The organism is Baekduia sp., assembly GCF_035996765.1.
Lineage (GTDB): Bacteria > Actinomycetota > Thermoleophilia > Solirubrobacterales > Solirubrobacteraceae > Baekduia.
In genome coordinates, this window is the sequence record NZ_DASYJG010000029.1 from 1 (window position 1) to 45,560 (window position 45,560).

At 71.6% G+C, this 45,560-nt stretch carries 46 protein-coding genes and 2 tRNA genes; 23 read left to right on the plus strand and 25 right to left on the minus strand.

Features of this window, described 5'->3' with window-relative positions; translation table 11 throughout:
• Positions 1–120: 120 nt before the first annotated feature.
• Both VGO10_RS06330 and dnaG read left to right on the plus strand, forming a co-directional pair.
• Positions 121–1,161 (plus strand): deoxyguanosinetriphosphate triphosphohydrolase, encoded by a 1,041-nt coding sequence (locus VGO10_RS06330; RefSeq protein ID WP_327466320.1) that lies wholly within the window; start codon positions 121–123, stop codon positions 1,159–1,161.
• A gap of 54 nt (positions 1,162–1,215) precedes the next feature.
• On the plus strand, positions 1,216–3,063 hold the full coding sequence (gene dnaG / locus VGO10_RS06335; RefSeq protein ID WP_327466322.1) for a DNA primase: 1,848 nt from the start codon (positions 1,216–1,218) through the stop codon (positions 3,061–3,063).
• Between the two features lie 38 nt (positions 3,064–3,101).
• On the opposite strand, the gene VGO10_RS06340 is transcribed toward dnaG, so the two are convergent.
• From VGO10_RS06340 to VGO10_RS06360, 5 genes are all read right to left on the minus strand, one after another.
• Positions 3,102–3,173, minus strand: a tRNA-Asn gene (locus tag VGO10_RS06340).
• 126 nt (positions 3,174–3,299) lie between these two features.
• Positions 3,300–3,593, minus strand: coding sequence for a hypothetical protein (locus VGO10_RS06345; protein ID WP_327466323.1), 294 nt, complete (start codon positions 3,591–3,593; stop codon positions 3,300–3,302).
• Positions 3,594–3,600: 7 nt separating this feature from the next.
• Positions 3,601–3,846 (minus strand): hypothetical protein, encoded by a 246-nt coding sequence (locus VGO10_RS06350; RefSeq protein WP_327466325.1) that lies wholly within the window; start codon positions 3,844–3,846, stop codon positions 3,601–3,603.
• A 22-nt stretch (positions 3,847–3,868) separates the two neighbouring features.
• Complete coding sequence (locus VGO10_RS06355; RefSeq protein ID WP_327466326.1) at positions 3,869–4,969, minus strand: glycosyltransferase; 1,101 nt, start codon at positions 4,967–4,969, stop codon at positions 3,869–3,871.
• An 89-nt stretch (positions 4,970–5,058) separates the two neighbouring features.
• Positions 5,059–6,105 carry an LLM class F420-dependent oxidoreductase gene (locus VGO10_RS06360; RefSeq protein ID WP_327466328.1) on the minus strand — a complete coding sequence of 349 codons (1,047 nt, stop codon included), beginning with the start codon at positions 6,103–6,105 and terminating at the stop codon, positions 5,059–5,061.
• Positions 6,106–6,182: 77 nt separating this feature from the next.
• Between VGO10_RS06360 and VGO10_RS06365 the strand changes: the two genes are divergently transcribed.
• Entirely contained in the window at positions 6,183–6,653 is a 471-nt protein-coding gene (locus VGO10_RS06365) for a hypothetical protein (protein WP_327466330.1), read from the plus strand.
• A gap of 15 nt (positions 6,654–6,668) precedes the next feature.
• Here VGO10_RS06365 and VGO10_RS06370 read toward each other — a convergent pair whose 3' ends face one another.
• Complete coding sequence (locus VGO10_RS06370) at positions 6,669–7,388, minus strand: SDR family oxidoreductase (RefSeq protein WP_327466332.1); 720 nt, start codon at positions 7,386–7,388, stop codon at positions 6,669–6,671.
• A gap of 78 nt (positions 7,389–7,466) precedes the next feature.
• Between VGO10_RS06370 and VGO10_RS06375 the strand changes: the two genes are divergently transcribed.
• Complete coding sequence (locus tag VGO10_RS06375) at positions 7,467–8,486, plus strand: hypothetical protein (protein ID WP_327466334.1); 1,020 nt, start codon at positions 7,467–7,469, stop codon at positions 8,484–8,486.
• A gap of 3 nt (positions 8,487–8,489) precedes the next feature.
• Here the strand turns inward: VGO10_RS06375 and VGO10_RS06380 are convergent, their stop codons facing one another.
• Positions 8,490–8,897, minus strand: coding sequence for a CoA-binding protein (locus tag VGO10_RS06380; protein ID WP_327466336.1), 408 nt, complete (start codon positions 8,895–8,897; stop codon positions 8,490–8,492).
• 66 nt (positions 8,898–8,963) lie between these two features.
• Between VGO10_RS06380 and VGO10_RS06385 the strand changes: the two genes are divergently transcribed.
• Positions 8,964–9,036, plus strand: a tRNA-Ile gene (locus tag VGO10_RS06385).
• 11 nt (positions 9,037–9,047) lie between these two features.
• On the opposite strand, the gene VGO10_RS06390 is transcribed toward VGO10_RS06385, so the two are convergent.
• From VGO10_RS06390 to VGO10_RS06405, 4 genes are all read right to left on the minus strand, one after another.
• Complete coding sequence (locus tag VGO10_RS06390) at positions 9,048–9,467, minus strand: hypothetical protein (RefSeq protein WP_327466338.1); 420 nt, start codon at positions 9,465–9,467, stop codon at positions 9,048–9,050.
• Between the two features lie 21 nt (positions 9,468–9,488).
• Entirely contained in the window at positions 9,489–9,899 is a 411-nt protein-coding gene (locus VGO10_RS06395; protein ID WP_327466341.1) for a hypothetical protein, read from the minus strand.
• Positions 9,900–10,041: 142 nt separating this feature from the next.
• Entirely contained in the window at positions 10,042–10,758 is a 717-nt protein-coding gene (locus tag VGO10_RS06400; RefSeq protein ID WP_327466343.1) for a ferritin-like domain-containing protein, read from the minus strand.
• A 67-nt stretch (positions 10,759–10,825) separates the two neighbouring features.
• Positions 10,826–11,923, minus strand: coding sequence for a lysylphosphatidylglycerol synthase transmembrane domain-containing protein (locus VGO10_RS06405; protein ID WP_327466345.1), 1,098 nt, complete (start codon positions 11,921–11,923; stop codon positions 10,826–10,828).
• A 113-nt stretch (positions 11,924–12,036) separates the two neighbouring features.
• On the opposite strand from VGO10_RS06405, the gene VGO10_RS06410 reads away from it, so the two are divergent.
• Entirely contained in the window at positions 12,037–13,080 is a 1,044-nt protein-coding gene (locus tag VGO10_RS06410; RefSeq protein ID WP_327466348.1) for a sensor domain-containing diguanylate cyclase, read from the plus strand.
• Here the strand turns inward: VGO10_RS06410 and VGO10_RS06415 are convergent.
• Complete coding sequence (locus VGO10_RS06415; protein WP_327466350.1) at positions 13,068–14,180, minus strand: FUSC family protein; 1,113 nt, start codon at positions 14,178–14,180, stop codon at positions 13,068–13,070. The two genes, VGO10_RS06410 and VGO10_RS06415, sit on opposite strands and share 13 nt — an antisense overlap.
• A 91-nt stretch (positions 14,181–14,271) precedes the next feature.
• Between VGO10_RS06415 and VGO10_RS06420 the strand changes: the two genes are divergently transcribed.
• The 3 genes from VGO10_RS06420 to pdxT all read left to right on the plus strand — a co-directional run bounded on the left by VGO10_RS06420 (position 14,272) and on the right by pdxT (position 16,691).
• Positions 14,272–15,159: a MurR/RpiR family transcriptional regulator gene (locus tag VGO10_RS06420; RefSeq protein WP_327466352.1), complete on the plus strand. Its 888-nt coding sequence runs from the start codon at positions 14,272–14,274 to the stop codon at positions 15,157–15,159.
• Between the two features lie 81 nt (positions 15,160–15,240).
• Positions 15,241–16,125, plus strand: coding sequence for a pyridoxal 5'-phosphate synthase lyase subunit PdxS (gene pdxS, locus VGO10_RS06425; RefSeq protein ID WP_327466354.1), 885 nt, complete (start codon positions 15,241–15,243; stop codon positions 16,123–16,125).
• Positions 16,126–16,130: 5 nt separating this feature from the next.
• Positions 16,131–16,691: a pyridoxal 5'-phosphate synthase glutaminase subunit PdxT gene (pdxT, locus tag VGO10_RS06430; RefSeq protein WP_327466356.1), complete on the plus strand. Its 561-nt coding sequence runs from the start codon at positions 16,131–16,133 to the stop codon at positions 16,689–16,691.
• Between the two features lie 4 nt (positions 16,692–16,695).
• Here the strand turns inward: pdxT and VGO10_RS06435 are convergent, their stop codons facing one another.
• From VGO10_RS06435 to VGO10_RS06455, 5 genes are all read right to left on the minus strand, one after another.
• A complete protein-coding gene (locus tag VGO10_RS06435) occupies positions 16,696–18,315 on the minus strand; it encodes an aldehyde dehydrogenase family protein (RefSeq protein ID WP_327466358.1) in 1,620 nt (539 codons plus the stop codon).
• A 163-nt stretch (positions 18,316–18,478) separates the two neighbouring features.
• Positions 18,479–19,666, minus strand: a complete 1,188-nt coding sequence (locus VGO10_RS06440) for a zf-HC2 domain-containing protein (RefSeq protein ID WP_327466360.1) — start codon at positions 19,664–19,666, stop codon at positions 18,479–18,481.
• A 50-nt stretch (positions 19,667–19,716) separates the two neighbouring features.
• The gene (locus VGO10_RS06445) at positions 19,717–20,322 is read right to left on the minus strand and encodes a response regulator transcription factor (protein ID WP_327466362.1); all 606 of its coding nucleotides are present in this window, start codon (positions 20,320–20,322) and stop codon (positions 19,717–19,719) included.
• The gene (locus VGO10_RS06450; RefSeq protein WP_327466364.1) at positions 20,319–21,467 is read right to left on the minus strand and encodes a sensor histidine kinase; all 1,149 of its coding nucleotides are present in this window, start codon (positions 21,465–21,467) and stop codon (positions 20,319–20,321) included. Before VGO10_RS06450 ends, VGO10_RS06445 begins: the two co-directional genes overlap by 4 nt.
• A 104-nt stretch (positions 21,468–21,571) precedes the next feature.
• On the minus strand, positions 21,572–22,960 hold the full coding sequence (locus VGO10_RS06455; protein WP_327466366.1) for a hypothetical protein: 1,389 nt from the start codon (positions 22,958–22,960) through the stop codon (positions 21,572–21,574).
• A 219-nt stretch (positions 22,961–23,179) separates the two neighbouring features.
• Here VGO10_RS06455 and VGO10_RS06460 point away from each other — a divergent pair, with 219 nt between their 5' ends.
• The 3 genes from VGO10_RS06460 to VGO10_RS06470 are packed head-to-tail and all read left to right on the plus strand — an operon-like array spanning position 23,180 to position 25,484.
• Entirely contained in the window at positions 23,180–24,208 is a 1,029-nt protein-coding gene (locus VGO10_RS06460) for a glycosyltransferase family 1 protein (RefSeq protein WP_327466368.1), read from the plus strand.
• Positions 24,209–24,248: 40 nt separating this feature from the next.
• Entirely contained in the window at positions 24,249–24,932 is a 684-nt protein-coding gene (locus tag VGO10_RS06465; protein WP_327466370.1) for an MOSC domain-containing protein, read from the plus strand.
• A gap of 15 nt (positions 24,933–24,947) precedes the next feature.
• On the plus strand, positions 24,948–25,484 hold the full coding sequence (locus VGO10_RS06470) for a hypothetical protein (protein WP_327466372.1): 537 nt from the start codon (positions 24,948–24,950) through the stop codon (positions 25,482–25,484).
• 12 nt (positions 25,485–25,496) lie between these two features.
• On the opposite strand, the gene VGO10_RS06475 is transcribed toward VGO10_RS06470, so the two are convergent.
• From VGO10_RS06475 to VGO10_RS06490, 4 genes are read right to left on the minus strand one after another with little or no spacing between them, the layout of a single operon-like run.
• Positions 25,497–25,940, minus strand: coding sequence for a GNAT family N-acetyltransferase (locus VGO10_RS06475; protein ID WP_327466374.1), 444 nt, complete (start codon positions 25,938–25,940; stop codon positions 25,497–25,499).
• Positions 25,937–26,932: an MBL fold metallo-hydrolase gene (locus VGO10_RS06480; protein ID WP_327466376.1), complete on the minus strand. Its 996-nt coding sequence runs from the start codon at positions 26,930–26,932 to the stop codon at positions 25,937–25,939. The genes VGO10_RS06475 and VGO10_RS06480 overlap by 4 nt, the downstream gene beginning before the upstream one ends.
• 31 nt (positions 26,933–26,963) lie before the next feature.
• Complete coding sequence (gene manB, locus VGO10_RS06485) at positions 26,964–28,346, minus strand: phosphomannomutase/phosphoglucomutase (protein ID WP_327466378.1); 1,383 nt, start codon at positions 28,344–28,346, stop codon at positions 26,964–26,966.
• A 22-nt stretch (positions 28,347–28,368) separates the two neighbouring features.
• Entirely contained in the window at positions 28,369–29,391 is a 1,023-nt protein-coding gene (locus tag VGO10_RS06490) for a hypothetical protein (protein WP_327466380.1), read from the minus strand.
• Here VGO10_RS06490 and VGO10_RS06495 point away from each other — a divergent pair.
• Together VGO10_RS06495 and VGO10_RS06500 are read left to right on the plus strand one after the other, a co-directional pair.
• The gene (locus tag VGO10_RS06495; RefSeq protein ID WP_327466381.1) at positions 29,390–30,112 is read left to right on the plus strand and encodes a sugar phosphate nucleotidyltransferase; all 723 of its coding nucleotides are present in this window, start codon (positions 29,390–29,392) and stop codon (positions 30,110–30,112) included. The two genes, VGO10_RS06490 and VGO10_RS06495, sit on opposite strands and share 2 nt — an antisense overlap.
• Positions 30,112–31,089 carry an NAD-dependent epimerase/dehydratase family protein gene (locus VGO10_RS06500; RefSeq protein WP_327466383.1) on the plus strand — a complete coding sequence of 326 codons (978 nt, stop codon included), beginning with the start codon at positions 30,112–30,114 and terminating at the stop codon, positions 31,087–31,089. The genes VGO10_RS06495 and VGO10_RS06500 overlap by 1 nt, the downstream gene beginning before the upstream one ends.
• A gap of 63 nt (positions 31,090–31,152) precedes the next feature.
• Here the strand turns inward: VGO10_RS06500 and VGO10_RS06505 are convergent, their stop codons facing one another.
• A complete protein-coding gene (locus VGO10_RS06505) occupies positions 31,153–33,474 on the minus strand; it encodes a bifunctional diguanylate cyclase/phosphodiesterase (protein ID WP_327466384.1) in 2,322 nt (773 codons plus the stop codon).
• A 174-nt stretch (positions 33,475–33,648) separates the two neighbouring features.
• On the opposite strand from VGO10_RS06505, the gene VGO10_RS06510 reads away from it, so the two are divergent.
• The 3 genes from VGO10_RS06510 to VGO10_RS06520 are packed head-to-tail and all read left to right on the plus strand — an operon-like array spanning position 33,649 to position 36,763.
• Positions 33,649–34,698, plus strand: a complete 1,050-nt coding sequence (locus tag VGO10_RS06510; protein WP_327466386.1) for a hypothetical protein — start codon at positions 33,649–33,651, stop codon at positions 34,696–34,698.
• 48 nt (positions 34,699–34,746) lie between these two features.
• Positions 34,747–35,505: a YebC/PmpR family DNA-binding transcriptional regulator gene (locus tag VGO10_RS06515; RefSeq protein ID WP_327466388.1), complete on the plus strand. Its 759-nt coding sequence runs from the start codon at positions 34,747–34,749 to the stop codon at positions 35,503–35,505.
• A gap of 10 nt (positions 35,506–35,515) precedes the next feature.
• Entirely contained in the window at positions 35,516–36,763 is a 1,248-nt protein-coding gene (locus VGO10_RS06520) for an MFS transporter (protein WP_327466390.1), read from the plus strand.
• Here VGO10_RS06520 and VGO10_RS06525 read toward each other — a convergent pair.
• Positions 36,702–37,817, minus strand: a complete 1,116-nt coding sequence (locus VGO10_RS06525; protein WP_327466392.1) for an adenylate/guanylate cyclase domain-containing protein — start codon at positions 37,815–37,817, stop codon at positions 36,702–36,704. The two genes, VGO10_RS06520 and VGO10_RS06525, sit on opposite strands and share 62 nt — an antisense overlap.
• Before the next feature lie 23 nt (positions 37,818–37,840).
• Here VGO10_RS06525 and VGO10_RS06530 point away from each other — a divergent pair, with 23 nt between their 5' ends.
• The gene (locus tag VGO10_RS06530) at positions 37,841–38,434 is read left to right on the plus strand and encodes a TetR/AcrR family transcriptional regulator (protein WP_327466394.1); all 594 of its coding nucleotides are present in this window, start codon (positions 37,841–37,843) and stop codon (positions 38,432–38,434) included.
• A 2-nt stretch (positions 38,435–38,436) separates the two neighbouring features.
• Here the strand turns inward: VGO10_RS06530 and VGO10_RS06535 are convergent, their stop codons facing one another.
• Complete coding sequence (locus VGO10_RS06535; protein WP_327466396.1) at positions 38,437–39,666, minus strand: diguanylate cyclase; 1,230 nt, start codon at positions 39,664–39,666, stop codon at positions 38,437–38,439.
• A 117-nt stretch (positions 39,667–39,783) separates the two neighbouring features.
• On the opposite strand from VGO10_RS06535, the gene ruvC reads away from it, so the two are divergent.
• Genes ruvC through ruvB form a run of 3 tightly spaced genes read left to right on the plus strand, consistent with a single transcriptional unit; the run spans position 39,784 to position 41,893 of the window.
• Positions 39,784–40,293 (plus strand): crossover junction endodeoxyribonuclease RuvC, encoded by a 510-nt coding sequence (gene ruvC / locus VGO10_RS06540; protein ID WP_327466398.1) that lies wholly within the window; start codon positions 39,784–39,786, stop codon positions 40,291–40,293.
• Positions 40,290–40,877, plus strand: a complete 588-nt coding sequence (gene ruvA / locus VGO10_RS06545) for a Holliday junction branch migration protein RuvA (RefSeq protein ID WP_327466400.1) — start codon at positions 40,290–40,292, stop codon at positions 40,875–40,877. Before ruvC ends, ruvA begins: the two co-directional genes overlap by 4 nt.
• Positions 40,874–41,893, plus strand: coding sequence for a Holliday junction branch migration DNA helicase RuvB (gene ruvB, locus VGO10_RS06550; protein WP_327466402.1), 1,020 nt, complete (start codon positions 40,874–40,876; stop codon positions 41,891–41,893). Before ruvA ends, ruvB begins: the two co-directional genes overlap by 4 nt.
• Here the strand turns inward: ruvB and VGO10_RS06555 are convergent.
• Entirely contained in the window at positions 41,890–42,873 is a 984-nt protein-coding gene (locus VGO10_RS06555) for a hypothetical protein (protein ID WP_327466404.1), read from the minus strand. The two genes, ruvB and VGO10_RS06555, sit on opposite strands and share 4 nt — an antisense overlap.
• Before the next feature lie 42 nt (positions 42,874–42,915).
• Here VGO10_RS06555 and VGO10_RS06560 point away from each other — a divergent pair, with 42 nt between their 5' ends.
• Positions 42,916–43,452 carry a PAS domain-containing protein gene (locus VGO10_RS06560; RefSeq protein ID WP_327466406.1) on the plus strand — a complete coding sequence of 179 codons (537 nt, stop codon included), beginning with the start codon at positions 42,916–42,918 and terminating at the stop codon, positions 43,450–43,452.
• Between the two features lie 118 nt (positions 43,453–43,570).
• A partial coding sequence (secD, locus tag VGO10_RS06565) for a protein translocase subunit SecD (protein ID WP_327466408.1) occupies positions 43,571–45,560 on the plus strand: 1,990 nt, incomplete at its 3' end.

The following is a 45,560-nucleotide window of genomic DNA, read 5'->3' on the forward strand; positions in this document are numbered from 1 at the left end:
GTGAGCGCGACGTGCGGCGGCTTGGTCGTGACCGTCAGGGCGAGCATCGGCTGAGGGTACCCGCGGCGCCCGGCCGCGCATCGCCCGGGTGCCGGGGTGCACGGGTGAGACAATCGGTCGATGGATGGCGCCGCCGCACCGGGTCAGGTCTCAGGACGCTTCGCCGCGCGCCGGCGCGCGTGGGAGGACGAGCACCTCTCGCCGCTGGCGGCGCGCTCCTACCCGGCGCAGCGCGCCGTCGACGAGCCCGACTGCGGGCTGCGGACCCCGCTGCAGCGCGACCGCGACAGGATCGTCCACTGCAAGGCGTTCCGGCGCCTGAAGCACAAGACGCAGGTCTTCGTGGCGCCCGAGGGCGACCACTACCGCACGCGCATGACGCACACGCTCGAGGTGACGCAGATCGCGCGCACGGTCGCCCGCGCGCTCGGCCTCAACGAGGATCTCACGGAGGCGGTCGGCCTCGCCCACGACCTCGGCCACCCGCCGTTCGGGCACATCGGCGAGGCGGTGCTGGATGCGTGCATGGCGGCGCGCTTCGGCTCGGGCTTTCGCCACTACGAGCACTCTCTGCGCGTCGTCGACGTTCTGGAGAAGGACGGACGGGGGCTGAACCTCTCCGACGACGTCCGCGATGGCATCCTTGGCCACTCCGGACGCGCCGAGCCGCCGCGCACGCTGGAGGGGAACATCGTGCGGATCGTCGATCGCATCGCCTACATCAACCACGACATCGACGACGCGATCCGGGCCGGCGTGCTGCGCGAGACCGACCTGCCACGCGACGCGATCGCTGTGCTCGGCGACACCGGCTCGCACCGCATCGACGCGCTGGTCCACGACCTCGTCGAGCACTCGGCCGATGCGGGCGCGATCGTCCAGGGTGCTGAGGCGGGCGCCGCGATGGACGAGCTGCGCAGCTTCATGTTCGACCGCGTCTACCTCGGGGAGCGTCAACGCGGCGAGCACGTGAAGATCGACCGGCTGCTGCACACGCTCTTTGACCACTACGTCGAGGATCCGTCGCGGCTGCCCGATGGCGGCGGCGCGGCAGGCGCCGATCTCGGCCAGCGGATCATCGATTACGTGGCGGGGATGACCGACCGCTACTGCGTGCGGATCTTCGAGCAGCTGACGATCCCGGAGTCCTTCGCGCTGTAGTCCACGCAGCACCTGATCCTTCAGGCGCGGGGCCTATGCTCCGGGGTCCGAACGATGCCCCGCTACGCCGACAGCGACAAGGAGAAGGTCCGCGAGGCGGTCGACTTGATCGACCTCGTCTCGACGCGCACCGAGCTGCGCCGCGCCGGTCCCGGGCGCTACATGGGGCGCTGCCCGTTTCATGAGGAGCGGTCGCCGTCGTTCAGCGTCGACACGAGCAAGGGCCTCTACCACTGCTTCGGTTGCGGCGTGGGCGGTGACGCGTACAAGTTCGTGATGGAGACCGAGGGCCTGGACTTCACCGGCGCGCTGGAGTCGCTGGCGCGGCGGGTCGGCATCGAGCTGACCGTCGAGGACGAGGATCCGCAGGCGGCCGAGCGGCGCATGGCGCGCGAGCGGTTGATGGAGCTGCTGGAGCGCGCGGCGGTCTTCTACGAGCGCTACCTGTGGGACTCGGCCGAGGCCGCGCCCGCCCGTGTCTACCTGTTGGAGCGCGGGCTGACCGAGGAGACGCTCAAGACGTTCCGCGTGGGCTACGCGCCGAGCACGTGGGACAAGCTGATGCAGCTCGCGCGCGTGGGCAACTACACCCACAAGGAGATGTTCGACGCCGGGCTGGCGACGCGCGGCGGCAAGTCCGAGGGGCGGCTGTACGACCGCTTCCGCCGCCGGATCATGTTCCCGCTGCAGGACATGCGCGGGCGCGTGCTCGGGTTCGGGGCACGTGCGCTGGGCGCCGACCAGCAACCCAAGTACCTCAACTCGCCCGACGGCGAGATCTTCCACAAGGGCGACATCGTCTTCGGCGCCCATCACGCCCGCGTCGCGGCGGCCAAGGCCGACGAGGTGATCGCGGCCGAGGGCTACATGGACGTGCTGGCCCTGCATCAGGCCGGGATGAAGAACGTCGTCGGCGTGATGGGGACGTCGCTGACCGACAAGCAGGTCGGCGAGCTGGCCAAGCTCGCCAAGACCGTGTTGCTGGCGCTCGACGCCGACGCTGCCGGTCAGGAGGCGATGCTGCGCGCCCAGCGCGTCGCGGCCTCCTCGTCGCTGTCGCTGCGCGTCGTGCCGCTGCCCAAGGGGCTCGACCCGGCCGACGTCGTCCAGCAGCAGGGGGCCGACGCGACGCGCGCGCTGGTGCAGCGCTCGATGCCGTTCGTGAAGTTCCAGGTCGACCGCGAGCTCGAGCGCGCGGACCTGACCCAAGCCGAGGGCAAGGACTCCGCGATCGCGGCGCTCAAGCCGGTCTTCGGGACCCTGCCGCCCAGCGCGTTGCGCGAGGAGCTGCTCGCGCGCGTGGCCGACGTGGTTGACCTGCCGCCGTCGATGGTCTCCTCGTGGCTGCCGGTGGCGGGCGAGCGGCTGTCAACAGGCCCACCCTCCCGCGGCGCGGGCGGCGGCGGCCAGGGTCGTGGCGGCGGCGCGTCGCGCCGCCGGGTCGAGGAGTCGCCGGCCTTCCGGCGCCCCGTCGGGCCGAGCCCGCTCGCGCGCGCCGAGCGCGACTTCCTGGCCCAGTGCATCGCGATGCCCGACGCGGCCGCCGAGATTCTCGTCAACCTCGACGACGCCGCGTTCAGCAACGACCCGATGCGCCGCGTCCTGGCTCATGTCCGCGAGCACGTCCACGCACCCCAGGACGGGATCCCGGACGACGATCACATGCTCGTCGGAGCGATCGCCGAGCTCGTCCATCGCGCCGCCGACCTCGCGCCCTCCCGCGCCGCCCTCCAGGGCCAGCTCGCCAACATCGAGCTCCTCCGCATCGACCGCGAGATCGAGGCCGCCAAGGCCGCAGGCCTCGGCGGCGTCGCCGGCCTGCGCGCCCGTCGCGACATCCTCGAAGACCGCCGCAACACCCTCATCGCCCAAGCGATGGACGAGACCGCCCCAACCGGCTGAGAACGACGAAACCCGCCGCTACGGGCGGGCTTCGGAAGCTCCGGGGGTGGGACTCGAACCCACAACCCTTCGATTAACAGTCGAATGCTCTGCCATTGAGCTACCCCGGATCGGCCACTGCGCTACCCGGCAAGCCAGGCTCACCTGATCTTACGGGAACATCGGTCAGCCCGCTCTCGACTTCAGCGTGGCAGTTCGCGCACAACACCACGCACTTGCTCGCCGTGGAGTCGGGCTCAGTGGCGCGCTGCGGTGACCGCGGTCGACGACCGCGAGTCCTGGACCGCGACGACGACGACGCGGTCTTCGGCCTCGATATGCACGTAGACGAGCAGCAGCCACCGCCACGGGCCGAGGATGAAGCGCAGTCCCTGCCAACGACCTGCCAAAGCTGGGCCCATGAGCGGAAACCGCTCGAGTGCGTGCAGCGACCGCATGACTCGCGCACGTGTGTTGACCGGGAGGCTGTGCACGCGGATCAGCGTGTCGAGATCCTCGACGGCCGAGAGCGCCAGCTCGACAGAGGCCATTCGGGTACTACAGCTCGTCGAGCGGGATCGTCTCGCCCGCGGCGGCCTGTCGCAGCCCGAGCTGCGCGCGCTCGTATGCACCGGGGATTCCGTCGAGCAGATCGACGACGTTGCGGGCGTCGGGGTCGGCATCGTCGATGGCGCTGGAGAGTAGCGAGCGCGCGACGGTGCCCGGCAGGACGTGCATGCGGTCCGCGAGTCGCCCGAGCTTCTCGGCCTGCTCGTCGTCCAGCGTGATGTTCAGCCGCTCCACGGAGGGAATGCTACACGGCTCGTTACAGCGCGTGTAGTTGCTCCACCAGCTCGGCCGCCCGATCGGCCGGATCGTGGGCTGCGGCCCAGGCCGCCAGCTCGCGCGACCGCGCGCGCAAGCGGTCGTCGGCGAGCGCGCGTTGGACGGCGAGGCGCAACCCCCGGGGGCTGATAAGGCGGCGGGGGAGGCGGATGCCGGCGCCGGACCAGTCGAGGCGGGCGGCGTTCTCGTTCATGTCGCCGGCGGCTGGGCACGCGACGACGGTGCAGCCGGAGGTCAGGGCGCGCATCAGCGTGCCGTGGCCGGCGTGGCAGACGACGACGTCGCAGTGGGGCATCGTGCGCGAGTAGGAGACCCAGTCGACGAGGCGGGCGTTGGGTGGGACGGTGAGGCCGCCGGTCTCGCCGCGCTTGTTGGTTGACGCCAGCACGCGCACCGGCAGGTCGGCGAGCCCGGCGAGCGCCGCGCGGAGCATGCGCCCCTCGAGATCCTGCGCCGTCGAGGGCGCCACCAGCACGACGGGCCAGGATGGGTCCCCGTCCGGAAGCGCCACGTCGCCGAACGGCGGCTCCCACTGCAGCGGCCCGACGATGTGGGTCCCGGGCTCCGGCCCGTCCGGCCGCGGATACTCGAGCTGCGGAAACGTCCCGACCAGCGCCAGCGCGCGCGAGATCCCGCCGTGGACGTGATCCAGTGGCGGCAGGCCCAGCCGCGCACGTGTCTCGTTGAGCTCCGAACGCCCCAGCTCCAGCCCGCGCGCGAGCAGCGGATCGAAGGCGCCCCACAGCCGGCGCCCCACGGCCGTCCGCGGCAGCCGCGCGCCGATCGAGTACACCGGGAACCCCGGCGCGCCACGTGGGTCGACGTGCGGAATCAGGGTCGCCCACGGCACGCCCTCCAGCTCGGCGGCCAGCGCCGGGGCGAGCGTCAGGATGTCGCTGACCACCACGTCGGGCCGCTCGGCGCGCACCAGCTCGCGCGTGACCGACGCGGCCCGTCGCACCGCCTCGTAGGGCTTCAGCGGCCGCTCCTGCGTCGGGAAGACGTGGTACTCCGGCGCCGGCGCGAAGCGCATCCCCTCGCGCTCGATGTCCTCCTGCCAGCGCGTCCAGGTCTCAACCACCACATCATGCCCGCGCGCCCGCAGCGCCCGGCCCAGGGCGATGATCGGGAACGCGTGCCCCGCATCCCCGAACGCGCCCAGCAGGACCCTCAGGCCACGTCCTCCATCAACTCGGCGACCAGCCGCAGCTGCTTGATGCGCTCTTCGCGCGTCCAGGCCATGGGGGAGACGCCGAGCGTCCCGACGCCCGCGTCGGCGTACGCGCGCAGCCGATCGCGGACCCGATCGGCCGGCCCGACCAAGGACACCAGGTCGATCAGCTCGGCCGGCAGCGCCGCGGCGGCCTCCTCCTTGCGGCCCTCCAAGTACAGGTCCTGCACCTTCTTGGCCGCATCCTCAAAGCCGTAGCGCTGCACGAGCGTGTTGTAGAAGTTCTTCTCGCGCGAGCCCATGCCGCCGATGTACAAGGCCATGAACGGGCGCATCGCGTCGCGCGCGCCGTCGACGTCGGTCTCGGTGATGTTCACGTTGACCGTCGGCGCGATGTCGAAGCCGTCGAGCTTGCGCCCGGCGCGCGACGCGCCCTCCTCGAGGCTCTTGCGCAGCATCGGCAGATGCTCCGGGGAGAGCAGCGTCGGCATCCAGCCGTCGGCGACCTCGCCGGCCAAGGCGGTGTTCTTGGGGCCGATCGCGGCGAGGTAGATCGGCATCCGCTCCTGCACCGGCGCGATCGTCAGCTTCAGCGCCTTGCCCGGGCCGTCGGGCAGCGGCAGCTGGATCGTCTCGCCGTGGTACTCCAAGCGCTCCCGCGCCAGCGCCATCCGCAACACCTCGATGTACTCGCGCGTGCGCTGGATCTGCTTGCCGAAGCGCACGCCGTGCCAGCCCTCGGAGACCTGCGGGCCCGACGAGCCAATCCCCAGCAGCATGCGGCCATCGGAGAGCTGGTCGATCGTCGCGGCCGTCATCGCCGTCATCGCCGCGCTGCGGCCCGGCATCTGGAAGATCCCCGAGCCGAGCTTGATCGTGGTCGTCTGGCCGGCGAGCCAGGAGAGGATCGTCGCCGCGTCGGAGCCGTAGGCCTCGGCGGTCCAGACGCTGTCGTAGCCGAGCCGCTCGGCCTCCTGGACGATCGCGAGCTGATCGGCGCTCGTCAGCCCGAGACCCCAGTAGCCGATGTGGACACCCAGCTTCATTGCAACGTTCCTTTCAACAGGAGGACATCGCCTTGGCGTCGCGAGCGCCAGGGCGTAGCCTGAGGGCCGCACACCCTATGCGAGCACGAAGCCACACGCCGATCGACGACCTGCGCCTTGCCATCGACTGCATGCCGCTGCGCACGCGCGAGGCGATGCTCGAGGGGATTCGCACCAACGAGATCATCGTCGGCGCCTACAGCGACCGTGCCGGCGGGGTCTGCCCGATGCTTGCCGCGCACCGTCACGGCGGCCGCACGAGCTTCGTCTCGTTCGCTCATGCGTGGGATCGCTTCGCGGGCGCCAAGCGGGCGCGCCGCGCCTCGGTCCGTGAGCTGCGCGTGCTGGAGGATCAGCTGGAGGCGTCGATCCTCAACGCGGCCGACCTCGGTGCCGCGATCGCCGACCACCAGGCGATCGCCCGCGACCGTCGCACGCGTGAGGCGCGCCGCACCGGCCTGGGCTGGCTGACCGACCGCCGCGCCGCAGCCGACGCTGAGCGCGCGCTCAGCGAGGCCGAGCGGCGCCGGCAGCTCGTCAGCCGCTGACCCAGCCGCGGCGGCTCAATCTCCCGGCCGGATGAACTGGATCTCCGGAATGATGCACGCGGGGGAGACCTTCAACAACAGCCGCACCGCCTCGGCGATATCGCTCGGCGTGATCATGTCCTCGGCGGGGACCGACTGCTTGACGAACTCGGTCATCGGCGTGTCGACGAAGCCCGGGCACAAGGCGGTGGACTTGATCCCCTCGGCCGACAGCTCCTTGTGCATGGCCTCGGTGAAGTTCACCACCGCGCCCTTGGTCGCGGAGTAGACCGACAGCCACGGCTGCCCGCGCTTGCCGGCGATCGACGCCGTGTTGACGACGATCGCCGCGCCGTGCTCCTTGCCCGCGGCGCGCAGCAGGTCGACGGTCTCGCGGTAGAACAGGATGATCGAGCGCAGGTTGACGCCGAGCTGCATGTCGAGCTTCTTGGTGTCGATCTCGGCGACCTGCGCGCCGATGCCGACGCCCGCGTTGTTGACGAGGACATCGAGGCGCCCGTAGCGCTCGCGGTGGGCGGCGACGACGGCCTTGACGCCCTCCTCGTCGCCCAGCGGGCCGGCGACGGTCTCGACGTCGTAGCCCTTCTCGCGCAGGCCTGCCGCGGCGGCCTCGAGCTTCTCCGGACGCCGCGCGGCAACGGTCAGCGCGTAGCCCTCCTGACCGAGGACGTCGGCGATCGCCAGCCCGATCCCGCTCGATGCCCCGGTCACGATCGCTGCACGCTGCTCCGCCATGGCGCTCTCTCCTCCATCTCCGCTTAACACGACACCGGCGCGCAGTATCCAATCAGGCCACTAGCCTTCCCGACGCCTATGCCTCGCGCGACTCGGTCCTCATCCCGTCTGCTCCTGCTGCTGCTCGCCCTGTCGGTACCGCTCGTGGCGGTCGCGGGATGCGGCTCCTCCGACGACGGCGGCGACGCCAACGCCAACGCGCCCGCCCAGCCTCAGCCGGCGGCCAAGGCCGAGGATTTCCCGCAGACCCAGGGCCGCACGCTGCCCGACATCATCGGCAACCTGCCCAGCGGCCCCGTGCTCGCGCCGAGCGTCTCGCTCCTGGACAAGGGCTCCAATCGCGTCGGCTTCGCGCTCTTCGACACGGCCGGCAAGCAGCTCTCCGGCGCCGGTGTGGCGCTCTATGTCGGCAACACCGACGGCTCGGCTGCTCACGGCCCCTACCTGGCGCGCAGCGAGTCGCTGAAGGTCTCGCCGCAGTTCGAGAGCAAGCAGACGGCGACCGACCCGAACTCCGCGCGCGGCGTCTACGTCGCCGACGTGCCGTTCAAGCGCAACGGCAAGTACGCGATGCTGGCGATCGCCCAGCTCGACGGCCGGCTCGTAGCTACGAGCCCGATCTCGGTCCAGGTCGGCGGCAAGAAGATCACGCCGCCCGCCGTCGGCGACAAGGCGCCGGTCATCCACACGCTGACGCCGACCGACGTCGCCGGCGATGTGGCGAAGATCGACACGCGCGTACCCCCGGCGCCGTCGCTGCTCAAGGACGACTTCGCCGATGTCGTCGGCAAGAAACCGGTGGTGCTGACCTTCGCGACGCCGCAGCTCTGTCAGAGCCGCGTCTGTGGCCCGGTGGTCGACGTCGTCGACGAGGTCCAGGCCAAGGTGGGCGACAAGGTGTCGTTCATCCACCAAGAGGTCTACCAGGACAACCAGATCAACAAGGGCCTACGGCCGCAACTGCAGACCTACAAGTTGCAGACCGAGCCTTGGACCTTCGTGATCGACCGCAACGGCATCATCTCGACGCGCTTTGAGGGCGCGTTCTCACCGGGCGAGCTGGAGCGCGCGGTGGCGAAGGTCGACGGCCCGAGCTGAGGCTCAGCCGGTCGCCAGGCGCGGCAGCTCGATCGCCGGGCAGCGGTCCATGACGACGCGCAGGCCCGCGTGCCGCGCGCGCTTGCCCGCTTCGAGGTCGACCACCCCAAGTTGAAGCCAGACGCCCTTGGCGCCGATTGCGATCGCCTCGTCGACGTGGGCGCCCGCGGCCTCGGAGCGCCGGAAGATGTCGACCACCTCGACTTGAAGCTCCTGCGGGATGTCGGCGACCGTCGGGTAACACGGCTCGCCGAGGATCTCTGACGCGCGCGGGTTGACCGGCACGATCGTGAACCCGCGGTGCTGGAGCATCGCGGCGATCCGATGGGAGTCCCGCGCCGGGTCCGGCGAGCACCCGACGATCGCCCAGGTGCGCGTGGTGGTCAGCAGGGTCTGGATGTCGTCATCCATCACGGGTAAGACTTAGGGGCACACGCCGTGCCTACCCCGCCGCGCCCCATTAACATCGCGTCCTGCGGGCCGGTAGCTCAAATGGTAGAGCAGTGGGCTCATAACCCATCAGATCGAGGTTCGACTCCTCGCCGGCCCATCGACGCGCGGCTAGAAGAGGCGCAGCACTTCCCAGCGCATCCCGGCCGCCGCGGAGACCGGCACCGGCTGTGGGCGGCGACGCCGGCGCACGCGTGGCTGGCGCGGTGTGTGAAAGAGCGCGATGCGGTGCGGGTCGTCGAGCCACTCGAGGTGGTCGACCTCGTCGGGCGACCATGAGCGGGTCGGCAGCGTGCGGCGCCAGGTGTGAGGTGGGCTCAGGCGCTCGGCGCGGTGTTGGAAGGCGGTGGTCGCCTCGGCGTCTAGGACGCGGTCCTCGCGGTACCAGCGCATCGGGACGCGCCAGCCGTGGGGGTTGGGCGACAGCGCGTCGGGTGCGCCGAGCAGGGCGGCCAGCAGCGTGTCGGTCCAGCCGCGCTGGCGCTTGAGATCGCTGGCCCTGATGAGTCGGTGCGCGGGTGCGCCGTCCACGCGTTCAACGGTAGTGGCCGGCTAGGACTCGTGCCAGCCGAGCCGCGTGTCTAGAGCGCCGGTGCGTGCCCAGATCGTGGCCACGGCGGCTGCCGTCTCCTTGTCCACCAGGTTGCCTGCCGGGAAGATCCCGAGCTGGCCACCGGCCATCAGCTCGACCGGATCGCCCTCGCGCCCGGTCTCGGGGATGAGGAACGTCCTACTGTCAAACGTCGCGTAGATGAAGCACAACTCGGGGCCGCCAGCGACGACCATCGTCGCCTCGCCAGCGCTCTCCAGGGAGAGGTCGTTGCGCTCATCGCCGTCGAGCGCGCGCACCGCCGCGGCGACGCCGTCGAGCGTCAGCCCGGCACCCTCGACCCGCTCTGCGACCACGTCACCGTCGCTCCACGTCAACACGATCAACGCGGTGATGTGCAACGGCTCCGCCATCGCCGGACCTTACCCGGACCTCGAGTACTTCAGGCCTCGGCGCCTAGGCAGCGGGGAGAAACGCAAGACGGCCGCCCGAAGACGGCCGCCCGAAGGCGGCCGTCAATGCTGCGGCTGCGGCAGGAGAACCGCGCGGGAAGTGCTAGCCCTTGATGAAGCCCGTGGAGGTCACGATCTTCAGCACGGCCTTCTCGCTGCGCTCCGGGTTGAAGGAGTTCGGGGCGGGGGAGTCGGTCCCACCGAACTTGTACTTCAACAACGCGGTGACCCAGGCGGCGTGGTTGGCCTCGACCGAGTGGATGGCCAGCGCCGCCTTGAGGATCGGCAGCTCCTTGATGTAGGGGCCGGCGCCGGCGTAGGCCGACACGCCGACGGGCTCGACCGTCGCGGCGGTCTTCAGGAAGGTCGCCTGGTCGGTGACCGCGGCGCCAAAGTCGAAGGTCGGCGACTTGACCGCGGCCTTGCCGAGCGCCTTCTTCAGCGCGGCGACGTGGGCGGCCTCGTGCGCGGCGACCGTCTTGGCGAAGTCCAGCGCGTCGGGGTCGGTGATCGCCCCGCCGTCGACGGCCGCTTTGTAGAACGCCGCCTCGAGGTACTCGAGCGTCAGCGCGTAGTTGGCGATCTTGGCGTCGTTGGCCACAGACTTCTTCTTGGTGGAGAACGTGATGCCGGCCGCCTGGGCGGGCGACAGCATGCCGTTGAAGAGGACGCCGCCGGCGACGAAGCCAGCGCCGGCGATGCCGGTCCGACGCAGCATCTCGCGCCGCGTGCCGTTGCTGTCCAGCGCGCCGGCCTCGTCGGCCAGCTCGCGCAGCGCCCCGCTGCGATCGATCTGCTCCAAGCTGATGTGGGATGTCATACGGGCCCCTAGCGCGGCGGCTGCGCGATCGGATCACCGCCGACGCGCCAACCACGACGGGGCTTGCTCAGGCGACGAGCTCGCGGGCGGCGGCGGCCGCCGTCGTGCTGACCCGCACTGGCGCCGCCATCGGCTCGCAGCCGGCGGCCGCGCGGGAGTCGCGCTGCAGGGTCTGGCGCAGCCGCCCGAAGGCGACCGTGCCCGCCAGGGCGGGGAGGCCGAGCTGGAACGCGCGGTAGGCCAGGACCGCGGCCGTCGCCGACGCCAGCGGCGTGCCGTAGAGCGCCAGTGCGGCGACGAGGCCGCCGTCGGTCCCGCCGACGCCGCCCGGCAGCGGCACGAGGCCGCCGAGCTGGCCGATGACGTAGGCCATCAGGAAGTCTCCGACCGCCGGGGCGTGGCCGAAGGCGTGGAAGGCGGCGATCAGCGCCGCCATGTCGCAGATCAGGTAGCCGGCGGCGCCGCCGATGACCGACGGGCGCCCGGAGCGCAGCAGGGCACCGGCGTCGCCCACGCCCTCGGCGACCGTCGCGCCGGTGTGGGCGAGGCGAAAGCGCAGGCGCGCCAGGCGCGTCGCAGTTGCAGGATCGACCATCACGTCGTCATCCGCCGCGGGCTTCTCCGGGAGGATCCGCGGCAGCAGGAGCACGGAGGCGATGACGATCACCGCCAGCCCCGCCGGAACGGCCGCCAACGCGAGGTTGCCGGTACCGGGCAGGACGCCCGTCACCAATCCCAGCCCGGCGACCACCGCGACCACGAAGTTCGTCGAGCTCGTGATGAGGAAGAACGCCACGCTGCGCCGCGCGATGTGGCCCGCCGACATCCCCGCGCGGTTCAGCGCCCAGGCGCCCAGTGCGAGGCCGCCGGCGCCGCCGGCCGGCAGCAGCACGTTGGCCGCCTGCTCTGACAGGCCGACCTGCGCGCTGAAGCCCCACGGCATCTTGATGCAGAACACGCCGCGGAAGACCACGATGAACGAGACGACGGAGCCGACCTCCAGCGCGAGCGCGAGCGCGACCCAGCCGGGCCGTGCGTCGGCGAAGCGCTCGCGGACATCGCCCAGGCCCGGGAGGGTCGCCAGCAAGAGGCCGCCGACGACAAGCACCAGGGCGATCTGGGCCAGACGCGAAGCGAGGTGTCGAGGGGAGAGGGCGTCCGGCACGCTTGCTCATACAATAGTTGTTGGCACAACGAAGTGTCAACGCACGAGGTTGTTCGCAAACCGACCGCGCCGCTCAACCGGGGCCCGCTGCGGTCGATCTTCCGGGGGAGCGCATGCCAGCCGTCTCTGCCACCCGCGTGGTCCGCGGGCTCGAGTCGATCATCGATGCGGTGGCCGGTGTCCTGGCCGAGCAGTCGCTGGACGCCACGCTGCAGTCCATGGCCCGCGCGCTGCGCGGCATCGTGCCCTACACGAGCCTCGCGATCTACGAGGTCGACGCCGAGCGCCAGCTGCTGATCCCGGTCTTCGCCGAGGGCCAGTTCGTTGAGGAGACGCTGGCCGACCCGCCCAGGCTCAACGACTCGATCACCGGCAAGGTCGTGCGATCGCGCCAGATCGTGCACCTCGAGCCCGGTCACCCGTGGTTCGGCCGCTACATCATCGCCGACACGCCGCAGGACCTCGAGGCGATCGTCTTCTGCCCGCTGATCGTCGCCGATCGCGTGATCGGGACGCTCAACGTCTGGCGCGAGGACTCCGCACCGGAGCTCGCCGGGACGATCCCGACCTTTTCGCCGGAGGAGGCGCAGCTGATCAAGCGCTTCGCCAGCCTCGCAGCCTTGGCCTATGACAACGCCCGGCGCCGCGAGCTGCTCTCCGAACAGGCCCGGACCGACGAGCTGACCGGCCTCTTCAACCGCCGCCACTTCCACGAGCGGCTCGCCGCCGAGCTCGCGCGCGCCCAGCGCGATGGGGCGCCGGTGGGCCTGGTGCTGCTCGATGTCGACGACTTCAAGCGCGTCAACGACGTGCACGGCCATCCGGTCGGCGATCAGGTCCTCGTGGCCTTCGGCGAGGTCCTGGCCGGACACGTCCGTGCCGGCGACGTCGTCTGCCGCACCGGCGGCGAGGAGTTCGGCGTGATCCTCCCCAACGCCGACGAGCGCGAGGCCGCGCACTGCGCCGACCGCCTCGTGGGCGCCGTGCGGGACGCGGTCTGGTCGATCGCCGGGCCGATGACGGCATCGGCCGGCGTGGCCGTCGCTCCGGATGATGCGGGGACCGTCGCGACGCTCTTCAAGGCCGCCGACGAGTGCCTGCTGATGGCCAAAGCCAGCGGCAAGGACCGCGTGGTCCTGCGCGCTCAGACCCGCTGACCGCGGATCCTGGCGCGCGCCGCCTCCGGCTCCATCCCGGTGGTGCGCAGCAGGTCGACGGCGGTCGAGCGCACCTGTCCGACGATGACGCTGACCGACAGGTTGGTGGTCTGCTCGAGCACCGCGCTGGCGTGGCGCGCGGCCTGCACGGCCGGCTCGATGACCGCGTCGACGCGGCGCGGATCCTGGAGCCACGGCGCCAGGGCGAGCACCGCCTGGCGCAGCTCGCAGAGCGCGTCGGCGACGGCCGGAGGGACACGGTCGCCGGTCTCGATCGCCCGCACCACGCCGCGGGCGAGCACGCGGACGTTGCGCACCGCGAGGTCGATCTGGCCGCCCGCCTCGCTGTAGATCGCCAGCGGCCCGCGCTGCATCCGCCGCGCCGGCGCTGCCGCGGCGGTCTCGCGCCCGACCGTCAGGGCTTCGAGGAAGCGCTGGGTGGAGGCGTCGATGTCGCGCGCGCGGCGCAGGGCGGCGACCGCCCGGTCACGATCGCGATCGCCGAGCGCGCCCGCGATGTCGTCGAGCACCGCGGCCAACTCGTCCAGGACCGGCGCGGCCTCGCGGCGGACCAAGGCCATGGGGTCGATCGGCGCGATGACGAAGTTCAGCAGCAGCGCCACGCCGCAGCCGATCAGCGCGTCGGCCGCGCGGGTGAACGACAGGCCGTTGGTCGGCGGCTGCAGCGTCACGACGAGGATCGCCGACACTGCCGCCTGCGTGACCAGGAGCGGCCCGCCGCCGAGGAAGACCGCGATCGCCGTCGCCAGGAAGACGATCCCGATTAGCTGGAAGGTGCCCGAGCCGATCTCGAGGACCAGTACATCGGCCAGCGCGATCCCGAGCGGCACGCCGATCGACAGCTCGATCGCGCGGTTCAGCCGCGATCCGACCGTCAGCCCCAGCGTGATGATCGCCGCGACCGGCGCGAAGAAGGCGCCCTTGGTGCCGACCAGCTTGGTCGCGATGTACCACGACGCCCCGGCGGCGATGGCGCCTAGGAAGAGCGTCGGGGCCAGGCGGCGCAGGCGCGCCACGCGGTCCTTCCACGTGACTCGCGACAGCTCCGTCGCCGCTTCGATGACCTCGCGCCCGCTCACGTCTGGGCTCTACCCAAGCAGAACTGCCGGAGACCGATCGGCGGCATCTTTGGAGGACTCCGCCTCCGGAGTGTCGAAAGACCGGTCGCCCATGAAGAGGACGTCCGCGACCATCACCGCCCCGCCGCACGAGGCGCGTGGCCACCAGACCCTTTCCGCCTACATCCAGGCGCGATTCGACGAGTTCTCGCGCTCTCAGAAGGATGTCGCGCAGTACATCGTCGACCATCTCGACGAGGTCGCGTTCCAGACGGCGGAGGAGCTCGCGCGCCGCGCGAACACCTCCAGCTCGACGGTCGTGCGCTTCTCCCAGGCGCTGGGCTTCGAGGGCTTCCCCGAGCTGCAGCACTCCGCGCGTGAGGAGTACCGGCGCAACGTCGCCTCCGGGCAGGCCGCCGGTTCGGCGACGACGTCGCCCGAGCCGCTGTTCTCGCTCGACCAGAACGAGTTCGAGACCGCGATCGCGGCCGATTACCAGAACGTCGAGGAGACGGCCCGGCGCGTTTCGCGCTCCGACGTCGAGGCCGCGATCAACGCGATCGCCTCGGCCGACCGCGTCCTGGTCTGCGGCACCGACCAGATGGCCTTCTTCGCCTCCTACTTCCGCCATCTCTTGATGTTGTTGGACCTGCGCGCCGAGATCGTCGCCTCGCCCTCGCAGGAGGCGCTCAGCCGCCTCGGCCGCATCGACGACCGCACGCTCGTGATCGGGCTGTCGGCCGGCCGTCCGCACCCGCTGGTCGTCCGCGCGATGAAGCTCGCGCGCCACCGCAAGGCACCGACGCTCGCGGTCGTCGACGCGACGCTGTCCGAGGTGGCCAAGCTCGCGCAGATCAAGCTGTACTACTCGAGCAACTCGCCCGCCTACGTGCGCTCGCACACGGCGCTGCTGTCCACGATCCAGGCGCTGGCATACGGCGTGTACAGCCGCGATGCCGACCAGTACGCCGATCGGATCAAAGCCTTCAGGCTGAAGTAGGGAAACGCTCGCCCAGAGGGCGAAACTCGCTGCCCGGGGCGCACCACCGTGGCCGCCGCGCCCCGCCTACAATGGGGCGCGATGCGAGACGAAGCAACGTTCCGAGTCAAGGCCGGTCTGGCCGAGATGCTCAAGGGCGGCGTCATCATGGATGTCGTCGACGCCGAGCAGGCCAAGATCGCCGAGGACGCAGGCGCCGCGGCGGTGATGGCGCTGGAGCGCGTGCCGTCAGACATCCGCCGCGACGGCGGTGTGGCGCGCATGAGCGACCCCGCCATGATCAAGGGCATCCAGGAGGCCGTGACGATTCCCGTCATGGCCAAAGCGCGCATCGGCCACTTCGCCGAAGCCCAGGTGCTGGAGGCCTTGGAGGTCGATTACATCGACGAGTCCGAGGTCTTGACGCCGGCCGACGAGGCCCATCACATCGACAAGTGGGCCTTCCGGGTCCCGTTCGTCTGCGGGGCCACCAACTTGGGTGAGGCGCTGCGACGCATCGGCGAGGGCGCGGCGATGATCCGCTCTAAGGGCGAGGCCGGCACGGGTGACGTCGTCGAGGCCGTGCGCCACATGCGCTCGATCACCGGGGAGATCCGGCGGCTGGGCACGCTGGACGAGACCGAGCTGTTCGTCGCCGCCAAGGAGCTGCAGGCGCCCTACGACATCGTGCGCGGCGTGGCGCAGAACGGCAAGCTGCCCGTGCCGCTGTTCAGCGCGGGCGGGATCGCGACGCCGGCTGACGCCTCGTTGATGATGCAGTTGGGTGCCGAGTCGGTCTTCGTCGGCTCGGGGATCTTCAAGTCCTCCAACCCGGAGGCGATGGCGCGCGCGGTCGTCGAGGCGACGACGCACTACGCCGACGCCGAGCGCGTCGCGGCGGCCTCGACGGGGCTGGGCGCGGCGATGGCCTCGCTGGAGGCCCGCAAGTTGGACGAGTCGCAGGTCCTCGCCAACAGAGGCTGGTAGGCGCGTTGGCTCCGCTCGTCGGCGTCCTGGCGCTCCAGGGCGGCTTCGACGCGCACCTGAAGCTGTTGCGCGACCTTGGCGCCGATGTGCGCGAGGTCCGCACGCCCGCCGATCTGGATGGCCTTGACGGGCTGGTCCTGCCCGGCGGCGAGTCGACGACGATGACGCTCGGGATCGCGCGTGAGGGGCTGGCCGAGCCGCTGGGCGACGTCGTGCGCTCCGGCGTTCCGGTCCTCGGCACCTGCGCCGGGCTGATCATGCTCGACCGCGAGCATCTCGGGCTGATGGACATCGTCGCGCGCCGCAACGCGTTCGGCCGCCAGATCCGCTCCTTCGAGGCCGACCTCGACTTCCCAGACTTCGACGAGCCCGTCCACGCCGTCTTCATCCGCGCACCGTGGATCGAGGAGCACGGCGCCGGCGTCGAGATCCTCGCCGCGGTCGACGGCCATCCCGTCGCCGCCCGCGAGGGCGCGATCACCGTCGTCGCGTTCCACCCTGAGTTGAGCGGCGAGCGCCGCCTCCACGCGCAGTTCCTCGAGTGCGTCCGCACCCGCGTGGCCTGAGCCGTCAGCTGGGCGTGGACTCGCAGGTCGTCCGGTCAGGGTCAAAGCGCCCCGACCGTGCCGGCGGCGGCATGGCAGTCTCGGTCACCACGAGCGGCTCGACGAAGTGCAGCAGGTAGTCCGGGCCGCCGGCCTTGGTGCCAGTGCCCGACAGGCGGTTGCCGCCGAAGGGCTGGCGACCGACGACGGCGCCGGTGATCGCGCGGTTGACGTACAGGTTGCCCACCGGCGTGCAGGCGACGACGTGCTCGACGGTGTCCTGACTGCGGGTGAACAGGCCGCCGGTCAGGGCGTAGGGGAGGGTGTCGATGCGGTGGCAGGCGTCGTCGATCGACAGCACGCGTTCGACCGTCAGCAACGGCCCGAGCACCTCCTCGTGCAGGACCGCGGCGCCCGGGTGGACGTCGGCGATGACGGTGGGCGGGCAGTACCAGCCGCGCTCCGGACGCTCCTGTGGCACGCGGTGGGCGACGACCTGACCCGACGTGGCGGCATGCTGGGCGTAGTGGGCGACGCGCGCCTGGGCGCGGCGGTCGATCACGGGGCCGACCACGGTGCCGAACTCCTCCGGGGCGCCGACCTCGAGCGCCTCGACGGCAACCGCCAGCCGCTCGATGAGCTCATCGGCGATGGCCTCGTGAACCAGCAATCGTGATGCCGTTGAGCATTTCTGACCGGAGTAGGCGAAGGCCGAGTGGACGATCGGCTCGATCGCGCTGTCGAGGTCGGCGTCCTCGTCGACGATGATGCAGTTCTTGCCGCCCATGTCGACGATGGCGCGCTTGAGCTGGCGCTGGCCGTCCGCGACAGTGCTCGTCGCAGCGAGGATGTCGAGGCCCGCGCGGCTGGAGCCGGTGAAGGCGATCGTCGCCACGCGTGGCTCGCGCACAAGCGCCGCGCCCGTCTCGGCGCCGCCGTGGATGAGCCCGAGGGCGTCGGGCGGAACGCCCGCGTCGCGCAGCGCCTCGACGAGCACCAACCCACACAACGGCGTCTGCTCGGCGGGCTTGAAGACCACCGCGTTGCCGGTCGCCAGGCCGGCGGCGATCATTCCGGCCGGAATCGCGATCGGGTAGTTCCACGGTGCGATGGCCGCGACGATCCCCCGCGGCACGTAGTGCAGGCCGTTGCGCTCGCCCGGCACCTGGAAGAGCGCGCGGCCGCGGCCCAATGCGACGGCGCCGCGGGCGTAGAACTCCAGGAAGTCGATGGCCTGGCAGACGTCGGCGTCGGCCTCGGCCCACGGCTTGCCCGCCTCGCGCACGCAGAGCGCGGCGAACGTCGCGCGCCGCTCGCGCAGCCAGGCCGCAGCGCGTGACAGGACGGCGGCACGCTCGCGTGCCGGCACGGCGGCCCACTGGCGATAGCCACGCTCGGCCGTGCCGACGGCGGCCGTGACCTCCGCCGCGGTGGCGATCGGCGCATGCGCGACGACGCGCTCGGGATCCGCCGGGTCGGTCGAGACGATGCGCCGTCCATCGCGGCGCTCGTTGCCGATCCAGATGGGTGCCGCGAGCGGCAGCCGCCCGTCGAGCCAGGCGAGGCTCTCGCGCAGCTCGTCACGATGCGCGGCCTGGGTGAGGTCCAGCACCGGCTCGTTGTGGAAGGGCGGAAGCTCAGTCACGCGGCGGCGAGCACGAGCTGCTCGCCTCGGTCGCAGGCCCCGCAGACGGGCGTCCGCACGCGACGCGAGGACGATGTCCTCGGTGGTTCCGTGGGCAAACGCCATCGCGCATGTCCGCGAGCGTACATCTGGAGAGGTTTGGAGGGCTTTGTGGCCCCTGCCGCTAAGGCGAGCTGGTGGCCGTGCCTGCGGGAGCCGTCGTGGTCGCGTCGGAGGCCGCCGTGCCGGTCGCATCGGCGGTCGCCGCCGTGCCGGCCGTGGCCGCCGGCGTCGTCACCGGCTTGGGCACCTTGAGGCGGATCGGCAGCGGCGTGGTCACCGGCGCCTGCACGCGCGGGGCGGGCGGCTTGGAGATCGTCGCCGCACCGTCGTCACCATCGAAGAAGCCGGCCAGTGCGGCTGCGCCGCCGGCAAGGGCGATGACGAGCAGCAGCGGCAACAGGATCACGAGTGGGCGCGCGCCGCCGCTGCGGCGCGTCTTGCCGCCGGTCAGCAGCGGTGCCTCGGTGGCGGGCTCGACGGGCTCCGGCGCGAGGCTCGCGTCGGGGAACTCGTGGTCCCACTCGGTGGTCTCGCCGAGATCGTCATCGACCGCGGCGAGGTGGGCCTCGCCTGCTTCGGGCTCGTCCTCTGCGACGGCGTCGTGCTCGGCTTCCTCCGGCTCCTGCACGGCTTCCGGCTCCGGCGCCGCCGGCACCACGACCGCGATCGGCACCTCGTCGTCGAGGTCGGGCAGATGTGGGAACGCGCCGTTCAACGCGGTCCCGGCGGGCGTGCCGTCGGCCGGCGCGGGCGCCACGTCATGGCCGTGCTCGGGCACGGCACGCAGTGCGTCCAGCAGGACCGACGACGTGTCGGTCCCGAGCGTGTCGACCGACGGATCCTGGTAGGCCAGCTCGGCGCGCCGGAAGATCTCGGCCAGCGCGTTGCAGCGCTCGCAGCGATCGAGGTGGCGGGCGATGCGCTCCAGGTCGGCCGGACCGAGCGCGCCGTTGGCGCGCGCGGCGAGCATCGTCGGCACGTGCACGCACGTTTCGGTCCCGCGGCTGCGCAGCTTGCCGTGCGGCGGCGGGCCCGACGGCTGGCGGGCCATCGACGCCGCGGCGTGGCGCGTGGCACCGCGCAGCAGCGCCTCGGGCTCGAGGCTCTTGAGGTCCTGCGCATCGCGCACCGCGGCGCGGAAGCGCGCAAACGCCTCGGCGGCGGCACGGTCGGCGGCCTGCGGGCCACAGACCTGCGTGCAGAACGCGACGACCGCCGGCCCGCGACGGTCCACGAGCGCTTGCAGCGCAGCAGGATCGCCGGCGCGCACGCCCTGCGGTGTCACGCCCTTCTCCGACGAGGCCTCCATCGCCGCGGAGCCTAGACGGCCGTCCAGCGGCACGTAGTCCAATCCCTCGGTTACAGCCATCCCTTGTCCTCCGCCACTCGCACCGCTTCGGCCCGTGAGTGGGCCCCTAGCTTCTGCATTGCGCTCGACAGGTAGTTGCGCACCGTCCCTGCGGACAGGTGCAGGCGTCCTGCGAGGTCCATCACGGGCTCGCCGCCGCGCGCGGCGCCGAGCACCTCCGTCTCGCGCGGCGTCAACGGGCTCTCGCCCTCGGCCAGCGCCGCCGCGGCCAGCGCGGGATCCAGCACGCGGTCGCCGGCCATCACGCGCCGGATCGCGGTCGCCAGCTCGGTGGCCGGCGCGTCCTTGAGGACGAAGCCGCGGGCTCCGCTCTCCATCGCCCGGCGCAGGTAGCCCGGGCGGCCAAAGGTGGTGAGGATGACGACGCGCACCTCAGGCAGCGCGTCGGCCAGCTGGGCGGCGGCGCTGAGGCCGTCGCCGCCGGGCATCTCGATGTCCAGCAGCGCGACGTCGGGCGCGGCGTCGCGTGCCGCCGGCAGGACCTCGTCGCCGCGGGCGACTTGGGCGACAACCTCGAGGTCGCCCTCGAGCGTTAGGAGTGAAGCGAGTGCTCCGCGGACCATTGCTTGGTCTTCGGCAAGCAGCACGCGGATCATGAGACAGCCTCCAGCGGGACCGTGACCGCCAGCCGGAAGCCACCGCCGGCGTTGGGCGCGGCGTCCATGCGGCCGCGGACGCGGGCGACGCGCTCGGCAAGACCGGCCAGGCCGGTGCCGTCGCCATCGCCGGTCTCGTCGCCACCACAGCCGTCGTCGACCAGTTCGAGCGCTGCGTCGCGCGCGCCGACCGCGACGCTGATGCGCACGTGGCTGGCCTCGCTGTGGCGCAGGATGTTGGTCGCACCCTCGCGGATCGCCCAGGCCAGCACGGCCTCGGCGTCGGGCGGCAGCTCGCCGACCGGCGCGGGCGCGGCGTCGACCTCGATCCCGGCGGCGGCCAGCGTCGAGCGCGCGCCGGCCAGCTCGGCCGAGAGCAGCGGGCGCCGGTAGCCGGCGACGGCCTCGCGGACCTCCGAGAGCGCGCGGCGCGAGACGGCCTCGATGTCGCGCACGTGCTCGGCGGCCTGCTCGGGGTGGTCGTCGATCAACCGCGAGGCGAGCTCGCTCTTGAGGGCGACGACCGAGAGCGAGTGGCCGAGCAGATCGTGGAGGTCGCGCGCGAAGCGCAGGCGCTCGTCGGCCACGGCGAGGCGACCGATCTCACCGCGCGCGGCACCCAGCTCGCGGTTGACGACGCGCAGGCGGCGGAAGCCGCCGGTGAGCATGCCGACGCCGAGCGTGACGATGAAGAGCGAGATGATCGCGCCGCCGTGCGGGTCGCTGAGCGCCTCGGTGCCGGCTGCGGCGGCGCCGAGGACGAAGAGCGCGGGGATCGCGTAGCGACGGTCGATGCGCAGGCCCGTGGCAGCCGCCACGAAGCACCACAGGCCCGACCAGTCGGCCTCGCCGATGGCGGCGAGCCCGGCGGCGAGCGCCGCGAGCAGCAGGACGCGGGCGACCGCACCGGCGTCTTCATCGACCGTGCGGTCCTCGATCTTCCAGCCGCCCACCATGGTGCGCCAGTACACGGCGACGAACGCAACGAAGCCCGCCAGGGTCAGGACGAGCAACGCGCCGGAGAGCTTGTCGACGGCGTCGATGGCCGGTCCGACGATGAAGATCAGCGAGATCATCATCGCCCACTGGCCACGGCGAGGGACGGCGAGAAGTCCCTCGTCCGGTGGGCAGGGCTGGGTGCTCACAGCAAAAGGGTGCCGGGTGCGGGAAACGACATGGACGGATGGTCCCCTTAAGGACGGACGCAGGGAAGTGGCGGGTGTCCGCACTTCTCCGTGACATCCGTCATCTACGGGAGGCGAAGGGCGCTGCGCACGACGCTCTTGAGCTGATCGATGGGCGTGGTCGGGCCCGTGCCGCCTGGGCGGGCGGTCCAGAGCGCGACGGGCGCGCCCGCGCGTGGGTCGGCGCCGAGACGGACCTCGTGGGCGGCCTCGGCGGGGCTGACGTCCTCGACCGGGCCGAACGGCGTGTCCGGGCGGGCGGGACTGGCATCTCTGTGCAGCGTGGCGGCGCGGACGAGGCCGTCGGAGTCCTGGCCGGCCACCGGCTGGATCCACGCCAGCGTGATGCCGCTGTTGGCGGCGAACATGACGTCGGTGCCGCGCAGGCCGCCTTGTGCGGGCGCCGCGTACTCCGGGCCGCCGAAGGTGGAGGCGCCGCGGGTGCGGAAGAGGACGGGCCGCGGGCCGTCGGTGGTCGTCGCGGTGGTGGCCAGCGCCCAGCCGCTGTCGGCCTGCGCGAGCGCGGGCGTGCTGGAGCCGTCGGGCAGGATCGTCTGGGCTGGCAGGAAGCGCCCGCGGCCGACGAGCATCGCGGTGCCTTCCAGCGCGGTGCGGCCGGCGACGGCGCTGCGGCGGAGTTGGTGGCGGCGCCAGATCAGCCGGACCTGGCCGCGCTGGTCGATCCTGGAGAGCAGGCGCCATTGCGTCCCGCCGTCGGCGCGCGCGACGCGCTGCTGGCTGCCCCAGCTGTGGCCGGGGCGCCGGACGCGGGCCAGGACGTCGCCCTGGCGGACGAAGGCGATGGCCTGATCGCCGCGCTCGCCGACCGCGATCGCGACGGTGTCGGCGCGGCCCTTGCCCGAGGCCGTGAAGGGCCGGCCGAAGCGGCCGTTGCGGCGCTCGATCGCCCGCACGATCCGTCGCGTCGCGCCCGAGCTCGTCTTGGTGACCTCGATCCAGGCGACCAGCACGGTGCCCTGGCTGTTGGCCGCGATCTGGGCTTGGCCGACGACCGGCGCGGTGACGAGCGTCCGGGCGGCGCCGAAGCCGCCGGTGAGCGTGCCGAACGCGACATTGAGGCGATAGCGGATGGCGCCGGTCGGGCCGGGACGTCCGGGAACGCCCTGCTGGGCGAGCGCGACGGTCTGCGTGCGGGCAAACGGCGCGAGGCCGACGAGCCCGTCCGGTGCGGGATGCTCGGGCGCGAAGGCCTGCCCGGGCGCGCGGTTGGCGGCGGCCTCGCCGCCGATCGCGTCGTTGCCGACGTTGTCTTGCCATGGCCAGCCGGCCACGAGCGTGCCGTCGAAGCCGGTCGCGGTCAGCAGCGGGCCGGCGAAGGTGTGGGGCGCCGAGACGGTCTGGGGTGCCGACCATGTGGCGGCGCCGGCGGTGGGGACGACGCCAGCGAGGGCGGCGCAGACGAGGGCGAGGGGGAGGGGGAGGGCGCGGCGCATGTGCACCATCAACGCACCGTACGCCCCCGAGGTTGCGGCCAGCTCCACGGCCCATCGAGGGACGACAGATGGTCGGTCACAGACCATCTGTCGTCCCTCGACGCCGCGGGTGAGTGGCCGCGCCGGCTGTCGAGGGCCGACGTGTGGTTCTCGAGGGCCACCTGTCGTCCCTCGATGTGTTGGGGAGCGCGCGCCGGGGGCCTCGTCATACTCCGTGGCGTGCGGATCGCCCCCGTCCTCATCGACGCGCGAGCGGCCGCGCGAGTGGAGCTCGGTGGGGTCGAGCGGTGGGCGCGGGAGCTGAGCGTGCGGTTGCCGGCGCTGCATCCGGAGCGCTATGCCGTGGCGCGGCCGCCTGCAGCACTGGCCCATCGCGCCGGTCACGCGTGGGAGCAGCTCGTGCTGCCGGCCTCGCGGGCGGGGCGTGGCGCACGGGCGATCCTGTGCCCGGCCAACCTCGCGCCGCTGGCGTCCCGGCACAACGTTGTTGTTGTTCATGATGTGGCGCCGCTGCGCGAGCCCGCCTGGTACTCGTCGCTCTATGTGCGCTGGCAGCGCATCGTGCTGCCCCGGATCGCGCAGCACGCCGCGCTGGTCCTGACGCCGTCGGCGTTCTCGCGTGACGAGGTCGTCGAGCTGCTCGGCGTCGCGACCGACCGCGTGGCCGTCGTGCCCGGAGGCGTGGATGACCGCTTCACGCCGGCAGCCGACATGGGACCCGCGCGAGCCGCCTGCGGGCTCGCCGATCGCCCGTACGTCCTGACCGTCGCCAGCCGCACGGCGCGCAAGAACCTCGGCGTGCTCGACCTCGCGGCGCGGCGGTTGGCCGCGCGCGGGGTGGACCTCGTGGCCGCCGGCGGCGACCGGCCGCAGTTCCGGAACGAGCAGGACACCACGGGCGTCCGCCCGCTGGGCCACGTCGACGACGCGCTCCTGCCCGGCCTCTACGCGGGCGCCGCTGCGTTCGTGCTGCCGTCGTTGTACGAGGGCTTCGGCCTGACCGCGCTGGAGGCGCTGGCCGCAGGCGTCCCGGTCGTCGCCGCCGATCGCGGTGCGCTTCCGGAAGTCTGCGGTCGTGCCGCCCAGTTGGTGGATCCGACTGACGCCGAGGCGATCGCCGACGCCCTCGAGCGCGCGCTCGACGACCCCGCGCCCTGGCGCGCCGCCGGCCCGCAGCGCGCCGCGCCGCTGACCTGGGACGCGACCGCGCGTCGCGTGGATGCGCTGCTGGCCGAGGTCATCGCATGATCGCGCGCCGCGTCGACGCGCTGCTCGCCGAGGTCATCTCATGACGGCTGCCCGCGTCGTGTCGCTCCAGGTCGCCCGTGCCTCCACGCTGCCCTGGCGCGGCAAGGAGGTGCCGTCCGGGTTCCTCAAAGCGCCGGTCGACGGGCGCCTCGCGCTCGGCCCGCTCGGTCTCGACGGCGACGAGCAGGCCGACCTGACCGTGCACGGCGGTCCCGACAAGGCGATCTGCTGCTACGCCTCCGAGCACTTCCCGTTCTGGACCGAGCTGACCGGCCGCCGCTTCGGGCCCGGGGCGTTCGGCGAGAACCTGACGCTGGCCGGCCTCACCGAGCAGGACGTGCACATCGGCGACACCTACACCTTGGGCGACGACGGTGCGGTCGTCCAGGTCAGCCAGCCCCGCGGACCGTGCTTCAAGGTCGCCGCGCGCTGGGGCGTGCGGACGCTGCCCAAGGAGATGGCCCACCGGCTGATTGCCGGCTTCTACCTGCGGATGATCGAGCCCGGGACGGTCGCTGCGGGCGACATGATGACCTTGATCGAGCGCGGCAGCGACATCACCGTCGCCGAAGTCCTGCGCGTCACCTACCGCGACCGCCACGACCCGCCCGCCCTGTCTCGCGTCATGGATGTCGCGACGCTCGCCGACCAATGGCGCGCCGCTCTCACCAGCCTCGCCGCGCACAACATGCTGCCGCTCACCGACCCCGTCGGCGACGCCTGAGCGCGCGAGTCTGGCATGCTTGCGCCCGTGGTGTATCGGGCGCTCATCGTTCAGGCCTGCGCAGCGGGGATCTGGCTGACCGTCAGCGCGGTCACCACCGCCATCGTGATCCTGTACGGCGTGCCAGTTGAGCGGCTCCCCGCGATCACGTGGCTCACGTTGGGCGGCATGATGATCGTTCAGGAACGGCGTCTCCACCGTCGTCCCTACCCGGATCCGGCACCGGCCGCGGCGCAGCTGGCCGACATGCGCGAGACACTGCTCGCGATCTTGCGCCGCAACGGTCGTATCGGGGTGTGCGTCGTCGCGGTGAGTGCCGCTTTTGCAGCCGGCACGGCCTTCGGCTTGTTCATCGACGACCAGAGCGACTGGTGGTTCGTGCCGTGGATCTCGTTGGCCGGCGGAATCGTTGCGCTGAGAGAGACGATGTGGATCAGAACCTGGGAGCTCGACCACCTGGATACCCAGTTGGTCGAAGCGCATCCGGACGAGCAGCCGCGCTACACCTTGCCTCGCGGCTGGGGCGATGAGCGGGCAGCGGGCGACCGCTGACGACGTTCGTGCTCAGACCGTCTTGACGAAGAGCACGCGGTCGAAGCCGCCTTGGTTCTCGCGGCCGGCCTCGACGTAGCCCAACCGGGGGTACATGATCAAGTTGTCGGCCATCCGCGCGTGGGTGTGGAGCCGGACCTCGGGCAGCCCGCGGCGCCGCGCTTCGTCTTCGGCGAAGGTCAGCAGCGCGCGGCCGTGACCCTGGCGCTGGCAGTCAGGCGCGACCGCGACGTTGTTGACCACCAGGAACCCGTCGTCCTTGACGAGGACGATGCTCGCCGCCAGCGTTCCCGGCCCGTCACCGTCAACCACGTACTGCTGGCCGGCCGCGATCCGCGCGGCGTGGTCGTCGTCCATCGGCGCAGGCCGTCGCCCGACGGCCGCGACGTGGCGGGAGAACGCGGCCTCCACCAGCGCGCCGACCGCCTCGGCCTCCTCGGGCCGCGCCGCTCTCACGCCATCCCGAATCGGACGACCCCGTCTTCCTCGACCTCGACGACCTCGCCGCGTTCCAGCAGCAGGTCGATGTGGCCCAACACCTCCGACAACGTCAGGTAGGCCTGCGTCACCGCGACGTTGCCCCACATCTCCTGGGCGATTTCGAACGCCGACTTCGGCCCGTCAACGGCCAGGATCCCCGCGATCTTCACCAGGCGCCGCTCGTGGCCGGCGATGCGCTCGTCGATCAGCGTGCGGTGGTCGGTCACCGGCTCGCCGTGGCCTGCGTAGACGATCTTGAGGTCCATCGCGCGCGTGGCGCTCAACGAGGTCAGGTAGGCGATGAGCGCCCGCGGACGCGGTCCGGACGCTTCGCCGCCCAGCGGCCGGCTGATCAGCGGGTTGGACGAGATGTGCTTGATGAGGTGGTCGCCGCCGAGCACCTCGCCGCTGGCCTCGTCGTGGAAGATCGTGTCCGACGGCGAGTGCCCCGGACGGTGATGCACCCGCCACGCGCGCGACGCGAACTCCAGGACGTCACCCTCGCTGACGGTGCGCGTGACCTCGACGGACGCGCCCCAGGCGCGGAACTGCGCGGTGACGGCTCGCAGCGCGATGCCGATGTCGTGCGGGACGCCGTTGCTGCGCATCAGCCCCTCGGCGAACGCGTCGTCGGCGTCCATCTCGGTGCCGTAGCGCGCCAGCCACGGCGCGAGCAGATCGAGGGCGACGACCTCGGCGCCCGAGCGCTCGGCGATGATCTTGGCCAGCCCGATGTGGTCGATGTGCTGGTGGGTGAGGACGATGCGCTCCAGGTCCTCGATCCGGCGCCCGTGGGAGGCCAGCGCGGCCTCCAGCTCGGTGAGCGACGTGCCGGAGTTGGGACCCGTGTCGACCAGCGTCAGCGGGTCGTCGTCGATCAGGTAGCAGTTGACGCGCCCGACCGCGAACGGGGTGGGGACGGGGAGGACGTGGATGCCGCGCGCGGATGGCGCCAGGGCTCCGCTCATGGCCTGTGCCCCGCGTGCGGGCCCGTGGCGCTCACGCGCGGATCCGGCCCAGCACCTCGTCGCGCTTGGCCTCCATGTCGGCCTCGCTGACCAGCGACTCCAGGGTCAGGCGAAGGAACGGCTCGGTGTTGGAGGCGCGGACGTTGAAGTGCCAGTCCTCGAAGTCGACCGAGACGCCGTCGACGTGCGTGACGGTCGCGCCCGGCTGCGAGCCGTAGTGCTGTTCCAACTCGGCCATCTTGGCCGGGCCGTCGCTGATCTCGGAGTTGATCTCGCCCGAGATGAAGTACTTGGCCTTGAAGGGCTCCAGCAGCTCGGACATCTTCTTGCCCTCGACGCTCAGCTTCTCGAGGACCAGCAGCGCCGGCAGCGTGCCGGAGTCCGCGTTGTAGAAGTCGTGGAAGTAGTAGTGGCCGGAGACCTCGCCGCCGAAGATCGCGCCCTCGTCGCGCATGCGCGTCTTGAAGAAGGCGTGGCCGACGCGGTTGACGTGCGGCGTGCCGCCGGCGGCCGTGACCGTGTCGGCGACCGCGCGAGAGGCGCGAGCGTCGTAGAGGATGTCGGCGTGCGATCCGCGCTTTGCCAGCAGGTGCTCGGCGAGGATCGCGGTCAGGAAGTCGCCGTCGACGAAGCGGCCGGTGTCGTCGATGAAGAAGCAGCGGTCGGCGTCACCGTCCCAGGCGATGCCGAGGTCGGCGCCCTCGGCGATGACCTTGTCCACGATGAACTTGCGGTTCTCCTCCAACAACGGGTTGGGCTCGTGGTCGGGGAAGTTGCCGTCGGGCGTGAAGTAGGTCTCGACGAGGTCGAGGCCGAGCCCGCGCAGGATCGGCCCAGCCATGGGGCCGGCCATGCCGTTGCCGCCGTCGACGACGACCTTCAGCGGCTTGACGTTGGCCGGGTCGATCGTCTTGAGCGCGGCGGCCTGGAACTCCTCGTAGATCTCGACCTCCTCGACCGAGCCCTGCGCGGCCGACGGCTCTCCGAGCCCCTCCTCGATCATCCGCCGGATGTCCTGGATCCCCTCGTCGCCGCTCAGCGCGATCGAGCCGCGCTTGACGAGCTTGGCGCCGGTGTAGGCCTTGGGGTTGTGCGAGGCGGTGCACATCAGCCCGCCGTCGAGGTCGCGTGAGCCGACCAGGAAGTACAACATCTCGGTGCCGACCTGCCCGGCGTCGATCACCGTCGCGCCCTCGGCGACCATGCCGTCGCGGTAGCGGGCGGCCATCTCGGGGGCGCTCAGGCGCATGTCGCGGCCCAGACCGAGGCGCAGCTCGGTCGTCGGCTTGCCCTCCAGCTGCCCGATTACCCGGGCGAAGGCACGCCCGATCTGCTCGGCGGCATCAGGCCCCAGTTGGTCGCCGTGGATGCCGCGGATGTCGTAGGCCTTGAAGATCTCGGCGGGGACGCTCATGGCGCCCAATCCTATGGTGACCTCAGCCGGAGCGGCGTGCGGAGAAGGTCTCGGGGCGCCGGCAGACGCCGTTGCCCACGGCACTGCGGTAGTCGTCAATGCGGTCGAAGGAGATCTCGAGCAGGCCGCCGTGGAGCGTGCCTTGGACGTACGTGGTCAGGATGTCGATGCCGCCCGCGGGGACAGGGTCGGTCCTGCGATGGGCGTCGTAGATGGTGCCGTTTGCCGCGATCGGGATCGATGCGCGCTCGCTGGTGTCCCACCACTCGCGCCAGTTCGTGCCAGTGCAGTCGTACGGCGACGTGTCGACGCGGACACGCAGCCGGTCGCCGGTCTGCCACGCGTAGAGCAGCGAGCCGTCGGCGGCCCGTGCGCGGAAGACGATGGCGCCCTTAACCGACGGAACGGCTGGCAGGCGTGAGCGCCCTTCGGTCTTCTCGGCCTTGGTCTCCTTGGCGGCGGCGCTGGCCTTGGATGGGAAGGTTCGTCGCAAGCCGTACTGGGCGCCGAACATCAGCGCGAACATGATGAGCCCCGGCACGAAAAGGCCCAGGCCGACCCTCAGCGGCCGCGCGTCGCGCAACTGCTCGGCGCTCGGCGCGGCCGGAGGTTCGACGCGCAGCCGGCTCAGCGTGATCGCGGCCTGCGCCGGGTCGGCGGCGGCCAGTGCGATCTCGGTGACCTCGCGGCTGAGCGTCCCGCGCAGCCACATCTTGGCCGGGGTGGTGAGCACCAGGACCAGCGTTGCGCCCTTGGGCCGGACTCCAGCGGGGATCGTCGTCCTGCGACAGACCTCTGCGCCCGGGCCGGCGATGACCTTCGCGATCGTGCTGAGCGGGATCTCCACCGGCTTGTGCAGCTTGGGGTGGGCGATCGTGAGGGCGTCGGCGCCGAGCTCCAGCCGGCCGGCGCGGGAGGAGAAGGCGCTGCGCTGCAAGGGGACGATCGTCGGCTCCATCCTCCCGGGAATCGGCGAATGCGCAGCGTCCTTGAACGCGACGTCCGGACGTGAGCGGCCGCCGTGCGCCATGCTTCCCGCCCGCATGGCCCAGACCCCTCCGGTGGCAATCCTCTGTGGCGGGCGTGGCACCCGGCTGCAGGAGCACACGAGCACGATTCCCAAGGCGCTGGTCGAGATCGGCGGCCTGCCGATCCTCTGGCACGTCATCCGGCTCTACGCGCATGCGGGCTGCACGCGGTTCGTGCTCTGCACGGGCTATCTCGGCGAGCAGATCGAGGCGTTCGTGGAGGGCCAAGAGTGGCCGGAGGGTGTGGAGATCAGCTGTGTCGACACCGGCGCCGACACGCCGACCGGTGGGCGCCTGCGCGCCGCGGCGGCGCACCTCGACGGCGGGCCGAGCTTCTGCGCGACCTATGCCGACGGCGTCGCCGACGTGGATCTCCGCCGTCTCTTGGAGTTCCATGCGGCGCACGACGGCGCTGCGACCATGACCGTCGTGCGCCCCGAGCTGCAGTTCGGCGTCACCGAGCTCGACGGCGGCGATCGCGTCACCGGCTTTCACGAGAAGCCGCGCAGCGAGCACTGGATCAACGGCGGCTTCTTCGTCTTTGACCGCGCGGTGCTGGATCGCCTCGGGCCCGACCAGGTCCTGGAGCGCGAGCCCTTGGAGGGCCTGGCCGCCGACGGGCAGCTGCGCGCCTTCCGCCACGAGGGCTTCTGGGATTGCATGGACACCTACAAGGACGCGGTGCTGCTCAACGACCTCTGGGCGTCGGGCGCACCGCCGTGGAGGACGTGGAGCTGATGGCTGGCAACGACGGGAAGTCGACCTTCGTCACCGGCGCCTACGGGATGCTCGGCGCGTGGCTGGTCCGCGCGTTGCTGGATCGCGGTGAGCGCGTCGTGGTCCTGCGTCGTGACCGCGCCGTGGGCAGCGCGCTTGACGGCGTGGAGGAGCGCTGCCACGTCGTGCACGGTGATGTCGCCGACGAGGCGCTGATGGCGCGGATCGTCGTCGAGGAGGAGGTCGGCACGGTCTTCCACCTGGCGGCGCAGACGATCGTCGGCGCGGCCAACCAGTCGCCGGCCTCGACCTACACCACCAACATCAAAGGGACGTGGTCGGTGCTCGAGGCGGCCCGCCTCGGCGGCACGCGGCGCGTGGTGGTGGCGGCCTCCGACAAGGCCTACGGCGAGCACACCACGTTGCCCTACACCGAGGACATGGCCTTGCAGCCCATGTTCCCCTACGACGTGTCGAAGGCCGCCACCGACCTGATCGCCCGTTCGTATTGGCATGCCTTCGGGCTGCCGGTCGCGACGACGCGCTTTGCCAACATCTACGGCGGCGGGGACCTCAACCCGTCGCGGCTGATCCCGGAGCTGATCGCCGCCGCGCTCGACGGCCGGGCTCCGCGCATCCGCTCGGATGGCACGCCGGAGCGCGACTTCCTCTACGTCGAGGACGCCGTCGCCGCGTACCTGGCGATCGCCGATGCGCTGGACGTGGAGGATGCGGGGGCGCGAGGCGAGGCGTTCAACGCGGGCGGCGGACGACCGGTGAGCGTCCGTGAGGTGGTCGACACGCTGGGGCGCGTCGCCGGCCGTCCGCTGGAGGCCGTCTATGACCCGGCCCGCACCACGCCCGGCGAGATCTCGCGGCAGTACGTGTCGGTCGAGAAGATCGAGCGTGTGTGTGGGTGGCGGCCGGCGGTGGGGTTGGAGGAGGGCCTGGCGCGGACGCTGGAGTGGTACCGGGCGCGGCGCGAGGGACGCGAGTGAGATCCGGGGCGCCAAATGACGAATAGTTCGACATTTGGCGCCCCGGATCGATCGCTTGTCGCGCTAAGCCACGCCGCGCGACCGCGCGCGCGGCTTCCACGCCGCCCGCGACGTGTGCAGCCGCGGCACCATCAGCCGCGCCCGGTCGCTCGGCTCGCGCGCCCAGCGCTCGAACTGCGCCGCCGGCATCGGCCGCGCCAATCCGAAGCCCTGGGCGACATCGCAGCCCAACTCGGCCAGCCGCTGCCAGGCCTGCGGCGTCTCGACGCCTTCGGCCACCACCCGCAAACCCAGCGCGCGACCCAGGCCCACGACCGAGCCGACGATCGCCGCATCCTGCGGGTCGTCGACCATCCCCAAGACGAACGAGCGGTCCAGCTTCAGCTCATCCGCCGGCACGTTCTTGAGTTGCTCCAGTGACGACTGCCCGGTCCCGAAGTCGTCGACCGAGATCTCGACGCCCAACGCCTTGATCCGCTCCAGGATCGCGATCGCCCGGGAGGTGTCGCGCATGACCGCGTCCTCGGTGACCTCGACGCAGAGGTTGTCCGGGGTCAGCGCGTGGCGCTCCAGCGTCTCGGTGATCCGGTCGGGCAGCGTCGCGTCGACCAGGACGATCGCGCTGACGTTCACCGCGACGTGGATGTCGAGCCCGACCCGGCGCCACTGCGCCGCCTGGGCCACGGCGTGCTCCAGCACCCACAGCGTCAGCTGGGGCATCAGCCCCGTGCGCTCGGCGATCGGCAGCAGCACGCCCGGCGGCACGTTGCCGCGCGTCGGGTGCTTCCAGCGGATCAGGGCCTCGGCGCCCGAGATCCGGCCGGTCGCGATGTCGACCTGGGGCTGGAACGCCAGCCACAACTGCTCATCGTCATCGTCGAAGGCGCCGCGCAGATCGGCCGCCAGCGCCAGGCGATCCAGCGAGTGCTCGTCGTGCTCGGCCGTGTAGCCGGCGACGACCGTGCCCAGCCGCTTGGCGTCGTACATCGCGACGTCGGCGCGGCGCGCGAGCTCGCGCGAGTCGTGGGCGTCCTGCGGGAAGTGCGCGATGCCGACCGAGGCGTTGACCGCGACCCCGACGCCCTCGATGTCCAGCGGCGCATGCAGCGCCACCCCGATCGCTGCGGCGACCTTGCGCGCATCGTGGCCCTCGGGCACGATCGCCGCGAACTCATCGCCGCCCAGGCGCGCCAGCGTGCCGGGCACGACCGCCTCCAACCGGCGCGAGACCGCGATCAGCAGATCGTCGCCGGCATGGTGGCCGAGCGTGTCGTTGAGCTCCTTGAAGCCGTCGAGGTCGAGTTGCAGCAGCGCTAGGCGGCGCGAGGAGCGCTCGCCCGCCGCGGTCAACACCTCGAGCTCACGGAACAGCGCACGACGGTTGGGCAGACCGGTCAGGTCGTCGGTCAGCGCCTCACGACGATGCAGCGCCAGCGAGCGCACCTCGCGCAGCGTCCAGACCAGGCGCGCCAGCGCGCAGGCAAACGTCGCGGCAGCCAGCAGGACCGCGGAGGTCGCCATCCGCGAGAAGTGGTCGGCGACGAGGATCCCGCAGGCCAGCGTCGCGATGCACGCCGGCGAGGTCAGCTCCCACCAGCCGCCGACCGGCAGGACACGCCCCGGAGCCGGTCGCGCCCAGGCGGCCGCGGCGATGCACAGCAGCCCGAGGCTCCAGCAGACCATCATCGACGTCGAGGCGCCGCCCTGGCCCCCGACAAGCCCGAGCACGCGCAGCGTGTCCGACGCCAGCGTGAAGAGCAGGCCGACCGCGAGCAGCAGACCTTGCGGGGACGGTCGCCCGATCATCAGCAGCGTCCCGAAGAGGATGCCCAGCAGCGCGAGGTCAGCGGCGGGGTAGATGACGTTGACGACCGCCGTGGTGTCGCTGAGCCCGGCGAGGTTGCCGATGAACAGCGCGCTGACGTAGGTCGCCGAGGCGAGGCCGATGAGCAGGCCGTCGAGCCAGAACGACCGGTGCGCGCCGCCGAGGTAGTGACGGGAGATGACGACCAGCGCGGCGTACCACGGCGGATAGGCCAGCAGCCAGAAGACGTCCTGGACGCCCGCATGGTCGACGTGGCTGCCGGCGATCGCGAAGATGACGCCGCCGACGACCGTCGAGAGCAGGCCGCCGGTGAGCAGCAGCCACATCGCGCGATCGCCGCTGGACCACAGCAGGCGCGTCAGGGCGAGCCCCGCGGCCACGATGGCGGTGGCCAGCGGCAGGACGATGGTGCCGACCACCGGCGAGGAGAGCCGGACGCCGGTGAGCACGACGAGGTCGGCGAGCCCGAGCGCGATGGCCGCGCCCGTCAGGAAGTTGAGCAGCCTGGCGCGGCGACCCGAAAGACGCGTGGACAGCAGTGGTGCGCGCGAAGCCGTCATGAGCTCATCCCCTTGGGACGTGCAGATGCACGTCCTCCAACCAGTCATCGGCCGCTGAGCAATCTTCTTCAACCGCAAACGTGTCGCGGCGGACAGTCGGGGACCGTCGCTTTCGGCGGCCGGCTTCGTTGTAAGGACATGACCCGCTCCCCAAGAACCCCACTCCTCGCCGCCGTGCTCGCAGGTCTTACCCTGGCGGCGCCCGCGGCCGCACACGCCGCCGATGCCTTCGTCGGCGTGACGGACGGCAACCAGCTCGTCCACTTCAGCTCCGACACGATCCCCGGCCTGTCAGTGCCCCAGTCCATCGACGGCCTGCCCGGCGGTGAGCGCATCGTCGCGCTCGACCAAAGCTCGTCGGGCGAGCTGATCGCCCTCGGCCGCTCCGGCACGCTCTATGACGTTGGGGTGGGCGGGAACCGAGTCAAGGTGCTGCGCACGGCCGGCGGGTTCGGCCTGCCGATCCCTCCCGAAAGCTCCGCAACGCTCAGCGTCGCGCCCGACGGCAAGAGCGCGCGCGTCATCGCCGCGGGTCGCGACAGGACCGTCGACCTGACCTCCGGCGCGGTGACGGCTGACGCGCCCGCCGCGGCGAACGTCGCCGCCGATCTCGGCGCCGACGGCGTCCTGCGCGGCGTCGACCCCGCGTCCAACAGCATCGTCACGCTCGACGCCACCGGCGAGCACACCGTCGCCTCGCTCGGCGCCACGCAGACGCACAGCCCGATCGCGGCCACCACCGCGCCCGACGGCGCGCTGTGGATCACGACCGCCCTGTCGCCGCGCCTCAACCCGCCCAAGCAGTCGCGCCTGCTGCGCTTTGACCCCAAGACCGGGCAGCTGCACCCGATCGACTTCTACCTGTTCGCGCAGCTCGACGCGCTGGCGGCCGTCCGCACCGTCCCCGACGACACCAAGGCGCCGACGGTCTCGATCCACATCCCGCGCCAGAGCCTCAAGAGCGCGCTCCGGCGCCACGGCTACCTCGCCGACGTCACGACCAGCGAGCCCGGCCAGACCGTCATGTCGGCGCGCGTCGGCTCCAGCTACCGCGCCTTCGGCTTCGGGACCGCCATCCACGGCGGCAAGCTCCGCGTTCTGGCCTCCTCCAAGCTGTCGCGGATCCGGGCGACCGCCGGCCATCGCGTGCGCTTGCACATCGCCGTCCACGACTGGGCCGGCAACATCAAGATCCTCGACCGCTACTTCACGCTCGCCCGCTGAGGAGGCGCCCGAGTTCGGACCTGCGCCCTCATCTAGAATCGAGGGCGTATGTCCGGACATTCCAAGTGGGCCTCGATCAAGCACAAGAAGGCGATCGTCGACTCCAAGCGCGGCAAGCTCTTCACCAAGCTGGCGCGGGCGGTCACCGTCGCGGCCAAGGAGGGCGGCGGCGACATCGACGGCAACCCGTCGCTCGCGCTGGCCGTGCAGAAGGCCCGCGACGCGTCGATGCCCAAGGACAACATCGAGCGCGCGATCGCCAAGGGCACCGGTGCCGGCGCCGACACCGCCGCGCTGGAGACGATGCTTTACGAGGGGTACGGTCCCGGTGGCGTCGCGCTGCTGATCGAGGCGGTCACCGACAACCGCAACCGCACCGGCGCCGACGTGCGCCACGCGCTGAGCAAGGCCAACGGCGCGCTCGGCGAGCCCGGCTCGGTGGCCTACAACTTCGACAAGAAGGGCGTCATCGTCGTCGACGGTGAGCGCTACAGCGAGGACGACCTGCTGGTCGCGATCGACGCCGGCGCCGAGGACATCGTGCGCGAGGACGGCGAGGCCTGGGAGATCATCACCGAGCCGTCCGACCTCACCGCCGTCCGCGCCGCGCTCGAGGCCGCCGAGATCGCGATCGAGAACGCCGAGGTCACGCAGCGGCCCAAGGTGCTCGTGCCCGTCGACGAGGAGACCGCGGCCAAGCTGCTGCGGCTGATCGACGCGCTGGAGGACTACGACGATGTCGACGCGGTTCACGCGAACTTCGACGTCGACTCCGAGGTGCTCGAGCGCCTGATGTCCGCGTCCTAGGAAGGACATCATGTTGCCGTCGGTGCTTCGTGAGGAGCGCCAGTTCCGCCTGCTGTTCGCCGGCCAAGCGCTGTCGGTCATCGGCGATCGGATCACCGCCGTCGTCCTGCCGTTCGCGGTGCTGTCGATTGGCGGCTCGACGACCGACGTCGGGATCATCGCAGCGGCGGGCTTCCTGCCGTTCATCGTCCTGGGGTTGATCGGCGGCGTCATCGCCGACCGCTTCGAGCGGCGCCGGATCATGGTGATCTCCGACCTCCTGCGGCTGGCGACGCAGCTGACGGCGGGCGTGCTGCTGGTCTCCGGCCACGCCGAGGTCTGGCACCTCGCCGCGCTGACCGCCCTCTTCGGCGCGGCCGACTCGTTCTTCGCGCCCGCCATGGGCGGCCTGATGCCGCAGACGATCGATCAACCCCATCATCTTCAGCCGGCCAACGCGCTGCGGTCGATGGCGATGTCGACCGGCTCGATCATCGGGCCGGCGGTGGCCGGCGTCCTCGTCGCGGTGGCGGGGGAGGGGACGGCGCTGATCGTTGACGCGGGGACGTTCCTGGTGTCGGTGGTCTGCCTGCTGGCACTGCGGCCGCGGGTGGCCGAGCGCGCCGATGCGCCGGAGGCGTTCATCGCCGATCTGCGCGGCGGCTGGCGCGAGGTGCGTGCCCGCACCTGGGTCTGGTCGTTCTTATTGGCGATGGTCGTCTACCACGCCATCGTCCTGCCCTCGATCTACGTGCTCGGCCCGGTGCTGTTCGAGGACGAGCTGAATGGGGCGACGTCGTGGGCGGTGGTCTCGATCGCGTTCGGGCTGGGCTCGATCGTCGCCGACCTGTTGCTGTTGAAGTGGCGCCCGCGCTTTGCGCTGCGCACGGCGGCGATCGGCCTCGGCATCGCCTCCTGCCAGGCGGTGATCGTCGGCAGCGGCCTGCCGGTGCTGGCCATCGCCGGGATCGAGTTTTTCTCCGCGATCGGCGTCTCGGGCTTCTTCACGCTGTGGGAGACGTCGCTGCAGGAGCACATCCCGGAGGCGTCGATCTCGCGCGTGACGAGCTACGACTACGCCGCCAGCGCCGGGATGATCCCGCTAGGCGTCGTCGTCGCCGGGCCGGTGAGCGACGCGGTCGGCATCCACGAGACGCTGGCGGCGATGACCGTGCTCGGGATCCTCGCCGCGGTCGCGTGCCTTGCGGTGCCGGCGGTCAGGAACCTGCCGCGAGGGACCGGGCGCGATACAGCGCCACCGGCTCCGGCAGCCCCTTGATCCGTCGCGCGTGCGCCGAGGACCAGCGGAACTCGGCGGCCGAGGCGTCGCGCACCTCGCGGGTGGCCAGGACGCTGCCGGCGCGGGCGATCGTCGTGACGCGGCTGGCGAGGTTGACCGCGCGGCCGAAGATGTCGCCGCCGCGCGCGACCGTCGGCCCGTAGGCGACGCCGACCCGGACCTGGGGGAAGGTGCCGTCGGTGGCCGCGGCATCGGAGGCCGCGACGAGCTCCAGCGCGGTGTGGACCAGCGCGTCGGGCTCGGCCGCGGTCAACAGGACGGCGTCGCCGATCGTCTTGACCAGGCGGACCGGCGGCTCGACGACCTCGCGGGCGACCGAGAAGAGGCGCTCGGCGACCGAGCCGAGATCCTCGGGCGCGATCTCCTCGCCCAGGCGCGTGAAGCCGACCAGGTCGGCGAAGGCCACCGCCTGGTCGCGGGCGCCGGGCACACGGCCCATGGCCCGCTCGCTCTGGCCGACCATCTCGCTCTGGACCATGTTGCGCAGGTGCTGGCTGAGCATCTGCATGATCATCGGGCCGACGAGCGGCATGGCGGCGTGGACCGACGCGGCGTAGCGCTGGGCCAGCTCCAACTCGGTCGTCCCCGGCTCCAGGACGGTCTCGAGCATCATGGCGCGCATCGCCTCCGACGCGGTGGCCAGCGACCGGCCCAGGACGCGTGTGGTCGCGACCATCTGCTCCTCGGTCAGGCCAAGCTCGACGAACTGGGTCGAGGTCCGGGCGCTGGCGAGGTCGACGTCGGTGAGCTCGACCGCGTCGGCCTCGGGCAGCGGGAGGCCGTGGGCGCGGCGCAGCTTGGTCAGCAGCTCGGGGTCGGCGCCGGTCATCGCGGCGACCTCGACCGCGGTGTACTTCGGCTCGCCGCCGACCTCGCGTTCGGCGGCCAGGAAGACCAGCAGCCCGCGGCGATGGGCGCGGCGCAGCTCGTCATCGGAGAAGCCCTCGCTGACGAGCCAGCCCAGCAGCGCCTGGCGCTCGGCCAGGGCCGAGCCCTCCAAGCCGTCGAAGAAGCCCTCCTGCGCGAAGTCCACGGCGCGCAGCCTACGCTGCTGAGGTGTCCTCCGATCGTCGAACCCCGCGCCGCCGCCTGAGCGCGGTCGAGCGCCGCGCCCGCATTCTGGCCGCCGCGCAGGAGGTCTTCGCCCAGCGCGGCTACCACGGCTCCTCGCTCGACGACATCGCCAAGGCGTCGGGAACGTCGAAGGCGCTGATCTATGAGCACTTTGATTCCAAGCGCGCGCTGCACGAGACGCTGATCCTCGAGCACGCCGAGGCGCTCTTCGATCGCTTCCAGGCCAACGCCGCGGCCGGCGCGACGGGGGAGGAGCGGCTGCGCAGCGGCGTCGACACCTTCTTCGCGTGGGTGCAGGAGCGCCACGAGGCGTGGCGGGCGCTCTTTCGCGACGCGGCCGACCCCGAGCTCGCGCCCGTCATCGACCGCCTCCAGGCCCAGGCGACCCGCGCGATCGTCGCGCTCGTCCCACCTGGCGCGCCCGGCGACGATCAGGCGATCGAGATGTATGCCCAGCTGACCTCAGGCGCCTGCCAGGCGCTGGCCAACTGGTGGGGCGACCATCCCGAGGTCCCGCGGGCGGTGCTCGTCGACCGCGTGATCGCCTTCTGCTGGGACGGGATGAAGCAGGTGTAGGACTACGCGGCGGTCGCGCGGGGCATGCCGGTCGCCGAGCGTGCGGCGTAGTCGACCGGCGTCCGTTCGACGAGGTAGCTGATGAGCGCCTCGATGACGCGCGGATCGAACTGCGTCCCGGCGCCGGCGGTCAGCTCGGCGACCGCCTCATCGTGGCTGAGCGGCTCGCGGTAGGACCGTTCGGACGTCATGGCGTCGTAGGCGTCGCAGGCCAGGACGATCCGGCTGCCGAGCGGGATCTCCTCGCCACGCAGGCCGTCGGGATAGCCGCTGCCGTCGAAGCGCTCGTGGCCGTGGCGGACCATGCGGGCGACGGGACCGAGACCCGGGACGGCGCGCAGGATCCGCTCGCCGACGATCGTGTGCTCGCGCATGACGGCCCACTCGTCGTCGTTGAGCGCACCGGGCTTGGTGAGGATCGAGTCGGGCACGGCGACCTTGCCGATGTCGTGCAGCAGCGCGGCGGCGGCGATGCGCTCGACGTCCTCGCCATCGAGGCCGATGCGCCGGGCGACGGCGCCGGCCAGCGCGACGACCTGCTCGGCGTGCTCGCCAGTGCCGCGATCACGTTCGGCCAGGGCCAACGCCAGCGCGCCGATCGCGCCGCGGGAAGGCTCAGTTGCCGGCAGGCGGCCGGGCGCGCCCACGCGCCCGCCACCGGCGAGACGCGCGCGCTCCAGGATCGCGGCTGCATCGGCCATCAGGCCGTCCAACTGGCCGGTGCCACCGTCGACGGCGATGCCGGCCGAGACGGTGACGGGCCCGCTCTGCTCAAGGACGGAGACGAGCCGCTCGGCGACGCCGCGAGCGCCCGACAGGTTCGCGCCGGGCATGACCACGGCCAGTTCGTCGGCGCCCGTGCGGCCGAGGACGTCCCCGCCGCGGACCAACTCGCGCAGGCGGCCGGCGACGGCCGCGAGGGCCTCGTCGCCGGCGGCCGAGCCGCGGCGCCCGTTGAGCGCGCGGAAGCCGTCGATGTCGACGAGCACCAGGGCAGCCGACTCGCCGCGGCGCTGCGAGCCCCGCAATGCCGCGGCGGCGGCCTCCCGGAAAGCATCCAGCGTCAGGACGCCGGCGCGGCGGTCCTTGCGCAGGTAGTCGTTGCGCTCGGCTTCCAACGCGGCGACCCGTGCATGCGTGGTGCGCAGCTCGTCGCGGAGGCGGCGGGACTCGGAGAAGGGCCGCTTGGCCCAGTCGAGTCCGTCCTTCTTGAGATCGCGTGGTCCCGACACGTGGTTGGTGTCGGCGCGCGCGCGGCCAGGCTCGTGCGGGCTGTAGCGAGAGTGGACGGATCGCTGAGCGATCGTGTTGTGTCCATCGCAACGGAGGCATCCGGTCCCGCCCGCAGAATGCAGTCCTCTGTGAACGTCCTCGGCATCGATCCCGGCCTCGCCAACACCGGCTACGGCGTGGTGTCCCGGCGCGGCATGCGCTTCGTCGCGCTGGACGGCGGCGTCGTGACCACCCGTGCCGGCGTCCCGCTGGAGCAGCGGCTGGCCACGATCTACGCGGAGGTCTGCACGTTGATCGAGCGCCATCAACCCGAGGCGGTCGCGCTCGAGGACCTCTTCTTCGGCCAGAACGCCGGCAGCGCCTTCACCGTCGGTCAGGCGCGCGGCGTGGTGATGCTCGCCGCCGGCCAGCGCGGCGTGCCGTGCGCGTCCTACACGCCCCAGCAGGTCAAGCAGGCGGTCTGCGGCACCGGTCGCGCGGCCAAGGAGCAGGTGGCGCGCATGGTCTGCACGCTGCTCGGCCTGCCCGACGACCCGCTGCCCGATCACGCGACCGACGCGCTGGCCGTCGGCGTCTGCCACGCCAACCACGCGCCGCTGGCGGCCGTAATGATGGCGGCCCGATGATCGCGCTCGTCGCCGGCGAGGTCTTCGTCCGCCGCCCCGACCACGTCGTCATCGAGACGGCCTCAGGCGTCGGCTACCGCCTCGCGGTCTCGGCCGAGACGCTGCGCCAGGTGCCGGCCGCCGGCGAGTCGGTCTCCCTGCTCACGCACCTGGTCGTCCGCGAGGACGCGCTGGCCCTCTTCGGCTTCGCCACCGAGGAGGAGCGCGACCTGTTCCTGCTGCTGATCGGCGTGCAGTCGGTCGGGCCTAAGATGGCCCAGGCCGTCCTGTCGGGCGGCTCACCGCGGGAGCTCATCGCCGCGCTGGCCGCCGGCGACGTCAAGCGGCTCACCGCCGTCCCGGGCATCGGCAAGCGCACGGCCGAGCGGATCATCGTCGAGCTGCGCGAGAAGGTCGGAACCGTCGAGGACGTGCCGGCCGGCGACATCACCGTCCGCCGCGGCGACGACCCGCGCAGCCTGGCGCGTGAAGGTCTTGTTGAGCTCGGCTTCACGATCGAGGAGGCAGACCGGCTGCTGGCCGCGACCTCGGGCGAGACCCCGGAAGACCTGCTGCAGCAGGCGCTGCGGGCGGCGCGCGCATGACCGGTCTGCGGATCCAGACGCCGGAAGAGGCGTTCGAGGAGGACGTCGACCGCTCGCTGCGCCCCCGGACGCTGCAGGACTTCATCGGCCAGGAGGGCCTCAAGGACCAGCTGTCGGTCTCATTGGAGGCCGCACGGCTGCGCGGCGAGGCGCTCGACCACGTTCTGCTCGCCGGCCCGCCCGGCCTGGGCAAGACGTCGCTGGCACAGATCCTCGCCGCCGAGCTGGAGGTCCCGTTCGTCCAGACCGCCGGGCCGGCCTTGGAGCGCAAGGCCGACATCGCATCCTTCCTCGGGGCGCTGGAGCCCCGCTCGATCTTCTTCGTGGACGAGATCCATCGGCTGAGCCGCGCGCTGGAGGAGACCTTCTATCCGGCGATGGAGGACCGCAAGCTGCCGATCACCGTCGGCCAGGGAGCGGGCGCGCGCGTCATGGACGTACCGCTGCCGCCGTTCACGCTCGTCGGCGCGACGACGCGCGCGGGGCTGTTGACGACGCCGCTGCGCGACCGCTTCGGCATCCAGCATCGCCTCGAGCCCTACGCCGGCCCGGAGCTGGCGGCGATCATCCACCGTTCGGCGCACATCCTCGGCTGTGCGATCGACGAGGGCGGCGCCGCCGCGCTGGCCCGCCGTTCACGCGGGACGCCGCGCGTCGCCAACCGGCTGCTCAAGCGCGTGCGCGACTACGCCGACGTCCGCGGCTCCGGCGTCGTCGACGTCCACGCCGCCAACGCCGCGCTCGACCTCCTGGAGATCGACGACCTCGGCCTCGACCGCCTCGACCGCGAGATCCTCGGCGCGATCTGCACCAAGTTCGACGGCGGTCCGGTCGGCCTCTCGACGCTGGCGGTCACCGTCGGCGAGGAGCAGGACACGATCGAGGACGTCTACGAGCCTTACCTCCTGCAGTGCGGCTTCCTCAAGCGCACGCCACGCGGTCGCGTCGCCACCTCACGCGCCTACGCGCACCTCGGCCTGGAACCCCCGGCCGACCGCGAGCAAGGCCTCTTCTAGCCACAGGGGCGCTGGCCGAGGGCGAGGCTGCGGGCCCCGCCCTTGCGCGTGATGTCGAGGCCGGCGGGGCTGCCGTCCAACCGCACCGGGTTGCCGTTGACGGTCACGCGCGTCGAGGCGAGGCCGATGTTCATGCGCACGCGCTTGGCCCGGAAGACCTTCTTGCCGGTCAGCGTGCCGCTGAACATCGTCGTGCCGTGGCCGTTGTCGACGCAGAGGAAGGTGGGGCGGATGCTGGAGTCGACGCGGACCGTGACGCCCTTGCCCGCGGCCGCCGCGGCGGCCGCCTGGCGCTTCTTGGCCGCGGCCGCCCGCTCGCGCTTGACCCGCGCGGCGCGCTTGCGCCGGCGCTGCGCCGCGGCGGCCTTGGTGTCAGCGGCCGGCGTGGTGGCCGTCGTCTCGGTCGGCGTCGTCGCCGTGGCGGTCGTCTCGGTCGCCGTGGTGTCGGTCGCCGTGGTGTCGGTGGCCGTCGTCTCGGTCGCGGTGGTCTCGGTCGTCGTCGGGTCCGTCGTGGTCTCGGTCGTGGTCGACGCCGGCGCGGCGCTCGTCTGCACCGGGAAGGTCGACGTCTCCGACGGCAGTTTGTCGGCCACGCGGTCGTCGTCACCGCCGGCGTTCAGCAGCGTCGCGCCCGCCGCGGCGGCGGCCAGGATCACGGCGACCGCCAGCAGGCCGGCGAGCGCCCGGCCGCGCGATCCGACCGAACCGCCGCCGGGCGGCAGCAGCAGCAGCCGCTGCCCGGGCTCGGCGGTCAGGACATCGGGCCGCACGCCCATTCCGGCGACGCGCATGGCGGCGGCGACGCGCCGGCGGGCCTCGGGCGTGGGCGCCGGCTCACCGAACGCGGCGAGCAGCTGATCAAGCGTCGGCGCCCGATCGGCGCCGCGTCCGCGCGCGGCGGCATTGGCGATCTCGGTTGCGATCGCCGCGTCGCCGAGCGGCACCTCTGGGTCTGAGGGGTGCTGTCCCGAGCTCTCCATTGGCCCGGGGGTCTACCAGAGGACCCGGCGCGAGGCTGCAACGTGGCCAGCGTGTTGTGTGGAGATGAAGGCTGCAACCACTCGGTCACGAAGTGTGTTCACCGTGCGGATACCCTGCTGACCGAAACGATGGCCCACCTCTTCATTTGCCCCAACTGCGGAAACCGCACGACCGAGACCGAGCGCAACGCCGGCTTCCGTCGTCAAGCGCGCGGCTGCGCGAAATGCGGCTTCGGCTTCCTCTTCGAGCTGCTCGACGACTACTACCCCGCGCCGGACGCCGCGTTCTTTGCCTGCGACCAGCACGGCAACGTGATCGCGTGCGGCCGCGGCTCGTTCGAGCTCACCGGCCTCGACGACGAGAAGGTGATCGGCCGCCCGGTCCGCGACGTGCTCGGGTTGCAGTTCGTCGACGACGACGATCCGGTCGGCACCGTCCTCGAGTGGGGCGTGCGCAAGCTCCGCCAGCCGGTGGAGGTCAATGCGGAGGGTGATCTGCCCGCTCAGGCGACCGCGGACCTGTTCCCCGCGTACGATGACGACGGAGGCATGCTGCTGATCCTGACGCCGGACAAGTGAGTCCGGCCGTCACATCTGTCCCAGCCCAGTACGCTGCCGTCCGCTCCGCATGACCGATCGCCGAAGAAATCTCATCGTCCTCGCCCTCGTCGGGCTTCTGTTAATCCTGTCGTTGGCAGTGATTATCCCTGGATCGCCGCTGTCGAAGAAGACGCGCCAAGGCCTTGATCTCAAGGGCGGAACGTCGCTCGTCTACCAGGCCAAGCCGACGAAATTCAGCAAGGTCACGTCGGATTCCATCCAGCGCACGATGGACATCATGCGCGAGCGCGTCGACAGCCTCGGCGTCGCGGAGCCCGAAATCCAGCGTTCTGGCAGTGACCAGATCGACGTGTCCCTGCCAGATGTCAGCAACGCGGATCAGGCCCAGCAGCAGGTGGGCACGACGGCCGTTCTGGCGTTCTATGACTGGGAGACCTCGGTCCTTGGTCCCGACGGCAAGCCGGACCCGACCAACTCGGGTGTCACGGGTGGTTCGTCGGCCGGGACACCCGGCGCCGGCACGCAGACCTTTTACGAGGCGGTCACCCGCGCCTCGAAGTTCAAGCCGACCAACGAGCCCGACGACACGACCGCCGGTCTCTTCTACGGGGTCGACAGCAAGGCCAAGACGGTCCTCTGCGGGCCGCAGGGCACCGAGGCCGACGCCCGCGACGCCTGCAAGAACTCCGGCAAGCGACCGACGTCGATCGTCGAGGTTCCGCAGGGCTACCTCATCGTCCAGGCTGAGGCCGACAGCACCAACAAGGCCGCGCAGGCCGCCGCGTCTGACGCCTATTACATCCTCAAGGACGACCCGGCGCTGCTCGGGCGCGACATCAAGGACCCGCAGCAGAACACCGACAGCGGCGCCGGCGGCTCGGGTCAGCCCGACGTCACGTTCAACTTCACCGACAGCGGCCGCAAGAAGTGGCAGAAGACGACGCGCGCGATCGCCCAGCGCGGCCAGGCCGCGATGTTGCCCGGTGTCCCGGCGCCCAACGTCGCCAACCACTTCGCGATCGTCCTCGACAACAAGCTGATCTCGGTCCCGTACATCGATCCGCAGCAGAACCCGGACGGCATCGACGGCTCCAACGGCTCGCAGATCTCGGGCAGCTTCACGATCAAGTCGGCTCAGCGCCTGGCCAACCTGATCAAGACGGGCGCCCTGCCGATCAAGCTCGAGCTGATCTCCCAGTCGCAGGTCTCGGCGACGCTCGGTCAACAGGCGCTGCACCAGGGCCTCATCGCCGGCCTCGTCGGCTTCGCGATCGTCGCGCTCTTCCTGCTGGCCTTCTACCGCGTGCTCGGCGTCATCGCCGTCATCGCGCTGGTCGTCTACGCGATCTACCTGTTCGCGTTGATCAAGCTGATCCCGATCACGATGACGCTGCCCGGCATCGCGGGCCTGATTCTGACGATCGGCGTGGCGGCAGACGCGAACATCGTCATCTTCGAACGCGTCAAAGAGGAGATCCGCGGGGGCAGATCGGTGGCCGCGGGCATCGCCCAGGGCTACAAGAAGGGCATCGCGGCGATCATCGACGCCAACGTCGTCACGTTCATGGTGGCCTTCATCCTCTTCATCCTGGCCACGGCCGGGGTCAAGGGCTTCGCGTTCACCTTGGGCATCGGCACGCTGACCTCGCTGTTCACGGCCGTCCTGGCCACGCAGGCCGTCCTCGGCACGATGCAGCGCTCGCCGATCATCACCCACCCCAACGCCCTGGGCGCCGGCGAGCGCAAGCGCCGCTGGACCCAGGACTTCATGGGGTCGTCGAAGTGGTTCTTCTCGGTGTCGGGCATCATCCTGCTCATCGGCGCGCTGGCCATCGGCGGCAAGGGCCTCAACTTCGGCATCGACTTCGAGTCCGGCACGCGCGCCAAGGTCGCGTTCGTCACGACGACGCCCTCGGAGAAGCAGGTCTCCCAGGTGCTGCGCGACGCGGGCTTCAAGAACCCCGAGGTCCAGAAGGTCCAGGGCGACAAGGCGCTCGGCGGCAAGGGCCTGCAGGTCTCGCTCGGCGAGACGGGCCAGAAGGCGTCCGGCGTCCAGCAGATCCTGGAGAAGCGGTTCGGCGCGACCAAGGCCTATCAGCAGGACTCGATCGGCCCGACGTTCGGCA

Bases quoted from the DNA above. Each gene is read 5' to 3' on its own strand.
- VGO10_RS06440 (WP_327466360.1), bottom strand. From the start codon at position 19,666: ATGGAGGCCTCGTCGGAGAAGGGCGTGACACCGCAGGGCGTGCGCGCC.
- VGO10_RS06480 (WP_327466376.1), bottom strand. From the start codon at position 26,932: ATGAGCGGAGCCCTGGCGCCATCCGCGCGCGGCATCCACGTCCTCCCC.
- VGO10_RS06330 (WP_327466320.1), top strand. From the start codon at position 121: ATGGATGGCGCCGCCGCACCGGGTCAGGTCTCAGGACGCTTCGCCGCG.
- VGO10_RS06420 (WP_327466352.1), top strand. From the start codon at position 14,272: ATGAAGAGGACGTCCGCGACCATCACCGCCCCGCCGCACGAGGCGCGT.
- ruvB (WP_327466402.1), top strand. From the start codon at position 40,874: ATGACCGGTCTGCGGATCCAGACGCCGGAAGAGGCGTTCGAGGAGGAC.
- VGO10_RS06345 (WP_327466323.1), bottom strand. From the start codon at position 3,593: ATGGCCTCTGTCGAGCTGGCGCTCTCGGCCGTCGAGGATCTCGACACG.
- manB (WP_327466378.1), bottom strand. From the start codon at position 28,346: ATGAGCGTCCCCGCCGAGATCTTCAAGGCCTACGACATCCGCGGCATC.
- VGO10_RS06370 (WP_327466332.1), bottom strand. From the start codon at position 7,388: ATGGCGGAGCAGCGTGCAGCGATCGTGACCGGGGCATCGAGCGGGATC.
- VGO10_RS06490 (WP_327466380.1), bottom strand. From the start codon at position 29,391: ATGCGGGCGGGAAGCATGGCGCACGGCGGCCGCTCACGTCCGGACGTC.
- VGO10_RS06410 (WP_327466348.1), top strand. From the start codon at position 12,037: ATGCCAGCCGTCTCTGCCACCCGCGTGGTCCGCGGGCTCGAGTCGATC.
- VGO10_RS06470 (WP_327466372.1), top strand. From the start codon at position 24,948: ATGCTTGCGCCCGTGGTGTATCGGGCGCTCATCGTTCAGGCCTGCGCA.
- VGO10_RS06380 (WP_327466336.1), bottom strand. From the start codon at position 8,897: ATGGATGACGACATCCAGACCCTGCTGACCACCACGCGCACCTGGGCG.
- VGO10_RS06465 (WP_327466370.1), top strand. From the start codon at position 24,249: ATGACGGCTGCCCGCGTCGTGTCGCTCCAGGTCGCCCGTGCCTCCACG.
- VGO10_RS06455 (WP_327466366.1), bottom strand. From the start codon at position 22,960: ATGCGCCGCGCCCTCCCCCTCCCCCTCGCCCTCGTCTGCGCCGCCCTC.
- VGO10_RS06495 (WP_327466381.1), top strand. From the start codon at position 29,390: ATGGCCCAGACCCCTCCGGTGGCAATCCTCTGTGGCGGGCGTGGCACC.
- VGO10_RS06555 (WP_327466404.1), bottom strand. From the start codon at position 42,873: ATGGAGAGCTCGGGACAGCACCCCTCAGACCCAGAGGTGCCGCTCGGC.
- VGO10_RS06520 (WP_327466390.1), top strand. From the start codon at position 35,516: ATGTTGCCGTCGGTGCTTCGTGAGGAGCGCCAGTTCCGCCTGCTGTTC.
- ruvC (WP_327466398.1), top strand. From the start codon at position 39,784: ATGCAGTCCTCTGTGAACGTCCTCGGCATCGATCCCGGCCTCGCCAAC.
- VGO10_RS06400 (WP_327466343.1), bottom strand. From the start codon at position 10,758: ATGACATCCCACATCAGCTTGGAGCAGATCGATCGCAGCGGGGCGCTG.
- VGO10_RS06360 (WP_327466328.1), bottom strand. From the start codon at position 6,105: ATGAAGCTGGGTGTCCACATCGGCTACTGGGGTCTCGGGCTGACGAGC.
- pdxS (WP_327466354.1), top strand. From the start codon at position 15,241: ATGCGAGACGAAGCAACGTTCCGAGTCAAGGCCGGTCTGGCCGAGATG.
- VGO10_RS06445 (WP_327466362.1), bottom strand. From the start codon at position 20,322: ATGATCCGCGTGCTGCTTGCCGAAGACCAAGCAATGGTCCGCGGAGCA.
- ruvA (WP_327466400.1), top strand. From the start codon at position 40,290: ATGATCGCGCTCGTCGCCGGCGAGGTCTTCGTCCGCCGCCCCGACCAC.
- VGO10_RS06395 (WP_327466341.1), bottom strand. From the start codon at position 9,899: ATGGCGGAGCCGTTGCACATCACCGCGTTGATCGTGTTGACGTGGAGC.
- VGO10_RS06500 (WP_327466383.1), top strand. From the start codon at position 30,112: ATGGCTGGCAACGACGGGAAGTCGACCTTCGTCACCGGCGCCTACGGG.
- VGO10_RS06365 (WP_327466330.1), top strand. From the start codon at position 6,183: ATGCGAGCACGAAGCCACACGCCGATCGACGACCTGCGCCTTGCCATC.
- VGO10_RS06515 (WP_327466388.1), top strand. From the start codon at position 34,747: ATGTCCGGACATTCCAAGTGGGCCTCGATCAAGCACAAGAAGGCGATC.
- dnaG (WP_327466322.1), top strand. From the start codon at position 1,216: ATGCCCCGCTACGCCGACAGCGACAAGGAGAAGGTCCGCGAGGCGGTC.
- VGO10_RS06375 (WP_327466334.1), top strand. From the start codon at position 7,467: ATGCCTCGCGCGACTCGGTCCTCATCCCGTCTGCTCCTGCTGCTGCTC.
- VGO10_RS06505 (WP_327466384.1), bottom strand. From the start codon at position 33,474: ATGACGGCTTCGCGCGCACCACTGCTGTCCACGCGTCTTTCGGGTCGC.